The sequence below is a fragment of the Streptomyces sp. NPDC056160 genome (assembly GCF_042268205.1).
GTDB lineage: Bacteria > Actinomycetota > Actinomycetes > Streptomycetales > Streptomycetaceae > Streptomyces.
Map to the genome: position 1 here is coordinate 1 of NZ_JBHJUW010000047.1, position 55,066 is coordinate 55,066.

The 55,066-nt window shown below is 69.8% G+C and carries 46 protein-coding genes and 6 pseudogenes; 25 read left to right on the forward strand and 27 right to left on the reverse strand.

Annotated features, from left to right (window positions below; all coding sequences use genetic code 11):
* Window positions 1-119: 119 nt before the first annotated feature.
* Window positions 120-827 (forward strand): annotated as a pseudogene (locus ACFC02_RS19060) (helicase associated domain-containing protein); the annotation flags it as partial.
* A gap of 638 nt (window positions 828-1,465) precedes the next feature.
* Window positions 1,466-1,546 (forward strand): hypothetical protein, encoded by an 81-nt coding sequence (locus tag ACFC02_RS19065; RefSeq protein WP_376358279.1) that lies wholly within the window; start codon window positions 1,466-1,468, stop codon window positions 1,544-1,546.
* Window positions 1,547-1,708: 162 nt separating this feature from the next.
* On the opposite strand, the gene ACFC02_RS19070 is transcribed toward ACFC02_RS19065, so the two are convergent.
* Window positions 1,709-5,098 carry a S8 family serine peptidase gene (locus tag ACFC02_RS19070; protein ID WP_376358162.1) on the reverse strand — a complete coding sequence of 1,130 codons (3,390 nt, stop codon included), beginning with the start codon at window positions 5,096-5,098 and terminating at the stop codon, window positions 1,709-1,711.
* Between the two features lie 1,192 nt (window positions 5,099-6,290).
* Window positions 6,291-7,409 carry a PP2C family protein-serine/threonine phosphatase gene (locus ACFC02_RS19075; RefSeq protein WP_376358165.1) on the reverse strand — a complete coding sequence of 373 codons (1,119 nt, stop codon included), beginning with the start codon at window positions 7,407-7,409 and terminating at the stop codon, window positions 6,291-6,293.
* A gap of 722 nt (window positions 7,410-8,131) precedes the next feature.
* On the opposite strand from ACFC02_RS19075, the gene ACFC02_RS19080 reads away from it, so the two are divergent.
* Window positions 8,132-9,160 carry a helix-turn-helix domain-containing protein gene (locus tag ACFC02_RS19080; protein WP_376358168.1) on the forward strand — a complete coding sequence of 343 codons (1,029 nt, stop codon included), beginning with the start codon at window positions 8,132-8,134 and terminating at the stop codon, window positions 9,158-9,160.
* 282 nt (window positions 9,161-9,442) lie between these two features.
* Here ACFC02_RS19080 and ACFC02_RS19085 read toward each other — a convergent pair whose 3' ends face one another.
* Window positions 9,443-10,564, reverse strand: a complete 1,122-nt coding sequence (locus ACFC02_RS19085) for a PP2C family protein-serine/threonine phosphatase (protein WP_376358170.1) — start codon at window positions 10,562-10,564, stop codon at window positions 9,443-9,445.
* A gap of 375 nt (window positions 10,565-10,939) precedes the next feature.
* Here ACFC02_RS19085 and ACFC02_RS19090 point away from each other — a divergent pair, with 375 nt between their 5' ends.
* From ACFC02_RS19090 to ACFC02_RS19110, 5 genes and pseudogenes are all read left to right on the forward strand, one after another.
* The gene (locus ACFC02_RS19090; RefSeq protein ID WP_376358173.1) at window positions 10,940-11,473 is read left to right on the forward strand and encodes a hypothetical protein; all 534 of its coding nucleotides are present in this window, start codon (window positions 10,940-10,942) and stop codon (window positions 11,471-11,473) included.
* Window positions 11,474-11,510: 37 nt separating this feature from the next.
* Entirely contained in the window at window positions 11,511-12,524 is a 1,014-nt protein-coding gene (locus tag ACFC02_RS19095) for a hypothetical protein (protein WP_376358175.1), read from the forward strand.
* Between the two features lie 20 nt (window positions 12,525-12,544).
* On the forward strand, window positions 12,545-13,879 hold the full coding sequence (locus ACFC02_RS19100; protein WP_376358178.1) for a Dyp-type peroxidase: 1,335 nt from the start codon (window positions 12,545-12,547) through the stop codon (window positions 13,877-13,879).
* Window positions 13,880-14,264: 385 nt separating this feature from the next.
* Window positions 14,265-15,068, forward strand: a complete 804-nt coding sequence (locus ACFC02_RS19105) for a hypothetical protein (protein ID WP_376358181.1) — start codon at window positions 14,265-14,267, stop codon at window positions 15,066-15,068.
* 217 nt (window positions 15,069-15,285) lie between these two features.
* Window positions 15,286-15,662: pseudogene (locus ACFC02_RS19110) on the forward strand (helicase); the annotation flags it as partial.
* A gap of 64 nt (window positions 15,663-15,726) precedes the next feature.
* Here the strand turns inward: ACFC02_RS19110 and ACFC02_RS19115 are convergent.
* The 9 genes and pseudogenes from ACFC02_RS19115 to ACFC02_RS19155 form a co-directional block, all read right to left on the reverse strand.
* Window positions 15,727-15,930 (reverse strand): annotated as a pseudogene (locus ACFC02_RS19115) (ROK family protein); the annotation flags it as partial.
* Window positions 15,931-16,196: 266 nt separating this feature from the next.
* Complete coding sequence (locus ACFC02_RS19120) at window positions 16,197-17,399, reverse strand: Gfo/Idh/MocA family protein (protein WP_376358184.1); 1,203 nt, start codon at window positions 17,397-17,399, stop codon at window positions 16,197-16,199.
* A gap of 105 nt (window positions 17,400-17,504) precedes the next feature.
* On the reverse strand, window positions 17,505-19,100 hold the full coding sequence (locus ACFC02_RS19125; protein WP_376358187.1) for an ABC transporter substrate-binding protein: 1,596 nt from the start codon (window positions 19,098-19,100) through the stop codon (window positions 17,505-17,507).
* Between the two features lie 58 nt (window positions 19,101-19,158).
* On the reverse strand, window positions 19,159-20,175 hold the full coding sequence (locus tag ACFC02_RS19130; protein ID WP_376358190.1) for an ABC transporter ATP-binding protein: 1,017 nt from the start codon (window positions 20,173-20,175) through the stop codon (window positions 19,159-19,161).
* Window positions 20,150-21,151 carry an ABC transporter ATP-binding protein gene (locus ACFC02_RS19135; protein WP_376358193.1) on the reverse strand — a complete coding sequence of 334 codons (1,002 nt, stop codon included), beginning with the start codon at window positions 21,149-21,151 and terminating at the stop codon, window positions 20,150-20,152. The genes ACFC02_RS19130 and ACFC02_RS19135 overlap by 26 nt, the downstream gene beginning before the upstream one ends.
* A complete protein-coding gene (locus tag ACFC02_RS19140) occupies window positions 21,151-22,077 on the reverse strand; it encodes an ABC transporter permease (RefSeq protein WP_376358196.1) in 927 nt (308 codons plus the stop codon). The genes ACFC02_RS19135 and ACFC02_RS19140 overlap by 1 nt, the downstream gene beginning before the upstream one ends.
* The gene (locus ACFC02_RS19145; protein WP_376358282.1) at window positions 22,070-22,966 is read right to left on the reverse strand and encodes an ABC transporter permease; all 897 of its coding nucleotides are present in this window, start codon (window positions 22,964-22,966) and stop codon (window positions 22,070-22,072) included. Before ACFC02_RS19145 ends, ACFC02_RS19140 begins: the two co-directional genes overlap by 8 nt.
* 26 nt (window positions 22,967-22,992) lie before the next feature.
* Window positions 22,993-25,287, reverse strand: a complete 2,295-nt coding sequence (locus ACFC02_RS19150) for an ROK family protein (RefSeq protein ID WP_376358199.1) — start codon at window positions 25,285-25,287, stop codon at window positions 22,993-22,995.
* A gap of 1,218 nt (window positions 25,288-26,505) precedes the next feature.
* A pseudogene (locus ACFC02_RS19155) lies at window positions 26,506-26,693 on the reverse strand (IS5/IS1182 family transposase); the annotation flags it as partial.
* Between the two features lie 707 nt (window positions 26,694-27,400).
* Here ACFC02_RS19155 and ACFC02_RS19160 point away from each other — a divergent pair.
* From ACFC02_RS19160 to ACFC02_RS19170, 3 genes are all read left to right on the forward strand, one after another.
* Window positions 27,401-27,931 carry a carbonic anhydrase gene (locus ACFC02_RS19160; protein ID WP_376358202.1) on the forward strand — a complete coding sequence of 177 codons (531 nt, stop codon included), beginning with the start codon at window positions 27,401-27,403 and terminating at the stop codon, window positions 27,929-27,931.
* Between the two features lie 183 nt (window positions 27,932-28,114).
* The gene (locus ACFC02_RS19165) at window positions 28,115-28,654 is read left to right on the forward strand and encodes an MBL fold metallo-hydrolase (protein WP_376358204.1); all 540 of its coding nucleotides are present in this window, start codon (window positions 28,115-28,117) and stop codon (window positions 28,652-28,654) included.
* A 197-nt stretch (window positions 28,655-28,851) separates the two neighbouring features.
* The gene (locus ACFC02_RS19170) at window positions 28,852-29,103 is read left to right on the forward strand and encodes a hypothetical protein (RefSeq protein WP_376358207.1); all 252 of its coding nucleotides are present in this window, start codon (window positions 28,852-28,854) and stop codon (window positions 29,101-29,103) included.
* Window positions 29,104-29,173: 70 nt separating this feature from the next.
* Here the strand turns inward: ACFC02_RS19170 and ACFC02_RS19175 are convergent, their stop codons facing one another.
* From ACFC02_RS19175 to nthB, 3 genes are read right to left on the reverse strand one after another with little or no spacing between them, the layout of a single operon-like run.
* Window positions 29,174-29,530 (reverse strand): nitrile hydratase accessory protein, encoded by a 357-nt coding sequence (locus ACFC02_RS19175; RefSeq protein WP_376358209.1) that lies wholly within the window; start codon window positions 29,528-29,530, stop codon window positions 29,174-29,176.
* The gene (gene nthA, locus ACFC02_RS19180; RefSeq protein WP_376358212.1) at window positions 29,527-30,126 is read right to left on the reverse strand and encodes a nitrile hydratase subunit alpha; all 600 of its coding nucleotides are present in this window, start codon (window positions 30,124-30,126) and stop codon (window positions 29,527-29,529) included. Before nthA ends, ACFC02_RS19175 begins: the two co-directional genes overlap by 4 nt.
* Window positions 30,123-30,788, reverse strand: coding sequence for a nitrile hydratase subunit beta (nthB, locus tag ACFC02_RS19185; RefSeq protein WP_376358215.1), 666 nt, complete (start codon window positions 30,786-30,788; stop codon window positions 30,123-30,125). The genes nthA and nthB overlap by 4 nt, the downstream gene beginning before the upstream one ends.
* A gap of 271 nt (window positions 30,789-31,059) precedes the next feature.
* Here nthB and ACFC02_RS19190 point away from each other — a divergent pair, with 271 nt between their 5' ends.
* Together ACFC02_RS19190 and ACFC02_RS19195 are read left to right on the forward strand one after the other, a co-directional pair.
* On the forward strand, window positions 31,060-31,989 hold the full coding sequence (locus tag ACFC02_RS19190; protein ID WP_376358218.1) for an NAD(P)H-binding protein: 930 nt from the start codon (window positions 31,060-31,062) through the stop codon (window positions 31,987-31,989).
* A 123-nt stretch (window positions 31,990-32,112) separates the two neighbouring features.
* On the forward strand, window positions 32,113-33,255 hold the full coding sequence (locus ACFC02_RS19195) for a serine hydrolase domain-containing protein (RefSeq protein WP_376358220.1): 1,143 nt from the start codon (window positions 32,113-32,115) through the stop codon (window positions 33,253-33,255).
* Window positions 33,256-33,327: 72 nt separating this feature from the next.
* On the opposite strand, the gene ACFC02_RS19200 is transcribed toward ACFC02_RS19195, so the two are convergent.
* From ACFC02_RS19200 to ACFC02_RS19210, 3 genes are all read right to left on the reverse strand, one after another.
* Window positions 33,328-34,050 (reverse strand): hypothetical protein, encoded by a 723-nt coding sequence (locus ACFC02_RS19200; protein WP_376358222.1) that lies wholly within the window; start codon window positions 34,048-34,050, stop codon window positions 33,328-33,330.
* 696 nt (window positions 34,051-34,746) lie between these two features.
* Window positions 34,747-34,917 (reverse strand): hydrophobic protein, encoded by a 171-nt coding sequence (locus tag ACFC02_RS19205; RefSeq protein WP_376358225.1) that lies wholly within the window; start codon window positions 34,915-34,917, stop codon window positions 34,747-34,749.
* Between the two features lie 295 nt (window positions 34,918-35,212).
* Window positions 35,213-36,232 (reverse strand): DMT family transporter, encoded by a 1,020-nt coding sequence (locus tag ACFC02_RS19210; protein WP_376358227.1) that lies wholly within the window; start codon window positions 36,230-36,232, stop codon window positions 35,213-35,215.
* A gap of 87 nt (window positions 36,233-36,319) precedes the next feature.
* On the opposite strand from ACFC02_RS19210, the gene ACFC02_RS19215 reads away from it, so the two are divergent.
* Window positions 36,320-36,940 (forward strand): TetR/AcrR family transcriptional regulator, encoded by a 621-nt coding sequence (locus tag ACFC02_RS19215; protein ID WP_376358230.1) that lies wholly within the window; start codon window positions 36,320-36,322, stop codon window positions 36,938-36,940.
* A 290-nt stretch (window positions 36,941-37,230) separates the two neighbouring features.
* Here ACFC02_RS19215 and ACFC02_RS19220 read toward each other — a convergent pair whose 3' ends face one another.
* On the reverse strand, window positions 37,231-37,803 hold the full coding sequence (locus ACFC02_RS19220; protein WP_376358233.1) for a hypothetical protein: 573 nt from the start codon (window positions 37,801-37,803) through the stop codon (window positions 37,231-37,233).
* Between the two features lie 131 nt (window positions 37,804-37,934).
* Between ACFC02_RS19220 and ACFC02_RS19225 the strand changes: the two genes are divergently transcribed.
* Window positions 37,935-38,534 (forward strand): TetR/AcrR family transcriptional regulator, encoded by a 600-nt coding sequence (locus ACFC02_RS19225; RefSeq protein WP_376358236.1) that lies wholly within the window; start codon window positions 37,935-37,937, stop codon window positions 38,532-38,534.
* 690 nt (window positions 38,535-39,224) lie between these two features.
* Here the strand turns inward: ACFC02_RS19225 and ACFC02_RS19230 are convergent.
* Window positions 39,225-39,413 carry a dihydrofolate reductase family protein gene (locus ACFC02_RS19230; protein WP_376358285.1) on the reverse strand — a complete coding sequence of 63 codons (189 nt, stop codon included), beginning with the start codon at window positions 39,411-39,413 and terminating at the stop codon, window positions 39,225-39,227.
* Between the two features lie 362 nt (window positions 39,414-39,775).
* Between ACFC02_RS19230 and ACFC02_RS19235 the strand changes: the two are divergent.
* From ACFC02_RS19235 to ACFC02_RS19265, 7 genes and pseudogenes are all read left to right on the forward strand, one after another.
* Window positions 39,776-40,616 (forward strand): annotated as a pseudogene (locus ACFC02_RS19235) (SDR family oxidoreductase).
* Window positions 40,613-41,179 carry a type I phosphomannose isomerase catalytic subunit gene (locus tag ACFC02_RS19240; protein ID WP_376358239.1) on the forward strand — a complete coding sequence of 189 codons (567 nt, stop codon included), beginning with the start codon at window positions 40,613-40,615 and terminating at the stop codon, window positions 41,177-41,179. The pseudogene ACFC02_RS19235 and the gene ACFC02_RS19240 overlap by 4 nt, the downstream one beginning before the upstream one ends.
* A gap of 288 nt (window positions 41,180-41,467) precedes the next feature.
* Window positions 41,468-42,976 (forward strand): protein kinase, encoded by a 1,509-nt coding sequence (locus tag ACFC02_RS19245; protein ID WP_376358241.1) that lies wholly within the window; start codon window positions 41,468-41,470, stop codon window positions 42,974-42,976.
* A 423-nt stretch (window positions 42,977-43,399) separates the two neighbouring features.
* A complete protein-coding gene (locus tag ACFC02_RS19250; protein ID WP_376358243.1) occupies window positions 43,400-43,495 on the forward strand; it encodes a putative leader peptide in 96 nt (31 codons plus the stop codon).
* Window positions 43,496-43,715: 220 nt separating this feature from the next.
* Window positions 43,716-45,134, forward strand: coding sequence for a sulfatase (locus ACFC02_RS19255; RefSeq protein ID WP_376358246.1), 1,419 nt, complete (start codon window positions 43,716-43,718; stop codon window positions 45,132-45,134).
* A 63-nt stretch (window positions 45,135-45,197) separates the two neighbouring features.
* Window positions 45,198-45,683, forward strand: coding sequence for a GNAT family N-acetyltransferase (locus ACFC02_RS19260; RefSeq protein ID WP_376358248.1), 486 nt, complete (start codon window positions 45,198-45,200; stop codon window positions 45,681-45,683).
* Window positions 45,684-45,874: 191 nt separating this feature from the next.
* Window positions 45,875-46,267 carry a VOC family protein gene (locus ACFC02_RS19265; protein WP_376358251.1) on the forward strand — a complete coding sequence of 131 codons (393 nt, stop codon included), beginning with the start codon at window positions 45,875-45,877 and terminating at the stop codon, window positions 46,265-46,267.
* Here the strand turns inward: ACFC02_RS19265 and ACFC02_RS19270 are convergent.
* Complete coding sequence (locus ACFC02_RS19270) at window positions 46,245-46,541, reverse strand: hypothetical protein (RefSeq protein ID WP_376358254.1); 297 nt, start codon at window positions 46,539-46,541, stop codon at window positions 46,245-46,247. The genes ACFC02_RS19265 and ACFC02_RS19270 overlap by 23 nt on opposite strands.
* Before the next feature lie 91 nt (window positions 46,542-46,632).
* Here ACFC02_RS19270 and ACFC02_RS19275 point away from each other — a divergent pair, with 91 nt between their 5' ends.
* Window positions 46,633-47,358, forward strand: coding sequence for a glycoside hydrolase (locus tag ACFC02_RS19275; protein ID WP_376358257.1), 726 nt, complete (start codon window positions 46,633-46,635; stop codon window positions 47,356-47,358).
* 131 nt (window positions 47,359-47,489) lie between these two features.
* On the opposite strand, the gene ACFC02_RS19280 is transcribed toward ACFC02_RS19275, so the two are convergent.
* Complete coding sequence (locus tag ACFC02_RS19280) at window positions 47,490-48,347, reverse strand: lysostaphin resistance A-like protein (RefSeq protein WP_376358260.1); 858 nt, start codon at window positions 48,345-48,347, stop codon at window positions 47,490-47,492.
* A 132-nt stretch (window positions 48,348-48,479) separates the two neighbouring features.
* Here ACFC02_RS19280 and ACFC02_RS19285 point away from each other — a divergent pair, with 132 nt between their 5' ends.
* Together ACFC02_RS19285 and ACFC02_RS19290 are read left to right on the forward strand one after the other, a co-directional pair.
* Window positions 48,480-49,718 carry a histidine kinase gene (locus ACFC02_RS19285; protein ID WP_376358288.1) on the forward strand — a complete coding sequence of 413 codons (1,239 nt, stop codon included), beginning with the start codon at window positions 48,480-48,482 and terminating at the stop codon, window positions 49,716-49,718.
* Complete coding sequence (locus ACFC02_RS19290; protein ID WP_376358263.1) at window positions 49,706-50,356, forward strand: LuxR C-terminal-related transcriptional regulator; 651 nt, start codon at window positions 49,706-49,708, stop codon at window positions 50,354-50,356. The genes ACFC02_RS19285 and ACFC02_RS19290 overlap by 13 nt, the downstream gene beginning before the upstream one ends.
* Window positions 50,357-50,559: 203 nt before the next feature.
* Here ACFC02_RS19290 and ACFC02_RS19295 read toward each other — a convergent pair whose 3' ends face one another.
* The 5 genes and pseudogenes from ACFC02_RS19295 to ACFC02_RS19315 all read right to left on the reverse strand — a co-directional run.
* A complete protein-coding gene (locus ACFC02_RS19295; RefSeq protein WP_376358266.1) occupies window positions 50,560-51,774 on the reverse strand; it encodes a glycosyltransferase in 1,215 nt (404 codons plus the stop codon).
* 425 nt (window positions 51,775-52,199) lie between these two features.
* Window positions 52,200-52,580, reverse strand: coding sequence for a hypothetical protein (locus ACFC02_RS19300; RefSeq protein ID WP_376358269.1), 381 nt, complete (start codon window positions 52,578-52,580; stop codon window positions 52,200-52,202).
* Between the two features lie 94 nt (window positions 52,581-52,674).
* Complete coding sequence (locus tag ACFC02_RS19305; RefSeq protein WP_376358272.1) at window positions 52,675-54,039, reverse strand: VanZ family protein; 1,365 nt, start codon at window positions 54,037-54,039, stop codon at window positions 52,675-52,677.
* 366 nt (window positions 54,040-54,405) lie between these two features.
* Window positions 54,406-54,699: pseudogene (locus ACFC02_RS19310) on the reverse strand (integrase core domain-containing protein); the annotation flags it as partial.
* 7 nt (window positions 54,700-54,706) lie between these two features.
* Window positions 54,707-55,066 (reverse strand): IS30 family transposase (locus ACFC02_RS19315; RefSeq protein WP_376358275.1); only part of this gene is annotated, 360 nt, incomplete at its 5' end.

Consider the following 55,066-nt stretch of genomic DNA (forward strand, 5'->3'; position numbering starts at 1 on the left):
GCAACGGGAACCACTTCCTCGCCTTCCTCGGCCTTGCAGCCGCCCTGACCTGCTACAAGAAGCTCGCGAAACTCGCCACGTGAGACAACCTCTTAGCGGATTTGTCAGACGAGAATGCAATGCTGACGTCGGACGCGTACGGGACCCTGGCGAAGGTGCTCGGGGCGCTGCGGGCGCATGACACGGACACGGTGGAAGCCTTGGCGGACCCGAGGGCGCGCAGCGGCCCGAGGGGTCGCGGACTCGGTGCGGCCGGGGGTGGGTTGGGCGAGGGTGGCCGGGGCGATGACGGGGACCAGGACCAGGATGCCGGGGGTGCGAGGCGGGTGAGTGCGGCGGCGGGTGTGCTGCGGTTCAGTACGGAGCGGGACCCTGCGGCGGTGGCTGCGTTCGTGCGGCTGCGGGTCATCGATCCCGAGGGCGCGTACTGGCGGCGCGGGATCGCGGCCGCGTCGCGGTGGCTGCGGGAGACCGGGTGGGAGGTGTTGTCGGTGCCGGTGGCGTACCGGACTCCGCAGGACTGGGCCGACCTGGGCTCGTATCCGTTGGGTGCGTGGTTGGCGGATCAGCGCCGGTACTACGCGACCGGGACGCTGGAGGCCGAGCGGGTGGCCGAGCTGGAGACGTTGGGGATGGTGTGGTCAGTCTACACCGAGTGGGAGGGCATGCTCGCCGTGGCCCGCTCGTACGCGGCCGCGCACGGGCACTTCGTCCCGCCGGCGACCGCGGTGTGGGAGGGGCAGCCCGTCGGGGTGTGGGCCAAGAATCAGCGGCAGGCGGCCCGGAAAGCCGTCCAGAACGCCGCGCGGCGCGCGGCGGGGGGAACGGGCGTGCCTTGTACCGGGGAGCTGTCAGAGGGTCGTAGGGAGGCCCTGGAGGCCGTCGACGCGGGGTGGTGCCCGGTGTGGGATACGGGGTGGCAGCGGGCCTACCGGCTGTGCCAGGCCCACGTCCGCGCCGGCGGCCCGCTCCCCCAGGCCGCGGGGCAGGTCATCGTCCAGGGCGAAGACCTCGGAGCGTGGACGGCAGGGCAGCGCGCCGGGCGGGAACGGCTCATGCCCGCGCAGCAGTACCTCCTGGAGACTCTGGGCCTGGAGCCCGCCCCCGCCGCCGAGGGCGCGGGGGCGCGGCCGGTGGGGCGGCGGGAGGCAGCGCGGGCTGTGAACCTCGCGGCGGCACGGCAGTACCACGGGCGGGAGGGGCACTTGCGGGTGTCGCGCAAGCACGTGGAGGTGCTGCCGGACGGGGCCGAGATCAAGCTGGGTGTCGTCGTCGACAACACCGGCGGCGGGCCGACAGACTCACCGACGTGCAGCGCGCGGAGTGGACCGCCCTCGGCATGCGCTGGTAGCGGTCGGGTGCTGCGAAGGGGGGCGGTTCCAAGTGCCGATGCTGGGGTGGAAGATCCGCTACGCGGTCCGCTGCGGAGTGGGGAACGGTCAATGGGTTCGCCCACGGCCACGGCATGTGCCGCTGCCGCTGCCGAGGACAGAGCAAGGTCCACTTCCAGCACGTTCTGACCGCCATCGCCATCAACATTGAGTGACTCAGCCGTTCCGGGTCGACCAGCCGCTCAGCGATCGGGCATTCTCCCGGGACTCGAGTGCGAACTCGTCGTATGGGATGCACGGGCGGGGTTTCGGCAAGGGCAGGCTGACCGGCCGGGCGGGCCGCCTGTCGCGGTGGACCGTCCGGCCGGTCTGTGTGGCTACCGCACGTCGTAGGCGCGGGTGACGGTTTGTGTGACCGCGTTGCCGTTGGCGTCGGTGAGGGTGATCTTCGTCGTGACCTCCTTGCCGGCGGCGCCGGTGTGGTCGAGGAGGGCCGTCCACTTGCCGTCGTGCTGCTCGGTCGGCGCCTGGGTCCAGGTGGTGCCGCCGTCGTAGGAGTAGGACAGCGAGGCCGCCGTGATCGCGGCCGGGGTGTACCCGGCGTGGCCCTCGGCCGACAGGCCGACCTTGATGCCGCTGCGGGCGGGCAGGGTGTTCATGCCGTCCACCGGCAGGTCGTACGCCGGGTGGAGGAGCGGCAGGCCGCGGGAGTAGACGTCTGGCTCCCGGTGGGAGCGGAAGCTCCAGGTGGTGTCGGCGGCTGTGGAGCGCAGCCAGTTGCGGTCGCCCGTGTAAATTTTCTCCAGGTGCTGGGTGAGCTCGTACGCGGAGTCCTCGTCCGGCACATCGAACACGCCGTAGGGGTAGGCGAGTTTGCCGATCTCTTCACCGTTGCGCTTCAATGACATTTTGCCGATGTCGCCGAAGGATCCGCCGTAGGTCCAGTGGTCGCCGGAGCTGTCCACCCAGAGCGCGTTCTGGATTCCGATCTGGTTGCCCTGCCGCTCGGCGGCGAGCATCAGGTTGCCGTCGGCGTCACGCGCTGCGCCCGGCCGCAGGGGGCCGCCGTACCACTCCTCGGCGCTCCGCTGTCCCGCCTTGTAGGTGCGGTCGTGGTCGCTCATGAAGGCGGCGAACGGGAAGCTGGTCATCGCGCCGTGGTACCAGGCTTCGTCGCCGGTCGTGTAGTAGGCGGTGCGGGTGCCGGGTACGTGGACCGTCTGGTACAGGCTCACGGGGATCTGGGTGGGGTTGCTCCTGGAGGGGTGGAGGAACAGCGCGTCGATGTAGTCGGCCTCCTTGCCCATGGCATGCCATGTCTCGGTGACCTGGGCCAGCCGGGTGTCATTGGGCCGGTAGGCCATGTCGGAGTGCAGCGGGCCCTTGGTCGGGAACGACAGGTTGTAGACGTAGGACGAGCCGTTCTCGGAGCCGGTCGCGCGCCAGGTGGGCCGGAACTCGAAGGTGCCCTTGTGGGCGTGCCCGTCGATGTCCGCGTAGAACTTCTGCACGGCGCCGTCGGCCGCGAGTGTTCCGCTGAGCTGCCAGGTGTCGTCCCACCCGCGGGTGTAGCTCAACGTGGTGCCCCGCAGGGTCGAGGGGCGGTTGGTGTGCAGACTCAGCTGGTGGGCCTTGCGGGCGTCGAGGACGATGGTGGTGTCCTTGGTGATCCGCAGTTGCGGATGCGCGAGGTAGCTGACCGATTCGGGCGCGTTGCTCGCGTCGGGCGTCGTCACGAAGCTGCTGAGGGCGTAGTCGCCCGGGCGTACACGGTAGGTCTGATCGGGCGCACCTGCGTTGGTGCGGCGCTCGCCCTCGTCGGTGTCGAGGCTGGCGACGTCCAAGGAGGAGGAGCCGGTCGCGGGCTCGCCGTTGCGGTCGACGACCTTGACGTGGAGGGTGAGCGTCTGCGGCTGGACGTAGAGGGTGACGGGCACGGAGACGTGCACGTCGCCGCCGGTGGCCAGGATCCGGCCCGTGATCGCACCGTACTGGGCGGGCCTCAGACGGGCGGTGGGGTCGATCCGCAGCGGCACCTGAACGGTGGCCCCCGCGGGGAGGGTCACCTTGTTGTCCTCCGGCTTGATGATTTTGGAGGTGACGTCGCTGCCGTCGTTGCCGTGCACACCGCTGAGCTTCAGATGGAGCGTCAGTTCGCTGTCGGTGGTGTTGGTGAAGGGCACTTGCACGGTGGTGCGGTCCGAGGTGGCCTGCGGCCAGTTGTAGTTGCCGGCCTGGACAGCCGGCGCGGAAAGCACCTTCTGGTTCACCGCGCCGAACACGTCGAGCACCCCGCCGCCAGTCTGGTCGGCGCCGGCGACATTGCCGCCGGTGCGGGCGGAGGAGACCAGGGCGGTCTTGATGTGCTGGGCGGTCCAGTCCGGATGGGCCTGGCGGACGACGGCTGCGGCGCCCGCGACATGGGGGGTGGCCATGGAGGTGCCGGACATCGTCCGGTAGGCGTAGACGCCGCGGCCGCCCGCGCTGGCCGCGGAGATGTCGACGCCGGGGGCGGCGATCTCGGGTTTGAGGGTGTGGGTGACGGCCACCGGGCCGCGGCTGGAGAACTGTGCCGTGGTGTCGTCGCGGTCGACGGCGCCCACGGTCAGCACGCCGGGCACGCACCCGGGCGAGGAAACGGTCTCGGCTCCCGGGCCGGAGTTGCCGGCGGCGACGACGAACAGGGTGTGCTGGCTCTTCGACAGCTCCTGCGTGGCCTGGGCCATCGGGTCGGCGCAGTCGCCGATCCTGGGGTTGCCCAGGCTCATGGAGACGACGTCGGCCTTCTGGTCGACGGCCCACTGCATACCCGCGATGATCCAGGAGTCCAGGCCTTGGCCACTGTCGTTGAGGACCTTGCCGATGAGCAGGGAGGAACCCGGGGCGACGCCCTTTTGGCGGCCGTCACTGGCTGCTCCGGACCCGCCGGCCGTGGAGGCGGTATGCGTGCCGTGGCCCACATGGTCGTCGGTGGTCTTGGAGTCCGTGAAGTTCTTGGACGCGGTGATCCGGTTGACCAGGTCCGGGTGCTCGGCGTCCACGCCCGTGTCCAGCACGGCGACCTTGGTGCCCTTGCCGTCGTAGCCGGCCGCCCAGGCCTCCGGCGCGTGCACCTGCTTGGTGGACCGGTCCAGCGTGGCCTCGACCTTGCCGTCCAGCCACAGTTTCTTCAGCCTGGAGCCGGAACGTGAGCGGGGGTTGGTGGCGTCCTGCCAGAAGGCCACGGCGGTGTCCTTGTCGGCCCTGAGCGCGACGCCGTCCACAGCGGGCAGGCTCAGGCCGCGCTCGGACCCGCGAGGGGTCGCCGACGCGCTTTCGGCAACGTTCACACCGTTTTGGTAGGTCGCGATGAGCGGCAGCGTGTCGGTGTGCGCGTCGTCGTATCCCTGGCGGATGAGCCCGGTGACGTTGAACAGCTGCTCGTCGACCCTGCCCTCAGCGATCGCCGCAGAGGCGCCCTGCGGGTAGACGTAAAGGTCCTTGCCCATCTGATACGTCTGGACCATCGGCCGTGTGCCGTCCTTGCGGGGCAACACCGCCGCCGAGCTGCGGCCCGACGCCTGCGTGGTCACCAGTACTTTGTCACCGGTGACGAGCGTGACCGTCGCCTGTTTGCCGCCCGTTGCTGCGGTTTCACTGCCGACGAGGGGCATCTTCCCCGAGGTCCCGTCGGGTGGCGCATCCGCCGCGCCGGAAGGCGTGACCGCGGTGACGGCCAGGACGGTGGCGGTCGCCGCGCCCAAGGCTATGCGGGTTATGGGGCGCATGAATCTCCCTACTCGATCTGTGTACATGCCATGCGGAGGCTGCAGCCTGACAGACATGCGGATCGCGTGGGGATGCCGCGCCTGGCGGGTTCACCGCATGACGGTTTTCCGACATGCGGTCACATCGGTCGGCTCGGTGAGGCCCCGGGACCGGTGGGGACACATCCGGCCGGCCCGGCGTTCGCCCGGATGAACTCGCTGAACGGGGCGCGGGCGCACTTCCCGCTTCTTGGCCCGGCAGCAGGCCCCAGTCTTCCTCAAGCTCCTTGGATCACACCGATTCCGCCGGATCCGGGCGGGCCCCCAGCCGCCGGGGACCGGGGCCAGGAGCTCATGAGCGAGCTGTGATCGGATCGCAGGTGGGCTGCGACCCGCCAGGAGGCTGACGGTGCGGGCCAAGGACTCCGGCTACCAGGCCGGCACGTACGTCCCGGACGCAGGCTCCGCGCTCCGGCTTGCGAAGCCTGCGCAGCCCCGGCAGGAGTTCGGTGAGCAACGCCCCGGCCGGATGAGGCCGAGGAGGCAGCGGACGTCTGGTCGATCAGTCCCACTTGGGTGTGGCCGGCCCACTGACGCCCTGCCCGCCCTCGAGGTCACTGCTCACCGGTCGCCGGCGCCGACAGTCACCTGAGCGCCACGGGAGGCGCTTCAGAGATGGGCTCGCTACCGTCGAGACCCCGCCGCCGCTTCGGTGGATCCCTCCAGCCCGGCGCACGACGCACCAGCGGTGGAGCAGGAATCCACCAGGGCGCGGCGGCGACCCTCGCAGGGTGCCCGCCGAAGGACGCGGACTCCTCGGCCCCCAGAACGGAAAGGCCGAAGCCGGCTCGCACGTGCTGCGTGCCACCCGAGTCGCAGGCGCGAATCCGCTCCGGCAAGATCCACCAGACGGCGTGCCCAGCGCTCCACAACGGACGGGCCTCCCACCGTCACCCCCGGGGGGGGCGGCGGGCAGTGCGCCGAACTTCTTCTGCAGCGTCTCCTCGTCGCGCCGCGCCTCGTTGATCCACCGGATGACGACCGGAACGGCTCCAGTGCCCAGGGCGCCCTGACAGCGGGCGAGCCACCGCCCACATTCCTTGACCGCCTGGCGTTTCCATGGCCGGGGCAGGCAGCGTGACCGGGCGGCTGGGCCGGGCAGGGACCGGGGCGCAGTGACAGCCGGGAGGTGCGGACGAGCGCCCGGCCCGTTTCACGCACCGGCCGACGCGGTGGTAGCCGTCGCACGCACGGCGATGGCCGCGATGTCGTCGTCGAGTGGGCCGTGACTGTAGTGGACCAGATCCCTGTGCAACTGCTCGAGCAGCCCGGACGGGGAATCCGCGTCCCACCGGCCCGCGTGCTGCACCAGCGGGAAGAGTGCGCCGGTGTGGTCACGGGTCTCGCTCACGCCGTCGGTGTAGAGCAGCAGTTGGTCCTCGGCAGCGAAGGGGACGGTGTCGATGTGGTAGTCCTCCCCGAGCAGCGCGCCCATGTTGACGGGTGGTGAGGGCGCTGTGGGGGTGACCTCGCGGACCGCTCCCGCGTGGAACAACAGCGGAGGGGGATGACCGCAGTTGACGATCTCGACGGCTGATCCGTCGTCGGGGATCTCGGCGAGCAGGGCCGTGGCAAAGTATTCCATCTGGTCGCCGGGCAGTAGTTCGGCGTAGCGGCTCATGCTCACGTCCAGCCGGCGTGCTAGCCGTGCCAGGTCCGGCTCATCGTACGCCGCTTCCCGGAAACAGCCGACGATGGCTGAAGCCGTGCCGACCGCGGGGAGACCCTTGCCGCGCACGTCTCCGATGATCAGGCGGACGCCATAGGCCGTCTCCAGCGCTTCGTAGAAGTCGCCCCCGACACGGGCCTGGGCCGCGTTGGCCAGGTACAGGGCCTCGATGTCCAACCGGCCGAGGCGGTGCGGCATAGGACGCAGCAGAACTTTCTGAGTCGTCTCGGCGACGGAGCGGACCTCGGCGAGGATCTGCTCCCGCTGCTGGCGCACATGGCTGGTGTAGGCGGCTGCGGAGGTGACGCCGGCGATCACTGCGAAGGTGAACAGATAGGTACGCTGCTCACTCGGATCCCCGATGGTCACGGCGATCAGCACGTTGAGAGCCGCGGCGAGCACGCCCATGGCCACCGTTTTGGCCACTGGCCACACCGACGCGGCGAAAGCAGGGGCGAGTACGAGAAAACGGCTGAAGTAGAGGTAACGCGGAGAGACAAAAGCCAGCACCGTGATGATGACGGTCAGCGCCAAGGGCGCAAGGAGCACCAGGTCTTCCTGGACGTTGCCCGAACGACGCCAGAATCGACTGAAATGGTTCACATAAGTAGCGTATGTGATTACCCGGGCCGACCCGGCAGAACGTCGCCACCACACACCTGCGGCCACTGCACCCCCGGGACAATCGCCCGACGCAGAGCTCGTAGCGGATCCCCCGCCGGAGGATCGGCCACCGAATGAGCAGCAAGCGGAAAAACGACCGACGACAGCGATGAGGTCCCTCGCGACTGCAGACTCCGCTGCCACCCACCATGGTGCGAGCGCCGAGCCGCCAGCGCACCGAGCGACGGCACCGGATTCTCCGCCCACACGGACGAACCGCTCCAGCGCCCAGGCAGCAGCTCGTACACACCTGCCCAGGCTTGCCGGACCGCAGCCAGACCCCCCCGCCCGATGCCGCGACCCCGTGCGACCAGAAAACCACCAGCACGCAAGCCACCAGCCCGACAACCCCCGACTCCTCCCGCAACCCACTGAAACAGCCGCACCAGGCCCCCGCCCGGTACAAGCACAAACAACCCACCCCAAACCCTACGCAGACAACCCGACGATGCCCCTACCACCAACCCCGACCACCCCCAGCCAACCCCACCAACCCTCCCACCAACAGCACCGCCCGAAGGCTGTCCCAGGTGGGGTGAAGGCCCCGCAAACAGCCGATGACGACATCTTGACCGAGGGATAGGATTCGGCCGTGAAGCATCCGCTCGGTCAGCGCAAGTCGAGCCAGGGCCTGACACCACAGCCCCCCGGGGAGGAGTTGCATGCTGCAGGCGCTGGGACTGGGCCCGGCTGAAGAGGCCATCTACACGGCACTGCTGGCCCGCCCGACAGCCTCCGCGCAGGAACTCGCCGGGCAGGCCGGAATCGAGGAGAGCGAGACCGCCCGCATCCTGCTTGACCTGGCGAAACGTGGCCTGGTGGCGGTCGCCACCGAGGCCGGGGCCGGGTCGCCCGACTCGGCCGGCTGCCGGGTCGGCCTCCAGCCCGTCCGCTATCGGCTCACACCACCCTCGGTGGCCCTGGCCCCGCTCCTCGTCGAGCAGCGCAATGCGCTGCACCGGGCCGAGACCGCGTTCTCGATGCTGACCGAGCAGTACCGCAGTACCGCCGCACATCCTGCGGCTAGCGTCGTGGAGGTGGTCGTTGGCGTGGAGCAGGTCGCACACCGGTTCCACCAACTGCAGCGCGGCGCCCAGCGGGAGTTGCTCGTCCTCCTCGTCGGCGGACCCATCGCGGTGCCGCGCGAGGATGCCGACATGTCCGAGAACTCCGCGCTGGACCGCGGAGTCGACTTCCGGGTCGTGGCTGCCAGGAACTATCTCGACGGTCACGACGTGGCGCGGGACATGCGGGCGGCCATCCTGGCGGGCCTGGAGCTTCGCCTGGCGGACTCGCTGCCGCTGAAGATGGTCGTCTCGGACCGAGAGCGTGCCATGGTGCCACTGGACATGGCGGACTCCGGCGGCGAGCCGAGCGCCATTGTGGTGTACCGCAGCGGCTTGCTCACGGCCCTGGTCCATCTTTTCGAGAGGGAATGGGCCCAGGCCCGGCCGCTGTACACCACCACCACGGGTGTGCGCGCGGAGTCGGCAACCGATCAGCAGCCGACCGACGGGGAGCTGGAAGTCCTCGCTCTGCTGCTGGCAGGGTTCTCCGACCGGCGGGTGGCCTCCCAACTCGGTGTCTCCATTCGCACCGTGGAGCGGCGGACACGCCGTCTGATGGATCTTGCCGGAGCAGATTCGCGCCTGCAACTCGGGTGGCACGCCGCACGCGCGGGCTGGCTTTGACCTGTTCCTTGCCCCGAGGGCCGGAGAGCAGCCCTCTGTCGGTCGTCGTCCTACGAGGGTGGCTGCCAACTCCGCACGGGTTCCTTCTCCACCGGCGACGGACCCGTGATCCGGGCTGGAAGCGCCGCGCCCGGCGTGGTTAGCCCGGTAGCCCGATGCGGGCGGCCGCGGCATCTACGCCTACCGGACGACGTCCATGCGGGCCTGCCTCTGGCGTGCGGGGGGGGCGTCGCGCCGGTGGCGGGTGCGACGGTCGATCGCGTGGTGAGCGTCGTGATGCGCTCAGGGGTTCGGTGACCGCCGGACGGACAGGACCGCCACGTCGTCGTGCTGGGCTGCCTCCCCGGCGAACACGCGCGCGTCGTCGTAGAGGGCGTGCGGCAGGTCGGCCGGGGAGAGGGCCACGTGCTTGGTGAGGCGTTCGGCGAGGGGGTAGAAGGTACCGTCGGCAGCGCGGGTCTCGGTGAGCCCGTCTGTGGTCAGCAGCAGCGTCGCGCCGGGTGGAAAGGGGAACCAGTCGACGGTCGCGGGCTCGGCGGCGAGGTCGGCGAGACCGAGGGGGACCCCGGACGCGAGGGCCGGCGTGGTGACGGCGGCGTCGTGCAGCAACTTCGGCGGGACATGCCCGCAGTTGATGACTTGTACCTCTTCGTGTGCGTCAACGTTGACGATGAGCGCTGTGACGAACCGTTGGTCGTCGCCGGTCCGAGCGGCGTAGGAGTTGTGCCGTACGACAGATGCATCGAGGGTGTCGACGAGCGCGGTCAGGGTGGGTTCTCGGTGGGCCGTGGCACGGAAGGTGCCGATGGCGGCGAACGCGGCGCCGACCGCAGGCAGGCCCTTGCCCTGGACGTCGCCGATCAGGATCCGGGTTCCCCACGGAGAGACGACGACGTCGTAGATGTCGCCGCCGATGAGCCGGTCCTCCTGTACAGGCTCGTACACTCCGTCCACCAGGACGTCGTCGGTGAGCATGGGAAGAGGGCGCAGGATCTGGCGCTGCATCGCTGTCGCGACGGAGCGCAGTCGCACCATCTCGTGCTCCCGGCTGATCCGACGGTGGCAGTTGTAGACGGACGCCGCGCCCAGGGCGAGGGTGAGCAGCACCATGAGGATCCTGTCGAGCCACGGCCGCCCGTCACCGTGCCGGACCACCATGGTGACGATGACCACGAAAGTGGTCCACGCAAACACGAACTTCGTCTGGCGCACGGTGCCCAGCGCTGACATCGCCCCTGGCAGGAAGACAAGGAGCCCGAGAAGCCAGACCGGCGACTCGGACAGGGCACCGAGGGCCATCACCAGGGCCGTTGTGGCCACCACACCGATCCATACTTCGATGTCGCGCGGCGGCTCGATGGCCTCGAGGGGGTGAGCGAAACTCTTCGGATGCTTACGGGGCACGGGAACCTCCCGGCAGACGGTGCGCCCCCCGTACGGTGAACAGTCCCGGCCGTGGGCGAGCCGTGCCCTGCCGGACAAAGTAGCCGAGCTGTGACGAGCACTGCTTGCGGGGTGCGCGGCTCGTGTATTCCTCCACTGGTTCCCGGTAATCCGGGCGAGTGACCATCATCGTCCAGGTTACCGGTGATCTTCTCGGCGGCCGCGGGCCGCTTCGTCCCGCTCACTGATCTTCGGGGACTTCGGGCATCACGGCGGGACTTCCGCTTCCCGGGCAGCGGTGCACACGTTACGAGTATCGCTCCTAGACGGGCTGGAGTGGGCACTGCGTGGCACGATGGGAATGGTGGTTCCTTTCTCGGTGGCGGAGGAGCGAGCATGGAGATCAAACCCCGGGCGGTTGCCATCCCTAAGGAGACCGACCATCTCGAACAGGGAAAGTACGGGCCCATTTTCCCGAAAACTCCCGCGTGTTACGGCTTCACCGTCATCGCGAATGTGAAGCCCGGCCACGCCGAGGCGATTCGCGAGTACGGATACACCCTGTCCAGGGCGCTGGAGCAAGATCCCTACATTCTAGCGCCGCTGAAATTGCACTACCTGCGCTGGGTGCTCTTCGACGAAGACAAGCGCTTCATGTACCAGGGCATTTTCGACACGGACTTCGACAGGTACACCGAAGACGCCATTGCGTTGTTCGCGAAGTCCGGCGTGAGTACTGCCTTTGAGAACCTGGAGGGATTTCCCGATGACTGGAGAACGAATCCCGAAGCATTCGTGAGGTTCGTGCGTGAGCACCACTGTCCCAGTTTTATCGAATACGGGGAGTATCCGTACGTGACAGCAGATGAGATCAAAAAGGCGCTGCGGATCAAGAGTGCCTTGACGGAGATGCTCGACCAGCTGCAGTAAAAAGCTGCAGGCGGCGCCGCTGGGGATCGGAGACGTCATGAGTGAATCCAGGACGGCCCGCACCTACAACCAGAATCACGTTCCCCGGCCCTGCACTCCGGGCCGGCGGCGGGTGAGCATATACGTCTCGTGGAGTTATCCGGCCGAGGCCGGAAGGAACCCGGCGGAGCTGGACAACCGGTTCTCCACGTTGACCGAGGTCCGGCGGGCTGCCTGGCCCGCGTACGAGGACCCGAGGTGGTCCGACCCCCTGCAGTTCCAGCAAGGCATCGCGGGGTCTCTGGAGCTGTTCTTCTGGGCCTGGGTGCCCTTCCAGTCCTTCGTCGAGGAGACCACCGGGCACACCGTGCCGGTGTATCAACGCATCGATCAGGCCGGGTTCCGGACCCTGCTGGACGACCGGGTGCTGGCGGACACCGACACGTTGTTCGTCTTCGGACTGGACCACATGGTCACGGGCCAGGATGCCGAGCCGGAGGAGATCGAGGCGCTGCGGCAGTTCCTCGCGCGGGAGGGAACCTCCCTGGTCCTGGGCCCGCACCACGACGTCGGAGCGTCGGGCGACCTGTCCGTACGGGAGGTGGAGCATCGCCACCACGGCGACCCGCTGGTTCCCCGCCAGCAGCGGTTCGCCAGGCACCTCCGGGGCCTGATGAAGGGGCTGGGGGTCCCCGTCGAGAACCGCTACGGGCTGCGTCCGGCGGTAGGGGAACCTACCAAAATCGCCCCACTGACCGTGGCCCGGGATCTGGACACAAAAGGCTGGCTGGAGGGAGTGACCACGTTCAACTTCCACCTGCACCTGCCGCACTACGCCGTGACGACGGAAGAGCCGGACGTCATCCATGTACTGGCCAGTCAGCCCATCGACACCTCCAGGCCGCACCCGTTCACCGAAGCCGGCAACACCGAGTTCAACATGTTCCTGTGGATGCCCCCGGGCGGTGACCGGGCCGGCGATGTTCTGCTGGCAGACTCCACGATCTTCAGCTCGCTCTTCGGCGGCGACGAAAGTCTGCGGAACTTCTGGAGGAACATCGTCTCGAAGTAGCGCCGCTGGGAGGCGGGACCATGAGTGGGAAGAAGCAGACCGCCCTGGAACTCGACGACATCCAGCGCGGAGTCCTCAGCCCCAGGCCGACGCCCTACGCGGCGACCTGCCTTTTGTTCCGCATCGACGACCGGGCACACGGGCGGGAGCTGATGCGGCGCGCGAGCGCGGTGACCACCTCCGCGGCAGAGCCGACCAGCCCGCTAGGGGACACCTGGGTGAGCATCGCGGTCACCTGCCACGGCCTCAAGGCGCTCGGGGTGCCGCGCGAGTCGCTGGACACCTTCGCCTGGGAGTTCCGGCAGGGCATGGCCGCCCGGGCCGGGGCGCTCGGCGACGTGGGCGAGAGCAGCCCCGAAAACTGGGAGACGCCCTTGGGCACGGCTGACGTCCATATGGTGCTCACCGCCGTCGCACCCGACGTCGCGCAGCTGGAGGCGGCCATCGATCGGGCCCGCCCGACGTATGAGCACCTGTCCGGCATCACCGCGATCTGGCGGCAGGACTGCTATGCACTCCCCACGCAGGCCGAGCATTTCGGCTACCGGGACGGCGTCAGCCAGCCCGCCATCGAGGGCAGCGGCATCGCCGGGTCGAACCAGTTGGAGACACCGCTGAAGGCGGGCGAGTTCGTCCTCGGCTACCCCGACGAGCTCGGCGGCGTCCAGACCCCGTGGCCCGAGACACTCGGACGCAACGGAAGCTACGCGGTCTTCCGTAAACTCCACCAGCGCGTCGCCGCGTTCCGGCGCTGTCTGAAGGACCATTCCACCAGCCGCGAGGACGAGGAACTGCTCGCAGCGAAGATCCTGGGGCGCTGGCGCAGCGGCGCACCACTGGCGCTCAGCCCCCACCAGGACGACCCAGCGCTGGGCGCCGACCCACTCCGCCGCAACACCTTCCTCTACGAGCGCGACGACCCAGCGGGGTTCGTCACTCCCGGCGGCTGCCATATCCGCCGGGCCAATCCCCGAGACGCATCGGTGGCGGGAGAAGTGAGGCTGCACCGCATGATCAGGCGCGGCGCCGTCTACGGGCCCCCGCTCGCGGACGGCGCCCTGCGGGACGACGGAGCGGACCGGGGACTTTTCTTCGCGTTCATCGGCGCCCACCTCGGGCGGCAGTTCGAGTTCGTCCAGTCCGAGTGGCTGAACGACGGCGTCTTCTTCGGCGCAGCCAACACCAAGGACCCGATAGCCGGAGCCCACGAGGGCGTCACGGACTACACCATCCCCCGCCGACCCGTACGGCGGCGTCTGCCGCAGCTACCGCGTTTCACCGTCACACGCGGGGGCGAGTACTGCTTCCTGCCCTCACTGAGCGCCCTGCGGTGGCTGGGCGACCTCCAGGACTGAACCATGGCCCAGCAGCCCGCCCAAGCGCCCCATGGACATCTTGCTGCTGTTCAACGCGGTCACAGCGATCTTCATCGCGGCCACCCTGTTCACCGCCGGTCCAAGAGCAACCGCCCCAGCCCTGCGGGGCTTCTTCGCCGACGTCCGGCAGCCGGGGCGGGCCGGCAGCCCGCCTGGGACGGCCGCTCCGACGTTCCTCAGACCGTCCCCACTCGGCCGGCGTACCTTTGCGTCCAGCCGGTTCCGGAGGCAGTCCGCCCGAGCGCTCGGCGGGGTTGGCCCGGATCCGCAAGGACATCGGTGTGGCGCGGGTACCGCTGTCCGCAGACGTCACGTTCGGGTAACTGCCGGCCCGCACTGCCCAGGCCGGTGCAAGGGTGCCCGTATGAACTGGGTAGAGCTCGTGCTGGTCGTCGTCGGCGCTCTCGCCAGCATCCTCATGTCGGAGGGGCTGCGATGGGTGCAGTCCCAGTTCGATCGATCTGTCACTGCTATGAGAGATCGGCTCCGGGCCGATGTGTTGGGCGAGTTGAGCGGCGCGGGACCTGACTCCCCGCCGTTCCCTGGTAGTGACAGAGCCACGACCGATTCGACAGCAGAAGCTGGACCCGAAGCAGACCACCTCAAAGAGGGTACGACTCAGCCGGAGATCGAGACAAAGGCTTCCCAGCAGGTGCCAGAGGATCAGCGCTTCGCTGCTCTGCTGATTGAGTACTACGCCTACGGCCTCAGCCAGGCCCGCCGCAGCTTCGGCGTCAGCTTGTCCTGCTCCGTGGTGGGTGGTCTCGTCCTGCTGTCCGGTATCGCCATGGCGATCTTCAGGGCTGAGACCACGGGGGAGCAGTATGCGTCTGTCACGGCGAGTGTGGCGGGCCTCCTCATGAGCGTCATCGGCACCTTGTTCCACCGGCGAGCGGACTTGGCGCTGAAGCACATGGAGTCGCAGACTCAGTCGCTTCGGCAGGACATGAAGGTCGAGCGGGATGCCGGTCAGGCGATCCGGCTGCTGGAGGATGTCGACGATCCTGCCCTCAAGGCGCATCTCCAGGCGGCGTTGATCCTGAAGTTCTCCGCAGCGCAGCTTCCGGTGCTGGGCGAGGTTCTTCGTTCGGGCGCTCCGACGGTGCCGCCGTCCGTCAACGGAACGCCTCTTCCGCAGCAGGCGGAAAATCCTCGGCATAGCGGCTGACGGCCCCGTGACGCACTTTCACGGTCGCCCCTACGCTCCCGGGATGCGTATCTCGATCGGGGTGGGGCCCGTCAGGGTGTCGGGGCGTCTGGGTGGAAGCCGCAGGAGGCGCAGGCCGGCTCCTCGGCGGCAGAGCGAGTCGGGCTCCCCCAGTGGCTGCGCCGGATGCTGCCCACTGAATCCAGGGACCCGAAGCGGAAGCCCGCGGCCTTCAGGCGAGGAGGCCCGGCGCGGCCGGTGCCCGGCGCTCCTGCAGACCGCGCTCCTGGAGCACGCGGCGAAGTGGGACCCTCAAGACCGTCATGACGTTCCACCAGAAGGTGGAGGAGGCCGCCGCGTTCGCGGAGAAGCTGCCGGAGACCGCTGCCGAGCTGCACGTCAACGACGCCACCGACGACGACCTGGCCGCCGCCGACAAGCTGCCGAAGTCCTCCATCGACGCGCAGTTCTACGAACTCGAGGCAGGCCGCCACGTCCCGCCGGACCGGGTGTGGCCGGCGTGGCTGTGCGGCGTCCACCTCGTGACCGAGCGGCGTGAGGTCCTGCGCCAGTTCGCCAACGGCATCGACGCCGCCGGGCGCCGGGCGCACCGCGGCGCCAGTTCGCCGTTGAGGATGAGCGCCGCACCGACCCCGGTGCCCAGGGCGACGGTCAGCACGTCGCGCCGGCCACGGGCCGCGCCGTGCCGGAGTTCGGCCAGGGCGAGCAGGTTCACGTCGTTGGCCACCCGTACGGGCAGCCCGAGGCGTTCTTGGAGGAGCGCTCCGAGCGGCAGGTCGAACCATTGCAGGGACGGGGCGAACTCAACCCGCCCCGCATCCCGTCGGACGACTCCCGGAACGCTCACCGCCACGGCGTGCACCGGGGACGCTTCGCTCTCGGCTTCCTTGATGAGGGAGGCCGCGAGGTCGGTGAGCGACCGCAGACGCGACCCAGCCCCCTCCCGCGTGAGCGCCGCCAGTGGGCCGCAGCAGATCAGCCGACGTCCAGAAAACGACGGCCGCCGCCGTCACGGCCAGAGCACAGGCAGCACCACCAGACCGGCTCCGCCCGGCGCCAGGTCATCCCCGCACGGCGGTCCTGGACGGACGGCGGCGGCTCCCCGTTACGCCGCGCCTCCGCGTCCGCTCAGCGAAGCCCAGGCTTCACCTCGGTCACGTCCTTGACCTGGTCGCGGAGGAAGTACGTCTCGATCTCGGCGGGGATCGGCGGCACCTGGACCGCCCCTCCCCCGCTGCGGATCGACTGCGTTCCCGCGACGCCCGCCGCCACCGACTGACGGGCGGCGATCGGGGACGTCATCGTCGGGCCGCCCTCGACGGCGAACCGGATGAACTCGGAGATCAGCAGCGGGTCGGCCCCGCCGTGGCCGCCCTCGGCCGGGGGCACCTCGATGATCTCGTCGGCCTCGCCCCGGTAGGAGTCGGAGCGCTTGTTCCAGAGCTTGATCGTGGCGAAATCGTCGTCGCCGAAGTTCTCCAGCCGGCCCTCGGTCCCGATGACGGTGTAGTTGCGCCAGTAGTCGGGGGTGAAGTGGCACTGCTGGTACGAGGCGAGCACGCCGTTGTTCAGCACCAGGTTGGCCATCGAGATGTCCTCGACGTCGACCTGCGGCGCCATCTCCCGCTGGGCGGTGGGCGGCCAGTTGTCCTTGTCGTACCAGTCCCACATCCGGCGGTCGGAGTTGTCCCGCCGGTCGGTGATGTCGCCGTAGACACTCAGCGCCCCGACGGCCGAGACGGTCGTCGAGTAGCCGCCGGCCAGCCAGTGGATGACGTCGATGTCGTGGGCGCCCTTCTGGAGGAGGAGCCCGGTGGACTTGGTCCGGTCGGCGTGCCAGTCCTTGAAGTAGAAGTCGCCGCCCGTGGAGACGAAGTGCCGGCACCAGACGGCCTTGACCTGGCCGATCCGGCCGGCCAGGATCGCGTCCCGCATGGCCTTGACCACTGGCATGTGCCGCATGTTGTGCCCGATGTAGAGCCGGGTGCCGGTGCGGTACGCCGCCTCCAGGATCCGGTCCGCGCCCTCGACGGTGATGGCCATCGGCTTCTCCAGGAACGTCGGCACTCCCGCCTCCAACGTCCGGACCGCGTGCTCGGCGTGCAGGTAGTCCGGGGTCAGGACCATCACGGCGTCGAGGTCGAGGGCCAGCAGTTCGTCGATGCCGGCCATCACCTGGACGCCGTCGCCGATCTTCTCCACCGCGTCGGCGCGGCCGCGTTCGTCGCTGTCGCACACGGCGACCACCCGCGAGCCGTTCTGCGGGTTGTGGGCGTAGCGCCACAGGCTCGACCTGAGTCCGAAGCCGATGATCCCGATGCGTGCGTCCATGTGCGAAGACTCCTCGTTCCATAGCTTGGTGACCGGAACGGCCACCGGGGCACACGGCCGGGTGCGGCGGCCGGTCGGCCACCGGGGCACCCGGCGCGATACGCGTCAGTTGCTGGTCTTGCAGGTGATTTCCGTGCGGTAGATCTGCATGTCGCCACCGGCGGCGTGCGGCCTCAGGCACGCGGCGTGGGCGATGTACATCACCTGGTAGTACAGGGGCTGGATGACCTGGTCGGCGAGGATCGAGTCCTCTGCGGCCCGCCAGTGCCGGTCGGCCTGGGGCGGGCTCTTCGCCGCCCATGCCTTGGCGACCTCCGAGGACGCCGTCGCGTTGGTGTACTTCAGCCGGTAGTTGGCGTCGACCATGACGGAGGCCACCCACTCCGACGCGCTCGGGAACGACGAACCCCACAGCGCGATACTCGGCCCGTCCAGGGAGTAGGCGTTGGTGTCCGCGCCGAGTGCGGCTGTCGGCCTGGGCCGCGGCTCGACGTTCAGCCCGATCTTCTTCGCCTCATTGGAGATGGCCAGGGCCGCCGCGGCGAACGTGGTGTCCGACGAGTCGTAGAGCAGTGGGATGATCCCCTTGAAGCCCGACCGCTGGAGCAGCTTCTTGGCACCGGCGGGGTCGAAGCCGCATGTCGAGCCGCACGCGTTCGCGCGGTAGGCGGACACCGAGTTCGGCATGAGCGAGTGGGCGGCCTGGCTGGAGCCGAGGAAGAGGTTCTTGGAGATTGCGTCCCGGTCGACGATCATCGAGAACGCCTCGCGGACCTCCTTGGGGTACTTCTTGTCCAGGTAGGTCGGCCAGGTGATGTAGGTCTCCAGCGTGTTCTTGGCGATGGGTGTGAGGCCCTTGTCTCCGAGTGCGTTCTCGCCCTGGGCGACGAGGCCCGGTGGCAGGCTGCGCAGGACGTCGGTGTTGCCGGCGACCACGTCCTGGTAGGCGGTGTTGGGGTCGTTGTAGACCCGGAACGTGATCTTTGACGCCGCGCCCTTGGGTATCCAGCCCTTGTAGTCCTTCCGCCGTTCCACCACGGCCTGGAACTGCGGGTTCAGCTTGGTGAGGACGTAGGGGCCGTTGGTGACGGGCTTCTTGTCGTAGGCGATCGGGTTCTTGAACGCCGACTTCGGCATGGGGCAGAAGGGCAGCGTGGCCAGCATGTGGGGCAGGTCGTTGTTCGGGCTGTCCGTCGTCAGGGTGAAGGTGTTGTTGTCGATCACCTTCAGGCCCGACAGCGTGGTCCTCTTGGCCTTGCCCTCGGGCGGATTCAGCTCCGAGTACCCCCGCACGTGCTCGAAGGCGTAGTTGCTGGCCATCGCGTTGGAACCGAGTGCGGTGAAGTTGAACGAGTCGACCCACGTCTTCGCGGTGACCGGCGTGCCGTCGGAGAAGGTCCGGCCGGGGGCGACCTTGACCGTCCAGGTGACCTGGTCGGGGCTGCTGACGCTCTGGGCCCCGTCCATGTGGACCTTGCCGGCGTCGTCGATCCTGGTCAGCCCCTCACACAGGGCCATGCCGATCTGGCTGCCGGGGTTCTGCGGGCCGGTGATCCGGGTGATCGTCCCCATCTGCACGGCGGTGATGGCACCCGACCGGATGCCGTTGCCGGAGGTGCCGTTGAGGCTGCCGCAGCCGGTGAGAGCTGCCGAGGCGGCTAGGACCGAGACTGCGGCAACGACGGTGTTGGCGACTCGCAATGCTGTTCCTCTCGGGGGTACGGACCCCGGTATGTGCGGGGCCGGGCAGGCGGAGGCGTCAAGAAGCCCGGTAGGGCAGCCCGACACGGGAGGTACGCACGTCCTCGGCGCGCAGGCAGGCCGCCCGGTGGCCGGTGCCGACCTCGGTCAACGGAGGGAGGGTGTTGGCGCACTCGGCGACGGCGGTGTAGCAGCGGGTGTGGAACGGGCAGCCCGGCGGCGGGTCGATCGGCGACGGCGGATCACCCTCCAGCACGACGCGGTCGATCCGGTGCCCGGGCGGCAGCCTCTTCGGCACGGCCGACAGCAGCGCCCGGGTGTACGGATGGGCCGACGTGCCGTACACCGCGTCGCGCGGTCCTTCCTCGACGATCTTCCCGAGGTACATCGTGACGATCCGGTCGGACATGTGCTGGACCACGTCGAGGTCGTGCGCGATGAAGATGATCGTCAGACCGTGCTTCTCCTTGAGCCGGTTCAGCAGGTTCAGCACCTGCGCCCGAACGGAGATGTCCAGGGCGGACACGGGCTCGTCGCAGACCAGGAGGTCGGGGCTGAGCGCCAGGGCCCGGGCGATGCCGACCCGCTGGAGCTGGCCGCCGGAGCACTCGTGCGGGTACTTGTCCGCGTGCGCCGGGTCGAGACCCACATCCGCCAGCAGTTCGTCGACCCGCTGCGGGATCTGCTGCTTGGGCATCAGCCCGTGGGCGAGGACGCCCTCGGCGATGGAGTCGCGGATCGTACGGCGGGGGTTGAGCGAGGCGAACGGGTCCTGGAAGATCAGCTGGACACCCCGGTGGAAGGCGCTCTTCTCCGCGCGGCTCATCTCCGCGAGATCTCGTCCCTTCCAGAGCACGCGCCCTGACGCCGGCTGCTCCAGCCCGACGATCAGCTTGGCGAGCGACGACTTCCCGCAGCCCGACTCGCCGACCAGGCCAACGGTCTCACCGGGTGCCACGTCCAGCGTCACGCCATCGACTGCGCGAACCGTACCCGTCTGCCGGGCGCCGAACTTCGCGCTCTTGGGCTTGTACGCCTGCTTGACTTCCTCAAGCGCCAGCAGCCTGGTATTCATCCGTGGCCTCCTTCCAGTGATGGCAAGCTGACGTGCGGTCGGCGGACACCTGGTGCTGGTGCGGAGCCTCGCTCCGGCACAGGTCGGTGGCGAACCGACAGCGGGGGTGGAAGCCGCATCCGGTCGGCCGGTTCGCCAGTTGGGGCGGCAGACCCGGGATCGTCGGCAGGTCCGCGCCCCGGTGCTCCGCTCCGGGGATCGAGCCGAGCAGGCCGATCGTGTAGGGGTGGGCCGGCCGGTCCAGAAGCTCCGCGATCGGTGCCTGCTCGACCGCGCCGCCGGCGTACATCACCAGCGCCTCCTCGGCGATGTGGGCGGCGACGCCGAGGTCGTGCGTGATGAGCATGAGGCTCATGTCGCGCTCCTGCTGGAGCTCCGCGAGCAGGTCGAGGATCTGCGCCTGGACGGTGACGTCGAGCGCGGTGGTCGGCTCGTCGGCGATGAGGAGCTTGGGCTCCAGCGCCAGCGCCATGGCGATCATGATCCGCTGCCGCATCCCGCCGGAGAACTGGAACGGGTAGTCCCTGGCCCGGTTCGGGGCGTCCGGGATCTTGACCGCCTTCATCATGTCGATGGCGGCGGTCTCCGCGTCACGCCGACTAGCGCCGCGGTGGATCCGGTACAGCTCGGCGATCTGCCGGACCACCGGCACCACCGGGTTCAGCGCCGACAGCGCGTCCTGGAAGACCATGGCGACCTCGGCGCCCTGCACCTTGCGGAACGCCTTGGGCGACAGGCCCAGCAGGTCGGTTCCCTCCAGCAGGATCCGGCCGCCGGTGACTCGCGCCGGCGGTGTCGGCAGGATGCCCATGATCGCCTTGGCGGTGATGCTCTTGCCGCATCCGGACTCGCCCAGCACCGCCAGGGTCGAGCCCCGGGCGATGCTGAAGCTGAGGTCCTGGACCGCCGGCAGCCGACGGTCGCCGGAGCGGAATTCGATGCCCAGGTTCTTGACCTCGAGCAGTGGGTTGCTCATCAACGCCCCCTGGGGTCGAGCACGTCACGCAAGTTCTCGCCCAGCACGACGAAGGCGAGCGTGGTCAGGCCGAGCATTCCGGCCGGGAAGAACATCAGGTGCGGGGCGACCTGCCAGTTGCCGTCCGTACTGGCCGCCGCGATCTGGACGCCCCAGGAGAACGCCGGAAGCTTGATTCCGACACCGAGGATGGAGAAGCCCGCCTCGGCCGTCATGGCGGCGCCGACGCTGAGGGTCGACATCACGACCAGGGGAGTGATCGCGTTGGGGATGACGTGCCGGCGCAGGATCCCCCAGTGCCCGACCCCCAGCACGCGGGCGGCCTGGACGTACTCCAGTTGCTTGATCTGGAGCACTGAACCGCGCAGGTACCGCATCGTTCCGGCCCAGCTGAAGAGCACCAGCACGAAGACAATGGTCCACACGGTCCGCGACTTGAACTGGTACAGGATCACCAGGCTGGCGATACCGACCGGCACACCCAGGACGATGTCGGCGGTGCGGGAGATGACTGTGTCCACGGCGCCGCCGAAGTACCCCGCCAGCGAACCGGCCACCATCGCGATGAAGAACGTGAAGACCGCAACCAGCAGGCCGACCTCCAGAGAGATCCGCGCTCCCTGGACGACGTTGGAGAAGTAGTCGCATCCCTGCATGTCGTAGCCGAACGGATGCCCTGATCGGGGACCCAGCCGGGAGTCGACGAGTGAGCAGTCCCGCGGGTCGGTGTGGGTGAACAACCCCGGTGCGGCGGCCATCGCCACGACCACCGCGATGATGAGCACGGACAGGATGAAGAACGGCTGCCGCCGGGTGCGGAGCAGCCCCTGCGTCATCAGTCCGCGGCGCTTCCCGCCGCGCCCGAGCGGGGCGGGCGGCTCGGGTTCGGCTCCGGTCGCGACCAGAGCCTCGATGGCATCAGACATGGCGGACCCTCGGGTCGATGATCGGATAGAGCAGGTCGACCACCAAGGCGGTGACCAGGTAGAAGAGCAGCAGGAACACCGAGACGCCGACGACGACCGGCCCTTGCTGCTGGGCGATCGCGGTAGCGAGGGTGCCGCCGAGACCGGGCAGGTTGAAGATGGTCTCGATCAGCACCGAACCGCCCAGCAGGCTGGCCAGGCTCAGCCCGAGGTAGGTCACCACCGGCAGAAACGCGTTCCGCAGGGCGTGCAGCCAGATCACCCGACCGGGTGAGGCGCCCTTGGCCCGCGCCGTCGTGATGTAGTCCGCCTTCAGGACGTCGACCAGGCTGGTCCGGGTCAGCCTCGCCAGCGGTGCCGCGGTCTCCAGCGCCAGTACCAGGGCCGGCATGATGAACGCGGTGGGGTAGCCGGCCTGGACGCCGGCTATCGGCAGCAGGTGCCCCTTGATACCGATCAGGTACTGGGAGAAGTAGGCGACGAGAAAACTCGGTACGGCGAGGAAGAAGACCGTGAAGAACAGGTTGAACTTCTCGGGTATGCCGTCCCTGCGCAGCCCGGCCCATACCCCCAGCAGCACGCCGATGACGATCTTCAACGCGAAGGCCGACAGCGCGAGCGCCAACGTGTAGGGGAAGGCGGTCTTGATCAGCGCGGTGACCGAGTTGTCGTTGAAGTCGTATCCGAAATTCCCGTGCAGAACGTGGTCGAGGTACTTCCCGTACTGCACGAAGAAGGGGTCGTCCAGGTTGTACTGCTTCCGGATCGCGGCGATGCTCGCCGGCGAGAGCCGCTTGTTGCCGCCGGCCAGCGCCAGCACCGGATCCCCGGGCACCAGGAAGACCAGCAGATAGATCAGGAGCGTCGAACCGACGACGGTCGGGATCATGTACAGCACTCGCGTGATCGTGTACCTCAGCACTGAGGTTCCTCCTGGTTCGTGCTGGTGAAGTAAGTGACGAGCTCCGCGTTGGGCGGCTCGACACGGCAGCGCTCGCCCTCACGCAGAAGCGAGAGCCGGATCGCCCGGACCGTCGCCAACGCCTCCCGCGCCTCCTTGGCCGAGCGGGCGGGTCCGGCGGCCAACGCCGACACATCCAGCGGAGTCTCGGGCGACGGTGGGGGCACCAGAACCGACGATTCGGAGCCCGCTGTCCCGGTGAGCCAGACGTCGTCGCCGTCGCTCTCCAGGCGGCCCGTCGTCCCGATGACGCTGTAGCAGCGCCGGGCGGGGCCGGCGCCCCGGCCCCTCATGTAGCCGGCGGACACGCCGTTGTCCAGCGCGAACGCGATCATCGAGATCTGCGGGTCACGACTGGTGGCCCGGGCAGGGTCGGGCAGGGAGCCGACGGCACCGCAGGACTCGGTCGTGCCTTGGGAGAGCCAGTGGAGGACGTCGACGTCCAGGGCGAGTTGCTCGTCCGTCACATGGCTGTCGGCGTCGGCCTCGGTGAGATGCCGGCACCAGACGGCGGTGACGGCCCCGACCAGCCCGTCGTCGACGCAAGCCTTGAGGGTGCGGACCGCCGGAGACCTGCGCGGCGCGTGATCGACGCGCATCGGCACGCCGGTCCGCACCGCCACCTCCAGCAACTCGTCCAGCGCGGCCGGCGAGTCGGCCGGCGGCGCCGCGAGCGTGACGGCGATCCCGCGAGCCAGCACGGCTTTCGCCGCCTCGGCCCGCTCCGGACCGGGCAGATCGACGAACACGTGCTCCGGCGCGACCTCAAGTGCCAGCAGGTCGGACACCTCGGCGTAGCTCCGGACACCACTCGCCAGCGGTGACGCCCTGACCGCTTCGCCCAGCGCGCCGCCACCGTCCAGCAGGGCGATCCGCGGCTGGGCCACGGGATGCCCGGTGCCGGAACTGAGGGCGGGACGTACCCGCGGCGGAGCCACCCCGTCGGTGCCGTAAATCGCGGCGGAGAAGCCCTCGAAGGCGCGGTGCACGGCACCCACGCACACCCCGTCCCGGCCCAGCGAGGTGGAGGTGATCACCACGTCGAGCTCGCCCGCGCCGTCGGCGAACTCACCCACCGCGGTGGCCAGGTCGGACGCGATCAGGTCCCCGAACCGAGCGAGTTCGCCCCCCAGCACGACCACGTCGGGGTCGACGGCGAGCACGAGCGCGCCGATCGCCGGGGTCATGGCCGACACCAGCGCCTGCTGCGTCCTGCGGCCTTCCGCGTCCGTCGGATCGGCGAGCAGCCGCTCCAGCGGCCGCGCGATCCGGGCCATGGCCTCGTTCAGCGGCCCGGTGGGAACCTCGATGTCGCTGAACGACCGAAGCAGGCCGACCTCGCCGGCGCTGTTGTGGCGCCCGCGAAGCACCGCGCCGTCGACCGTGATCCGTGCCGAGACATGGTGCCAGGTGAGCGCGTAGACGCCGGTACCGGCGTCCTCCATCGCACCGAACCGCGACTCGGCCGCGGCGGCGAGCGACAGGTCGTTGTCGACGACCACGGGGACGCCCAGCAGCGCCGCGAACCGGTCCTGGAGGTTGGTGCCGACCCAGGACCTGACCGGCGACGTAAGGACCTCACCGTTCGGCGTCACCAGACCCGCCACGCCGATGCCGACGGCCCGCAGGTCGGCGCGGCTGAACCCGGCGCGACCGAGCGTTTCCTCGACGACGGAGACCACCTGACCGAGCTCGGGTCGCGCGTCGCTGCAACCGGGCCGCTCCGACGAGCCCACCGCGACGGTGCGGCCCGCCAGGTCGGTAAGCAGGACCCGCATCTCGGAGGCGCTCAGATCGACGCCGATGACGACACCCTTCTCGGAGCGAAACCTCGACTGCCTGGCCGGACGGCCCCCCGCCTCACCGTGCTGGACCTGATCCGCCTCGGCCTCGACGAGGCCGTCGGCGGTGAGGTCCGCCAGCGCGGCCTCCACCGTCGGCCTGGACAGGCGGGCGGTGGAGGCGATCTCAGCGACGGTGGCCCGGCCCAGGTCCCGGATCGCCGCGATACAGAGCGCGCGAGAGCCGTTCGCGCGCTTTCCGTCCGAATTCACCACTTTCAGCCCCTCGCCTTTCCCTGACCTACCGGACCCGCAGGTTTCACAGCCACTTTCATATTGGTTAAGAAGGCTGTTGCGCAACAGATTCGAGCCGGTCTTTCGCCAGATCAAGACACCGTCCAGCATGTGGACTGATTTCTGAGTGCCGTTTATGCACCTTAGAGATTGATGTAGCAATTCATAGGCCATACGAAGCATGTCGCTTTTGGGGAATTGCTCCGGCTTTACCCCCGCCCTCGCGCCAGACGCATCGGCCATACGGGAGAACCAGCAAGGCGTATCCCGCTCGGCTGGTGACAAAAAAGAGGCCGGAGAAGTTCGGACCCGGACCCACGCGCCCCCGCGGGCTCCGGGGGTATGCAGAAGGCGGGCTGATGTCCGAGCCCGATGAGCAGCGGCAGTTCACCGAGGCCTGCCTACAAGGCGGCTCTCGTCGCGTCCGTATCAGCCGACCGGAGCGACCTACCCGCCCGGCTCCCGTCCCCCGGTCTCGCACCCGCCGCCGGCACGGGTGCGAGGTGGCGTTCCCGCGCGGCCGGGAGAGGGCCGCACGCCGCGACGGCGTGGCGCCTGGCGCTCAGCCTCGGCCCGAGAGGACCTCCAGCACCTCCCAGGCCGCTCGCGCGCCGCAGGCCAGCGCGCCCCGGACGGAAGCCCACATCCGGTCCGAACGCTCTTCGAGAGTCTCCTCGCGCCCTCGCCGCAGAAGAGGAGAACCAGAGGCGTTGTCCGAGGGCCCTTACGCTTTCCTCACCATGACTAACTCTCTCGCAGGGTTCCCATGAAGCGCTTTCCCGCAGACTGCACGTACAGGCGCTTACGCGCGGGTACGACCCGGTGCTCTCGTGAGACGCCGCGTACGCCGGCCGTAGGCGCCGGCCTCAGGAACCAGGGAGGTGTGTCGTGGTCCACGCCCATAGCTTTCACCTAGAGGTGGAAGGTCACTCCGTCACGGTGCAGACACGCCGTGCCGCACGCGAGACCGAGCTACTCGTGGACGGCAAGGTGGTGGGTTACCAGCACGCTCACGCCGGGCACCACAAACCCGCGACCGCACTCACTGCCGAACTGCCCGGTGATCCGCCCCAACCCATCCAAATCACTCTGCAGTTCGGCGAGGCCCCCGAACATGCAGCCAACTGCGTGATGGAGATCGCCGGACGCAGATACCCCATGCCTGCAATGCCGCTGCCCCGGTCCGACACCGCCGTGTCCGGCATGGCGCGGTCCTCCCTGCGTTCGATGCGCAGGCTTCTCCGTAGACACCTGCGACGCACGCACCGCCGATGACCGACCTGGGAGGAGCACGGGAGGCCGACGGTGCACAGTCCGCCGCAGGGAATCTTCCCGGGCCGGGCATAGCGTGAAGCGACGCGGCGCTGCGCTGCGGCAAGCGCCTCGCTAGCAGAGCAGACGACGGTATTCGTCGTCGTAGCCGCGATCGGCGAACAGTCGTTTTGGTCTATGCTCCGAGGTCACCCCCGCCGTCCCCCTACCAGCGGGATCGCGTCCAGCAGCGGCATGAGCCGGATGACGCCGGGCCGGTTGCCTCCCGTCACCGAGACGGCGAGCGAGGTTCCGTGCCGATCGACCAACGCGCGGAGGTCGCTGCGGTCCTGAAGGTACCCGGGCCCCCGTGGCCGGCGCCTGACAGGAATACCTCGTCGCCGACACGCAAAGACTCCTGCCGGTCCCCGACCACCTGAGCGACTCCAGCGCCTGCCAGCTCGCCGTCAACCCGTTGACCGCTCTGCTCCTCGTCACGCACGAACTCGACGTACAGCCGGGCGAGTGGCTGCTGCTCACCCGAGACAGCGTCGCACGCGCTGGCCCGGGTCCGCGGTCTCGTCGCCGATGAGGTCCTCAGCATTCCCCCGGGGCCGGCCCTTCCCGCTCGAGCACTTCACCGAAGCCGTCACGCTCGCAGAGGCACCCGCACATGGCACCAAACCACTGTTCGTCATCGAAGACGGCCGGAACACAGACGGCAGGTAGGAAGCGGCCCCTGCCGGTGCGGCCACGGCTGGTGCCGCCAGACGAAGCCCCCGCCGTTCGACCAGGGCAGCAGCTGCGCCGGTGTCGACTCATCGCGCAGGGTGCAAGTTGAGGTATCAGACAGGCATCACACCCTGGCTCTGACATGCCGTGTCGGATGTCGTAGGGCGTTGATCTGCACGGTCACGGTTTGCCGCAAGTGTGAAGTGGCATGGGATGCGGCGGCGGGCCAGGCTTGGAAGCAGGTAGGGAACGTCATCGGCGTCACCAGGGGGCAGGCTCAGAGCAGGATGGGGTTACCGGCACAGTGATCGACACGGATGAGCTGGTCAAGCGGAACGCCGGGTTCGCCAGCGACGGATCGTTCGCCCACCTCAAGCTCATGCCCCGAGGCAGTCTGACGATCATCGGATGCGTCGATCCTCGGGTCGACCCGTCGGACGTGCTCGGGCTCAAGCTCGGCGAGGCAGCGGTGATCCGCAACGTCGGAGGGCGGGTCACGCCCGCGACGCTCCGGACGCTGGGGATGCTCTCGGAGGTCGTGCGGAGCCGCACGGGCGGCCCCGGCCCGGCCGACTACCACTATGCGGTCCTCCAGCACACCGACTGCGGGATCACGGACCTGGCCGCGTTCCCTGAGCTGCTGGCCGATTACTTCGACGTTCCAGCCTCAGGTCTGGATGCCAAGGCGGTCACCGACCCGGTCGCCGCCGTCCGCGTCGACGTCGAGATCCTCAAGCGGGACCTTCGGGCCGGAGTCTTCGTCTCAGGGCTCGTGTACGACGTGGCCACCGGGCTCATCGACGTCGTCGTCCCGCCCGCGCGGGTGGAAGCATGACACCGTGCGGCGCCCGCGGCCGGCGCGGCCGCCGTGGGTCCGCGGCTTGTACCGGGATCTGCCTTCCCGGCGGGCCGTAGCGGTGGGGAGGCGCTTTCCAGCATGTGCGACAACCACGGGCACTCGGCGGCCGAGGCGGCGTGCTCAGCGCCTCGCACTGCGGAAGGACCGGTCGTTGACCCGGTGACGCTGCCCGAGGTCGACGAGGCCAGGGTCACGACGATGGTCGACAACACCTTCGACGCCCTGCTGACCTCCGCCGAGGGCGTCACCCGGGCGCCGGCGTGCACCGGGCGAGCCGCGGCGCGGCAGTTCGTCGGCGGCAAAGCTCTCGCGGGGCTGTGTGCCGAGCACGGCTTCTCCGCTCTGGTCACCGTCCGGAGCGGGAACACGAGCAGCATGCTGCTGTTCGACGCCGGAGCGTCGCCGGACGCGCTGGCGGTGAACGCCGAGCGTCTCGGCATCGATGTCGGCGGCCTCCAGGGCGTCGTGCTCAGCCACGGGCACTTCGACCACGCGGACGGCTTCGAAGGCCTGGCTCGGGTGCGCGGGCGCTCCGGCCTCCCGCTGGCCGTCCACCCCGCGGTCCGGACCCGCCGCCGCCTGCACCTTCCCGCCGGTCAGGGGCTGGAGATGCCCACGCTGTCACGGGGTGCCCTGGAACGCGAGGGGTTCGAGGTGATCGAGCGGCGGCAGCCGTCGCTGCTGGCCGGCGGCATCTGATCACCGGCGAGGTGGACCGCGCCACCGAGTTCGAGCGTGGCATGCCGCCCGCACACCAGGCCCGGGACGGGAACGGCTGACGGCACGACCCCACCGTCATCGACGACCAGGCACTCGTCGTCGACGTGCGCGGCCGGGGATTCGTCATCATCACCGGGTGCGGACACGCCGGAGTCGTCAACATTATCCGGCACGCCATGAGGCTGACCGGCGTCAGCAGACTGCTGGCCCTCGTCGGCGGCTTCCACCTGAGCGGCCCCGCCTTCGAGCCGGTCATCGGCCCCACGATGGCCGCGCTCACCGCACTCGCCCCCGCGTTGATCGTCCCCGGCCACTGCACCGGCCGGCGCGCCCAGCACGCCCTCGCCGCGGCCCTCCCCGACGCCTGGGTTCAGACCAGCGTCGGAACCACCTACACCCTCACCGCTTCCGAGGCGGGTTGTGCCTGATCCCGACTCGGTAGTCCGGGCTCGGACGGCGCAGTAGGAACGGCGGGGTGAACATGGGCGTGCGCCGTGGTCAGTGTGGGTGGTCATGGTCGTCACGGTGGTCGTGGCCAGAGGGGCGTTGGGCCAGCGATCGGGCGCGTTTGACGACCTCGCCCGTGGAGACGGCGCGCACGCTCGTGAGCACATCCTCCAGTGCGGCCAGCCAGAGCCCGTAGTAGCTGTACGGTTCGTCCCGCTTCGCCGAGGCTTCCCAGACGGCGATCCGGGCGATCAGTGCGGCCTGGAACTCCGGCCAGGTGAACACTCCCGCGTCGTACAGGGTGACGGCCATCCCGAAGGCTCGGCTCTCCCACGGCTCGGCGAACACCAGCTCGCCGTTTGAGCGGGGCGGTGCGGCGGGGCCTTCGATGTCCAGAGGTGCGTTCATAGTGCCGCCACCTTGGCCACTCCGACCATCGCGTCCCTCGTCACCAGAGGGACGAGTTCTTCCTCGGTCAGATGCTCGGTGCCGGGCGGCTGCTCGGGCAGCACCAGCCAGCGCACCTCGCTGGTGGAGTCGTGGACGGTGATCCGCACGTCGTCGGCCAGCTCGAGTCCCATCTCTGAGAGCACCGTGCGCGGCTCCTTCACCACCCGGGCGCGGTAGGCGGGATCCTTGTACCAGCTCGGAGGCAGGCCGAGCACCGGCCAGGGGTAGCACGAGCACAGCGTGCAGACGACCACGTGGTGCGTGGTCGCGGTGTTCTCCACCACGACGATGTGCTCGCCCTGGAACCCGCCGAAGCCCAGCTCCTTGATGGCGGCCGTGCCGTCCTCGAGCAGTCGGCGACGGTACTCGGGGTCCGTCCAGGCCCTGGCGACGACCTTCGCTCCGTTGAGCGGTCCGATGTTGGTCTCGTAGGTGGTGATGAGCCCGTTCATCGCCTTCGGATCGATCAGGCCCCGCTCGGTGAGCAACTGCTCGAGCGCCTCGGTGCGCAGGGCCGGGGGAAGGCGCTCGGCTGATCCGGCGGTGATGGTCATGAGGGGGTCTCCAGGTAGCTCTCGAACATGTCCACGGTGAGCTCGAAGGGCTCGGCGCCAGCGCCCCACAGGTCATGAGAGTGGAAGCGCACCGAGTAGACGTACTGTGGGTTCTCGCCCAGGAAGTGCGCGTTGGAGTCCGGCAGCACGCCGGCGGGCTGAATGATGTCGACGACGCCGACATGCCCTCGCACATAGCGCGGCAGCCTGGTGTGTCCGGCCGGCGACATGTCCCTGGCACGCACGCGCTCGCCGGCGGCAAAGGCCGGCGCGGTGTCGAGGCAGCGCAGTGTGCCGTCGGCGGTCGGCGCGTAGTCGGGCTTGGCCGGCTCCGGGACCGGGGGCTCCTCCACGTCGTCGCCGCGGAGGTTGCGGGCGCGGGCGTCGACCGCACCAGGTGCCAGGACGGCGCTGTCGAGAAGTCTCAGCTCTCCGGCGTTGAGCCAGCGCCCGTAGTATCCGTCATCGATGTAGTGCGCCCGGTCCAGGCGCTCCAGCGCGTGCCGGAAGGAGTCCAGGTTTCCCCCGGACACCCTGTTCGAGAGGATCGCGAGCGCGAATGCCCGGCCCTGCCAGGGCTCTGGGAAAACGGGTTCATCTTGTCTCGGCGGATGCACGGAGCCCCAGCCTGGGGCTCCTCCCATGTCGGCAATACCGTCCATGGCCCGACCTCACCTTTGCCAGCAATAGCGGCATAGTCAGATAAATAATTGTATTTGGGCGACTTCTCTGGCGTCACACTCTGGTCCATCCGCTGGTCGCGGCGCTGCCGCGGAGGTGCCGGTCTCATGGCCCCGCGTGCCAGGGAGAGACGGCGGACGAGGAAATGGAGCAGCGGTTCGGGCCGCGGGCGCATGCCGATCGCCTGGCCTCCGCCGGGGCCGGACGTCACCACGGTTTGCGCCCGGGCCGTACGGGCCGCAGGCTGCCGACATGGACTCCAGTCCGGAAGCAGGCATGCGGCCCATCCTGGTGACCGGTGCTGCGGGCAGCGTCGGGGCCGTCGGCAGAACCGTGGTCCAAGGGCTGCGGCGCCGGGGCTTCCAGGTGCGTGCTCTGGTGCGCCAGGATGACGACCGTGCCCAGGCGCTGCGCGCCACGGGTGCCGAGGTCGTGGTCGGGGACCTGACGTGTGCCCGTGATGTCGCCGACGCCCTCGACGGCTGCGGCCGGATGTATTTCGGCATGGCCGTGTCGGCCCAGTACCTGCTGGCTGCTGTGACGACAGCGGCGGTCGCCCGCGCCTACGGACGCCTGGAGGCGTTCGTCAACATGTCGCAGCTGACCGTAGCCGAGATGGACGCCACCAGCGGCTCCGACTCGCACCAGCATCGTCAGCAGTGGCTGGTCGAGCAGGTTCTCGGCTGGTCAGGCCTGCCCGTGGTCCAGGTCAGGCCCACCGTCTTCATGGAGAACCCCCTCTTCCAGACCGTGTTTGCCTCGATCGCCAAGGATGGCCTGATCAGATGGCCCTTCGGCGAGGCGAGAACCTCCCCCATCGCGGCCGGTGACGTCGCCGCCGCCGTCGAGAAGATTCTGGCCGATGCGGCCGGGCACATCGGCCGGACCTATGAGCTGACCGGTCCCCGATCACAGGACGTCGCCGCTCTGGCCACGGAGATTTCCGATGCTCTGCACCGCACGATCGGCTACACCGACGTCCCGTTGCAGGAATGGCTCGACAACGATCTCGGGGCACTGGAGCTGCCGGACCACGTCTTCCAGCACATCTCCACCATGGCTCGCCTGCACCTGGCCGGCCGCTATGACCGCCAGGCAGAAGGCATGGCAGAGGTCACCGGGCGGTCCGCTGCAGGAGTAGCCGATTTCGTCCGCAAGAACCCCGAGCTGTTCACTCGCTGAAGCCACTTGCCGGTGGTGGGTAGGAAGCCGTAGACGGTAGACGCAGCTGACGAGGCACGTTCGTCCAAGCGCGGCGGTCGCGGGCGGCCGGGGCGCGGGAGGCGAGTCGCTGCCGTCGGGGCGATGGCGGCGGCCGTGATGGGCGCCGGACTCACCCTGCCCGCGTCGGCCGCGAGCACCCAGGACGCGGCCGCCGCGCGGGCGGGACACCAGGCCACCCGGAAAGCCTTGGAGTCGGTGGTCCAGGACGGGCCGCCCGGTGGCATCGTGCTCGCCGAGGTGGGGCACACCGCCTGGACGGGTCGTGCGGGCACCGCGGATCTGGCGACCGGGCGCAAGCCGCGCGCCGATGACCGTCACCGCGTCGGCTCGATCACCAAGACGTTCATGGCCACGGTGGTGCTCCAGCTGGAGGCTGAGGGCAAGCTGAGCCTGGAGGACACGGTGGATCACTGGCTACCGGGTCTGGTGGAGGGGAACGGCAACGACGGCAGCGAGATCAAGCTCCGCCGGCTCCTGAACCATACCAGCGGCATCTACAGCTACACCGACGACGAAAGCTTCAAGCGGCGGGAGTTCAGCACCGACTTCCTCCGGCATCGCTACGAGACCTGGACACCCCGGCGCATCGTCCGGCTCGCCATGACCCACCGGCCCACCTTCGCCCCGGGTGACTCCTGGAGCTACTCCGACACCAACTACGTCATCGCCTCCACGGTGATCAGGAAGGTCACCGGCCATTCCTACCCCCACGAGATCGAGCGGCGTATTCTGCGCCCCCTGCACCTGAACTCCACCAGCGTGCCGGGCAACCGCGTCCGTGTCCCCGGACCCAGCGGACGCGCCTATTCGAAGCTGACCGGTGAACTCGCCGGTCCGGGCGAGCACGACGGCACTGTCTACGACGTCACCGAGATGAACACCTCCTTCGCGGGTGCTGCCGGAGAAATGATCTCCAACAACCATGATCTCAACCGTTTCTGCCGGGCCCTGTTCTCCGGCCGGCTCCTGAAAGACCTTGAGCTGAAGCAGATGATGACGACCGTGATGATCAAGGGTCTGCCGAACTTCTCCTACGGCCCGGGGCTGATGGAGATGACGTTGTCGTGCGGCACCGAGGTATGGGGGCACAACGGCGGCATCCAGGGCTCCATATCGCAGACCATGGCGACGGCGGACGGTGATCACGTGCTGTCGCTGAACTTCAACGGCGACTGGAACGTCCACGAACAGCGGGTCGTCGACGCCGAGTTCTGTGGCGCCTGATCTGCGAGAACATCCCTTTACGATCGGATCGGCCGCGGTGGCTGCTCGGCCCCCCCGGCCGATCCGGCGGATTCACCGGTTGCAGTGCTTCGCCCAGAAAGCGTCCAGGCCATGGTCCGTCACGGACTGCGCGGCCTTCTTGAAGTCGGCGGTGGCGGACACGCCGTACCAGTGGTCGTGGGCGTACCGCTTGAGGAGTCGCGCCATCGTGTCGGCTTCAATGGTGCACTCCAGGTCGGACAGGGCGCAGGGGCCGGCTGTGTCGACGAGGTGGTAATCGCCTCGATGGCTGCTCCAGTAGGCCCTCGAATTGGTGATCGCGGCTTGCTCGCTCGGCCAGTCGACATCCGACCAGCAGTCGCGGGTGTCCCGGCCGTAGAAGCGTGCGTTCGCGTACTGGGCGAAGCTCTCGTCGAGCCAGGACGCCCCGTATTCGTCGTTGCCCACGATGCCGTACCACCACTGGTGGGCCCACCTCGTGAGCGACGGCGCCGCCGTCCTCGCGGTTGAGGCGTACGCCTGCCGCAGGCGTATTCGGAGGCCGTCCGGGGCCCTCCTCCGGAGACGGGACAGGCTGGGGGGACGGACTCGCTCCAGCCGGGCCCGCGCCTTCACCAGCCTAGCCCGCTGCCGCACCAGGACGGTCTTGTGCTCCATCGAGACCGGCGGCCGGCCGTTTGCCCCGCGGCGACCTGCCGCCCGGTCTGCCTCGGCCCGGGCTTCGTCTTCGACGATGTCGAGCACCTTCCAGCGCAGGTGCTCGGGCGGCGGCCACTCCCGTACGTTCTGCGGCATCTCAAGGTCACGCCGCGGTCGCACAACAGGAAGTTCCGCCGCATAAGCCAAGGTTCCGCAGCCTGTACGACGGTTGGAACCGAACAACGAATCGCTCTTGACCACCGTCAGGGGGAGGTTGTGCGACAGCCTCTGCACTGCCCCACCCTTACATCGCGACCCTCAAGATCCGAACCAGGAGGCCAGTTGGCTCGAAGAACCGGCATCCCGCCACCCGACACAACGTGGGCAAAACAACCAGACGACCCGAGACCATCGCTGAACGTAATCGCCTCAAAGCTCACAAAGGTTGAATAACAAGCTGGGACGGCCACCACGCGATCATCAAGGGTTGTGTGGGCTCCTGAAGGTCGTGCGGTGGGAGACCGGCAGCGGAAGCCGGGCGCCCCGGAGGTCCTGGTCGATCAGGTCGCCCGGTTCCAACCGGACGCGTCCGCGCACAGGTTGGCGAAGTCGGCCAGCAGTACCACCGCCCGGACATCGATACGCACCGGCCCCGCAGACAGGAGGAGCAGGGTTCCACTGCTGAGCCTGTGGGGCCGGTGCAGGACTCACGTACCCTGCGGTGCGTCCGATAAGCCCGATCCCTCCCAACCGCCGCGAAGAAGCTCCTCTTTCACGCCCGTGGGCCCGGCCATGTCGGCCGGGCCCACTCATTGCTCGCGCGGCACACTCCTCGCGCCGGGCGTCTTTCGTCTACCAGCGGTACCAGCGGCCCTTGCTGCCGCCACTGTCCGCGGACCGGACGACGAAGCCGAGCAGCCACACGATGAACACGATCACCGCGATCCACCACAGTGCCTTCAGTGCGAAGCCCGCACCGAAGAGGATCAGAGCCAGCAGAAGAACCAGAAGCAGGGGAACCATCGTTATCAACCTCCTGGCCACCGAATGCCCTTACTTCAGCCGTACAAGCACACAAAATATGGGTTACTTCCAAGGGATGAGGGGCATATGCGCGCCCCGCGCCGTGGACGGTTGGACGCGTCACCGCAAGCGCCGGGTCCGCAACGGCGGTCTGCCAAACGAGCCGCCGCTGGCGTCCCGTGTCCGAGTCGACGCAACGGGTGAGGCCGGCACCGGGGACCCCGGCCTTCGACCACTGATCGGCGGGGTCCGGCCGTGCGGCAGTGCTGCTGCACGGCGCTCCCAGGACCGGTCATCACTGGCGCAGCACCGACCTGGCGGAGGCAGCCCCCGACGAGCCGGCCGATGTTCTCCTGCCGTTCCTGGCCGCACCCCCATCGCCGGCTCCGATCGCGGCCCGACCGGCCGGTCGCCCGGGCCGACGGCGGATCGGGCGGGCCGAGCGGGGGGTGCCCGCCCCGCAGCGGACGACGGCCACGGCCGCGACACCGGCGACCAGTCCGAGGGCGGTCCGCACGCCGAAGGGCTCACCGAACATGAGGGCGCCCCACAGGGCGGTGACCGGGGCCATGAGGAACATGAGGGTGTTGACCTCGGTGACGCCCCTGCGGCGCAGGATCAGCCAGTACAGGCCGTACCCGCCGAAGGTGGGCAGCACGACGAGCCACGCGGTCGCCGCCCAGAACGAGAAGGAGGCGGGCGGGACCGCCGCTCCCCTGCCGACAGCCAGCGTGGAGAAGATGACCGCGCTGGTCACACAATGGATCGTCAGCGCCGCCCGGGGCGCGACCGGTACGCGCGAGCGGCCCTCCAGGAGGGTGGCCGCCACCAAGGACAGCATGCCGAGGAAGGGCACGAGGTACACCCACCAGGCGACGTCGGACCCCGAGGCCGCCGCGTCGGCGGAGGTGACGGTGGCGACCCCGACCAGTCCCAGCCACAACCCGGCCCACTGCCGGCGTGAGACGTGCTGCCGCAACAGCGGTCCGGCCAGCGCACCGGCGACAAGCGGCTGGACGCCGTCGATCAGAGCGGTGGTTCCGGTTGAGACGCCGAGCTGGATGGCGTGGTAGACGCTGAGCAGGTACCCGCTCTGCGACAGCGCGCCGATGGCGGTCTGCCGGCCGAGATCCCGCGGCCCCAGGCCCCGCCACGCCGCCCGGGAGAGGGGCGCGGCGGCGACGAGGACCAGCGCGAGCGGCAGGAAGCGCCACATCAGGAGCGTGGTCACGGTCGATGTTCCAGCGCCGAGCTTGGCTCCGATGAAGCCGGAGCTCCAGCACAGGACGAAGGCGACGGAGAGCAGGGCGTTCACTTGACCACATCCCGTGGATACCCGGAGTTATACAGAACGGTATACCTTCCACAGTGCCCACTATACAGACCGGTATACTCGTGGCTCATGGAGCCCGAGGAAGTCCCGCACCGTATCCGCATGACACCCGGCGCGCGACGGGTGCTGGAAGCCGCCGAGCGGCTGTTCTACGAGCACGGCATCCACCCCGTGGGCGTGGACCTCATCGCCGCGGAGGCGGGGGTGACCAAGAAGACGCTGTACGACCGGTTCGGCTCGAAAGAGCAACTCGTCGTGGAGTACCTCGCCCGACGCGACGAACGCTGGCGGGAACTGCTCGGCACCCACCTGGACGCGGTCGCGGGACAGGCGCCGACGACCCGGATTCTGGCCGTCTTCCGGGCCGCGCGCGCCTGGGCGGGGGAACACGGCTCCAGAGGATGCAGCATGATCAACGCTCATGCGGAGATCGGTGATCCGGCACACCCGGCGTACCCGGTCATCACGGGGCAGAAGCAGTGGATGCTCGGCCTGTTCACCCGCCTCGCCCGCGAGATCGACGAGGCGGACGCGGACCGGCTGGCGCAAGGACTGATGCTGCTGCACGAGGGGGCGGTGGTCGCGTACGGCCTGGGCGTCTTCCCCGACCCGTTCGGCCAGGCCCTCGACCGGGCCCACGAGTTGCTGGAACACCAGGCCACGGCCGGGCCGGGCACGCCGCCCCGGTGAAGCGGGCGTCCTCCGGAGGACGCTCCCGCCCGGTGGCCGCACGCCCCGGCGGTCGCCCACCCGTCGCCGGGCCCAGGGCCCGCCACGACGACGGATGCGGGCCGCATGGGATAGTCCGGTGCCGGGACGAGAACCTGGTCATGGGGGCCCAGGAGCGCCTGAGCCGTTTGCGTGGGACGACGGGCGAGTGGCAGCTGTCATGCTGAGCGTGATGCCTGTTCGACAGGAGTCGAAGGGCGCCGCGTCTGGCCCCGTCCCTCCATGAACGGGGAGTCCGCGCCGACGGGTTTTCAGTTGTTCCGTTCCGCAGGCTTGAGGCGAAGCGCAGAGGCGAGGAAGAAGACGCCGCCGAGGAAGGCGTACCCCGCGAGATTCGTGAGCGTGGCGCCGTCCTTGCCGGCCTGCAGGAAGAAGCTCGCGCCGGCGAGGGTGGAGATGGCCCCGCTCGCGATCATCGGCCACTGCCCGCCCATCCGGCGCCGGACCAGGCCCACGGCGAGCTGCGTGATGCCTGCCGTGACGGCCCAGACACCCCAGACCCGCAGAACGGCCGGGATGCCGGAGGCGAGCGCGACGGCCAGGGCGATGCCGGCGAGAGCACTGAGCGCGATGTTCACGGACAGCCTCTTGACCGCGCCGTCGGCCGCCCGGGCCGACCGCAGGTCGACCACCGCGCAGGCCGCGTCGAAGAGGGGGTAGAGCACCAGCAGCGTCCCGCTCAGCGGGCCCAGCCTGTCGGCCGTCGCGAACAGCAGGGCCGCCCAGATGGCGGCGAACGCGAAACGCAGGAGATACAGCCTGCGCAGAGCCGCGGGGAGCTCGGCCGGGGTGGCGGTAGCGGGTCGACTGACGACGGTGTCCATGGCGAATCCGCCTTCCAAAACGAGGAGGAATGTTCGAAAACGAGGGAGAACGTTCGGTCTCTTCTCATCATTGAACGCGCCCGTCGACCTGTCAAGACTGAACGTTCTCCCCCGGTTGTAGAGTGGGAGCCATGAGCCGGAAGACAAAAGAGGGCAGCACGTCCGAGGCCCGAGCGCGGCTGCTCGGGACCGCGGTAAGGATTTTCTACGCGGAGGGGATCCACTCCGTCGGCGTCGACCGGATCATCGACGAAGCGCGGGTGACCCGGGCGACCCTGTACCGCCACTTCTCCGGGAAGGAGGATCTCGTTCTCGCCTACCTCGAGCAGGCCGACCAGGGCATCAGGGGGCAGTTGACGGCCGCCCAGGAGAGTGCTCGAACCCCGGGCGACAAGGTGCGCGCGGTCGGCCGCGCCATCGCGGAGGGCATCCGGTCGGAAGGCTTCCGCGGCTGCGCCTTCCTCAATGCCGCGGTCGAGTATCCCGATCCGGCGCACCCGATACACCAGGCCGTTCTCGCGCACCGGCAGTGGTTCCTCGACACGGTCACGGCCCTGCTGGCGCAGGTCGGAGACGCGCCCGCCGAGGCGGCAGGACGGCACTTCGCCATGCTCCGCGACGGAGCCATGGCCGCAGGGTGCCTCTCTGATCCACGACTGATCACCGAGACGTTCCTCGATGGCATTGAAGGGATCTTGCAGGCACGCTCCGCAGCACATGCGGCGGGCTGAATCCTGGCTCGATGCCCGACAGGGAGGGCGTTTGTGCAGGGTGCGGGGGCAGGGCTTCGGTGAAGTTTCCCCGTGATCGTGGACACTCGATGGCTATGCCGCGAGGGCGTGCTGTTGCCGCTGCCTGGTCTCGGCTGGGGTGAGACGCCATCCGCTTTCCGAACCAGGCGGCCGTTGGTTCGCTCCGCCTGACCAGCCGGGCGGTTTCGCACGGCATTCCGGCCTTCGCCGTGCGCATCGAGGCGGCAGGCAGATCGCTGGTGTACTCCGGCGACACGGCACCGTGCCAGAGCCTCACGGAGCTGGCCGAGGGATGCGACGTACTGTTGTGCGAAGCCGGAGAGCGCACAGGCACCGGTCGAAGGCGAACAGGTGCACCACACGCCCGAGGACACCGGCAAGACAGCCAGGACGGCCGGGGCGGGCCGACTGATCGTCACACGTCGGCCGCTTCCTCACACCGCAGCAAGCGGTGGCGCGTGGCTCGACCCGCTTCGGCGGTCCCGTCGACCACGCCGCTGCGGACGCCACCTTCTCGATCGGCTAGCAGGGCTTGGTCATCTCCACTTGTGAGTGGCGTGTCCGCTGCTCTGCGAGCGTCGTTGTGCTGGTGTGACACCTGAGGAGTCGGCCGGGGTCCGGGAGGATCCGGAGGCGTTCGCGGCGGAGTTGTTCGACGGGTGCGGGGGCTCAGCGGATCCGGTCGTAGACGACGGACAGCGTGCCGTGCTCTCCGGCCGCGTGACTGGTGAGTGCCCACTGTCCTGGGGGCAAGCCGTCTTCGAAGAGACGCGGCCCCCCGCCGAGGAAGACCGGGAAGACGGTGATTGCCAGCCGGTCGACCTGGTCCGCCGCCAGCAGGACAGGAGCGTGTCCCAGCCGAACACGTCCGAGGCGATCTCACGCAGGCGCCCGGCCCTGTCCTCGTCCTTGGGCGGCCCCTGGCGCGTCATGACCCACTCTCCCTCGCTCTCCGTGCGGACGTGCGGCAACGAGCGCGCCCACGGCGCCACCTGGGTAACCGCCCGGCCGGCGGACACACCGCGGCATGGGATCAGGGACGCTGTCGCCCGCGCTCTGCGGGGCCGGGAACCAGAGGTGACGAGCGGGCCGTGACGGGAGCGAGCGGTGCGCCGCGGTGGGCACCGGCACGGCGGGGTACTCGCCGCTTCGACCCGGCCCCGCGCCGGTCCCCCCGTGCACCGTGCCGCGCGCGTTCGAACGATCTCAGGGAGTTGCCCATGTCCCAGCCTCGTCAGCAACAGGTCCCGCCGGGCGTCACCGCCGCCATGACACCGCGGCCCGATCACGGTGAGGAGAGTTACCGGGGGTCCGGACGGCTGGCGGGCAAGGCCGCGGTGATCACGGGCGGGGACAGCGGGATCGGCCGTGCGGTGGCGATCGCCTACGCCCGTGAGGGCGCGGACGTGCTGGTCTCCTACCTCGACGAGCACGAGGACGCGCGGGAGACCGAGCGGTGGGTGCGCGAAGCCGGCCGCAGGTGTGTCCTGGTGCCCGGGGGACGTGGCCGACCCGGCGCACTGCCGGTCGATCGTCGGCAAGGCCGTGGACGAGTTCGGCCGGATCGACGTGCTGGTGAACAACGCCGCGTTCCAGATGACCCGCGACTCCATCGAGGACATCCCCGACGAGGAGTGGGACCGCACACTGGCGGTCAACCTCAGCGCCTTCTTCCACCTGGCGAAGGCCGCCGTCCCGCACATGCCCGAGGGCGCGTCGATCATCGGCAGCACGTCGGTCAACTCCGACAGTCCGCCCCCGCAGCTGCTGCCCTACGACGTCACCAAGGCGGGCATCGCGAACATGGTCGGCTCGCTCGCCCAGATGCTGGCTTCCAAGGGCATCCGCGCCAACAGCGTCGCCCCCGGGCCCGTCTGGACACCGCTCATTCCGGCGACCATGCCGCCGGAGCAGGTGGAGAGCTTCGGATCGCAGGTGCCCCTGGGCCGGCCGGGCCAGCCGGCCGAACTGGCGCCGGTCTACGTACTGCTCGCCTCCGACGAGGCGAGCTACGTCTCCGGGGCCCGGATCGCGGTCACCGGCGGACAGCCGATCCTGTGAACGCGGACCGGGCGGTGTCGTGTCCGCTGCGGCTCTCCGTCACGGCAAGGCCGCTGGTGTTCGGCGGGCACGCCATCGCCCGCCGCCTGGGCAAGTCGGGGCTGCCGGACTGGAGCATCGCGGAGACCTGGGAATGCAGCGACGTCGACGGCTCCGGCAGTGTCGTGACCGACGGTCCGCTGGCCGGCCGGTCCCTGCGCCGTGTGGTCGCCGATCACCCCGAGGAACTCATGGGCCCCGGGAGGTCCGGCTCGTACTTCCCGCTGCTGACGAAGTTCATCGACGCCACCGGCGCCCTGCCCGTCCACCTGCACGCCGACGACGAGGCGGCCCGGCGGCTGGAGGGCAGCCCCCAACGGGAAGACCGAAGCCTGGCACATCCTGGACGCGGCCCCCGGCGCGACCGCCCTGTGCGGGGTCAAGGCCGGCGTGACGGGCGACCGACTGCCCCGCTCCAGGCCGCCGGCTACCCCCTCCCCCTCATCGACTCCCTGGGGCCGGGCACTCACCCCCGGAACCCGGGGGGGCGGAGGCTGCGGGTCGGCAGACGTGACGAACGGTGAGCCAGAGGCTCCCGCGCGGCGCGTTCCCGTAAGCGCTGCACGTCGGCACGTCGGCACACTGGAACGACGAGAGTGTCCGATCTGGCGGACAGCGTGAAGGAAAGGGCGCTGCGTTGAGAAACCGCAAGGCAACCGCCGGTCAGCTCGCCGACGATCCGTATCAGGGCGTCGCCCTGCCCGGCAGGGCGCGTGCGGCGGCTTGTTGCCGCTGTTCTCGTTCTCTCCTCGGCGCTACGATCGCGCCACAGCGCAGATTGGTCGTACGGACGGATCGAATCGGGGGCGGTCATGGAGGATCTGGGCACGAGCGACCCACGGCAGATCGGTCCCTACACGTTGCGGGCGCGGCTGGGGCAGGGCGGGATGGGCCGGGTCTTTCTGGGCCGGTCGCCGTCCGGCCGGGCGGTGGCGGTCAAGGTGGTCCACGAACACCTGGCGCGGCAGAGGGACTTCCGTCGGCGCTTCGCCCAGGAGGTGGCCGCGATCCGGGCGGTGAGTGGCGCTTTCACCGCGCCGCTGGTGGGTGCCGGGCCGGAGGACGACCCGCCGTGGCTGGCGACCGTGTACGTACCGGGGCCGAGCCTGGCCGAGGCGGTGGCCGAGGCCGGACCGTTCCCGCTGGAGTCGCTGTGGCCGCTGGCCGCCGGACTCGCTGAGGGCCTGCAGGACATCCATGCCGCCCGGGTGGTGCACCGCGATCTGAAGCCCGCCAACGTGCTGCTGGCCGCCGACGGCCCGCGAGTGATCGACTTCGGCATCGCCCGCGCCCTCGATCACGCATCCCTGACCACGGACAGCGTGGTCGTCGGCACCCCCGGATTCATGTCGCCCGAGCAGATCGGCGCCGACGAACTCGGTCCCGGCAGCGACGTGTTCACGCTGGGACTCGTCCTCGCCTTCGCCGCCACCGGACAGAGCCCGTTCGGCGGGGGCCCGCCACTGGCCCTGCTGCACCGCATCGTCCACGACGATGCGCGGCTCGACGGCGTCCCCGCGCCGCTGCGCGGCCTGGTCGCCGCCTGCCTGGCCAAGGAACCCGCCGACCGGCCCACCCCGCATGAGGTCCTGAGAGCCGTCACCGCGTCCTGGCGCCCGCCCGAACAGTGGCCGAGCGGCACTCCGTGGCCCGCTCTCGTGACCGAGCTGCTCCCCCGTCACCGCCTCCTCGACCCGGGTCCGCAATCAGCCGGCGAGGTACCGCCGACCCGTGAGGAGCTGACTCTTCGGTACACCCGGACCCGGCAGAACGAGCGCGATCTGGATCCGACGGAAGCGGCGCGGCAGATGGAGCAGTTGGCGGTCGATCAGGCGCGGTTCCTCGGTCCGGACCATCCCGACACCATCCAGAGCCGCCACATGCACGCCTTCTACCTCGACATCGCCGGACAACCCGCGCAGGCGGCGCGGCTGATGGCCGGAGTGTTCGCGGACCGAGAGCGGATCCTCGGGCCCGACCACGAGGAGACCCTCCGCAGCGGACAGCTGTACGCGCTCTTCCTCGGCAAGGGGGGCCACCCTGCGGAGGCGGCCAGGCTGTTGGCGCAGAACGCACTGGACCGGGCGCGGGTCCTCGGCCCCGACCACAGATCCACCCTCTGGAGCCGGCACCTGCACGCGGATTTCGTCTACGCCGCCGGGGACCACGCGCAAGCGAGGCGGCTGATGGCCGGCGTCGTCGCGGACCTGGCACGGGTCCTCGGCCCCGGCCACTCCGCCACCCGCTCCAGCAGACACGTGCTCGAAACCTATTTCCCCGTCAACCAGTCACCCACGACAGCCGGTCAGCAGCCCTCCTGACCACGAGTACGAAGCGGACGTGGAACACAGCGTGGAGATCGACGTCACGCGCTGGAGGCGACGGGCAGGATGTCCCGGCGCGCGGGCGCTCGGCCTCCTCGGAGAGCGCGGAGACGGCGTCGGTCCCAGGAAGGACAGGGCCGGCAGCGACGCGGCGCACCGGCCGTGACCGAAGCGGCGCGGGTGCCGAGGAGCCGGTGGACGCGCCGTCCTGGCTTGGTCGGGTGTTCGTGAGTCTCCCTCTGCGGGGCCACGAGGCGGTCGAAGCTGTGCGGAGCCCGTTGGTCAACGCGCCCAGTGCGGACAGGGGTTCGCGGGTCACGAGCGGATGCACGCGTGACCCGGGCTGCGCGCTTGGCCGTACGTCCCAGTGGGCGGACGTGGCTTGACGCGGCGCTTCCCCCGCTGGCAGCCTCCCTGACCATGAGGCTGCCAGCTGATCGCCGACGTGCGCGCGCCGCGCTCGTGGAGCGGCGGCACGTCGACCTGTGCCGGCAGTCCAGCGCCCTCTGTCGCTGAGCCCACAGAGCACCTCCCCCCGGGGAACCACGGCCGGCCAGCCTCCGGGTAGGCCCTGGTGATCCGAGATCCCCGCTCACGGGGGCCTGTTTCGCACTCCCATTCCGCGTCCCTCGTGCGTGTACGGCCGTATGACCGCCGGCACCGTGAGGTGTGCGAGCTGGTGTGCCGCCCGCTGATCTGCGTCCCGCCACGAGGGCCGCCCGAGCAAGGATTCCTCATGCCCGACATATCATGTGTTTCCCGTCGTACCTTCGGTGGTCTGGTGGGCGGCGGTGCGCTCACCGCCGTAGCCGGTCCCGCCGCCGCGGCGTCGTCCGCGGCCGCGCGGGAGGAGACCGAGCGGCCCTTCCGGGCCAGGAGCGGGTACCGGCCCGGACGGCGGCCCAACTTCCTGTTCATCCTCGGTGACGACCTGGGCTGGGCCGACCTCTCCTGCTACGGCGCCCCGCACATCCGCACCCCGAACCTCGACCGGCTGGCCCGCCAGGGAGTGCGGTTCACCGACGCCTACTCCGGTTCGGCGACCTGCTCCCCCACCCGGTTCAGCCTCTACACGGGCCGCTTTCCGGGCCGCACCAAGGGCGGCCTGGCCGAGCCCATCGGCAGCAGAACGCAGGGTCTCGACCCTCACCACCCCACCGTGGCCTCGCTGTTGAAGCGGGCCGGATACGCGACCGCGTTGATCGGCAAGTGGCACTGCGGCTGGCTCCCGGACTACAGCCCCACCAAGTCCGGCTGGGACGAGTTCTTCGGCAACTTCGGCGGCGCGCTGGAGTACTTCTCGAAACTCGGCCAGCTCGGCGACTACGACCTGTACGAGGGCGACGCCACCTACAAGGACCTGCGCTACTACACCACCGTCCTGACCGAGCGGGCGGTGGACTACGTGGGCCGCCGACCCGACCGGCCCTGGCTGCTGAACCTCAACTTCACCACCCCGCACTGGCCGTGGCTGACCGAGGAGGACGAGGAGACGGCCGCCGGGATCGCCGCGAAGATCCGCGCGGGGAACGTCCTCGGTGCCCTCCAGCACACCGACGGCGGCTCGGTGGAGAAGTACAGGGACATGGTGGAGAACCTGGACGCGTCGATCGGCGAGGTGCTCGCCGCGCTGCGCCGCTCCGGGCAGGAGGAGAACACCGTGGTCGTCTTCGCCAGCGACAACGGCGGCGAGCGCTTCTCCTACCAGTGGCCGCTCAGCGGCGGCAAGTCGGAACTACTGGAGGGCGGCATCCGGGTGCCGACCGTGCTGCGCTGGCCGGCCGCCGTCGACGGTCACCAGGTCAGCCACGAACCCGTCTACTCCCCCGACTGGACCGCCACGCTGCTGGATCTGGGCGGGGCCCGGCCGGACCCGGCGTACCCGCTGGACGGACACAGTCTCGCCGGTTATCTGCTGCGCGGGGAGGACGTCCCGCAACGCGACCTGTTCTGGCGGGTGCGCGGCAACCGCGCGCTGCGGCGCGGCGGCTGGAAGTACTACCAGGACGCCCAGGGCAAGGACCACTTGTACGACCTTGCCACGGACGCCCGCGAGCAGGCCGACCTCGCCGCCGACCGGCCCGCGCTGCTCGCCGAACTCAAGTCGGCCTGGGAGCGGATCGACGGCGAACTCCTGCCGTACTCGGCGGCCTGACCGGGCGGTCCGGGGGACGGAACGCGACCCGGAGCGCGCCGTCCCGTCCCGGACAATGAGCACATGGACATCCGATCCCCGCGTGTGAGCGAGCTGCCCGTTCTCCAGGACATCGAGAGGGCCGCCGGTCAGCTGTACCACGACATAGGCATGCCGGAGATCGCCGGGGACGAGCCGCTCACTGCGGACGAGCTCGCCCGGTACCAGCGCGACGGGAGGGCCTGGGTGGCGGTCGATGCGGCCGACGCGGCGGTCGCCTACCTCATCGCCGACCGCGTCGACGGCAACTTCCATGTCGAGCAGGTCTCGGTGCACCCGGGCAGCGCTCGGCGCGGGGTGGGCAGGTCCCTGCTGGAACATCTGGCCGACCACGCCAGGAGCCGGCGGGCTCCCGTAGCCGCGGCGGCGCAGAAGTGTGCGAAGCAGCCGGGGCGGTTCGCCGGCGTTGCGGCGCCCCGGCGCCGGCGCTCGGCCCCGGTGCGGCGACGGGCGCCGACCGCTTCGGCGGCCGTCGCTCAGGTCGACGCGCGCTCGGGAAGCCGGCGATGAGGGCGGCACGCTGCAGCACGGACGGCCGAGAGGCCCGTTCGTCATGAGCGCGGACGTGAGGCTTTGGCGCCCCACCGGTGGAGCGTCCGACGCCCGACCGGTCCGGTGGTGCCGGGACTGGCGCCGCCGTACGCGGAGTGAATCCCGCGGCAGCGGACATCCGTAGAAGCAGGCCGTCACTGGGAGGAAGCATGGCAGTGGTGAAGGCGGGCACCGTGGTCCTCGACTGCGCCGAGCCCGAGAAACTCTCCGCGTTCTACCAGCAGTTGCTGGAGGGCGAGCAGACAGAGGCCTCCGCCAACCTCGTGGAGGTCCGCGGCGCCGACGGGATACGGCTGGCCTTCCGCCGCGACCTGAACGCCACCTCGCCCAGCTGGCCGCGCCCGGAGAACTCCCTCCAGGCCCATCTGGTCTTCTTCGTCGAGGACATGGACGAGGCCGAGCGGCGGGTGGTGGGCCTCGGCGGCCGCCCCGTCGAGACCAAGGACCCGGCGGGGCCGTACGAGGAACGCGGATACGCCGACCCGGCCGGTCACTCCTTCACGCTGCGGCTGATGCCCATCACGGCCCCCAAGCAGGGCTGAACGCGGCGCGGGACCCCTCGCGGCCCCCTTCAGCGGCGGCGGGCCAGGAGCGTCGTACCGGCACGACGCATCCGATGGCCAGGATCTTGCCGGCCCCGTAGTGGTGGGACCAGTCGCTGTCGGCCGAGTCTCCGCGCAGGACCAGCCGCAGGAACAGCCCTGCTCCGATCAGGGCGAGGACGAGGACCACTCCTCCGGTCAGCCCGAGCCCGGCCCACCAGGCAGCGTCCTCGGTAGGCGCGGGTCCGGTGTCCTGGCCTCGCCGGCGGTCCATCGCCTTGTGTCCTCTCCTGTTTCCCGCAGGCCTCTCCCGACCACCGCGGAGCTGGGCCGAGCGCACCTACCACCTCACGCGCTACACCCGCATGCCCCGCAGCGGCAACTTCGCCGCCCACGAGGAACCCGAGACAGGCAGCGGGCCGGCTCAGCGACGCGCCAGGAGAAGCGCAGGGGTGGCGCGGTCGCACCGGCCCTCCTGGCAGCGGCCCGCGAGGCTGTCCTGGGCCGCCGGTGCATCAGACGTGACGCCGCCCGCGACCACTGGCCCGCCGTCCACTTCACCCTCTCCGCGGACCCCGACGCGCACACCGCCACCGTCGCGGGCGTACCGGCCCGGCTCTCCCGCCTGCTGTCGAGCCTCCTCGACAACGCGGCGAAGTCCAGCCCACCCGGACGTCCGCACCGACGAGACGACCGCGAACGGCGCCGGCAGTTACTTCCTCGACGTCGACGCCGCCGGCGAACTGTTCACCGACCGCAGTGCCGCCCACCCGATGACCCAGGCGCAGGACCGTGAGAACCGGCTGAAGCGCATGGCCGGACTGTCCGCCGACCGCAAGCTGGTCCTCGGTTCGGAGAACGCCGGTTCCTGGGCGAACGGCGTGCTCGACTTCAGCCACGGCTCCGGCACCCCGGTCACCGGCCAGCTCTGGCAGATGGAGCGGGACCGTACGACATGGGGCGGCTACGCGCCCTACAACGCACCCGCCTTCTACTTCAAACCCGTCCACCTCCGGGCCGCCCTCGCCAAGGCCATGTACGCCCCCGGTACCGGGTACCGCTGTACGAGACCGTGCTCCACGACTCGGTGATCAGCACCGAACTGGTCCCGGGCGAGCCGTTCCGGCTGCTCGATGCCGTGGTCGAACTCGAGCGGCCGTGCGGAGCATGCCGCTGAGGCACTGACGACAGGGCCTGGAGGAGTCGACGCGACGAGCGCCGCTCACGCCGGCAACGGCCGTTCGTCGGGCTCGCACCGCGTTCGGCTGGTCAGCCAGATGCCCAGCACGGCAACGGCGCTCGCCGGCCAGGTCGTGATGCTCAGCGGGTCGACGAGGTGGCCCGAGACGGTGCGGGTCAGCGGCAGCGCGAACTCGTTGAGCGACAGGTGCGCCGCGACAGCCGCCCACACCGACCCGGTGGCCAGCCGGACGGTGGCGATCACCGTTCCGAGGAGCATGGCCGTCATCACGGCGACCGGTACGCCCAGGAGCACGGAATGGCCCGGGTAGCTGCCGCCGAGCGCGGTCATCGGAACGTGCCACGCCCCCCAGATCACGCCGCCGAGCAGGAGGCCGCGGGTCCTGCCGTAGCGCAGCAGACGGGGCAGCAGGTAGCCCTGCCAGCCCAGTTCCTCACCGAAGTACAGCGGAACGGACACCAGCGCGCTCAGCGCGAGCGGGGTGATCGTCGCGGGCCCGGGCAGGTGCGCGGGGGTGTACCAGCCGACGAGCGTGGCCACGGTCAGACCGGCTGCGGTCAGGCCGAGCGGGATCGCGAACGCGACGGCAGCGAAACGGACTTCGTACCGCCACGGCCTGGCCCGGGCGAGCCCGAGGACCCGTAAGGTCTCGCGCGCCCCCCGGTGGCGCGCGGTGAGGCCGAAGGCGGTCAGCGCCGGCACCAGCATCATGAGGATCATGCACAGCGCCGCGAGTCGCGAGGTCCCCTGCGCCGCGCTCGTGCGACGCAGACCGTCGATCCACAGGGGAATCATGGTGAGCCACGCGCCGACGAAGCTGATGACCAGGAAGGGGACGAGACCGGGACGGGAGCCGCCCGGCGGGTTCGTTCGTGTCATGGACGTTCGTGTCATGGCCGTGACGCTACGAACCCCGCGGTGACCAGGGCGATCGTGCACACTCACCGGCCGATGGTGTAGCGCGCTCCACTGCGCCGGGACGCCGGAGGGGGAAGACTGGCCTTCGTGAACATGTTCTCGAAGTCCCGGGTGAGCGCGGCGCGTTCGGCCCGTGCGGCCGGATACTGCGCGGTTGTGTTCGCGCGTGGACCGGCCCTGCTCGTGCTGGTGCCCGTGCTGGTGTACTCGGCCGCGCTCTGCCTGGTCGGCGTGGGCCTGCTCGTCCTGCCGCTCGAACTGCGGCTGCTGCGCCGGCTGGCCGACCACGAGCGCGAGCGGCTGGGGCGGTGGGCGGCGACGCCCACGGCACCGGCCGGACCACACGCGCGAAAGCGCCTGATGGCGGTGTTGACGGACCCGGCGACCGGCCGCGACCTGCGCTGGGCGCCCTGCATGATGGTCGCCGGCACCGTGCTCGGGTGTTTCGGCGCGGCGCTGTTCGTGTTCCCTGCGGCCGTGCTCGTGCTCGTAGGCCTGTGGTGGCTGTTCCCCGCGGACGAGCCGATCAGGCTGATGATGGATGTCCCGATCGACGGTTGGGGGGCCGTGGTCTATGCCGGAGTGCCCCAGTTCCTGCTGAGCGTGCTGCTCGCCCTGTTCGGGCCGCCCCTGTTCGCCAGGCTGCTGGCGTCCGTGAGCCGGTGGCTGCTGGCCCCCTCGGCCGCCGCGATCCTCGCCGAACGCGTGTCGACGCTGGACCGGACGCGCGCCGGGGCGATCCACGCGCACGGCAGCGAGCTGCGCCGCATCGAACGGGACCTGCACGACGGCACCCAGGCGCGTCTGGTCTCCCTCGCCATGCAGCTCGGGCTCGCCGAGCGGGCCCTCGGCTCCGACCCGGCGGCGGTGGGCCCGCTGCTGGCCCGGGCGCGCGAGGGAGCCGAGGAGGCGATGGCCGAGCTGCGCGACGTACTGCGCTCCGTCTACCCGCCGATCCTCGCCGACCGGGGTCTCAGCGGCGCGGTCTCTGCGGTCGCCGCCCGCTGCCCTGTCTCCGCCACCGTGGACGTCGGTGAACTCGGGGACGTACCGCCGCAGGTCGAGGTGGCCGTGTACTTCGCCGTCACCGAGGCGCTCACCAACGCGGCCAAGCACGCCCACGCCCGTGCCGTCACGGTGACCCTGGCGAGGGACGGAGGCATCCTCCGCGCGGAGATCACCGACGACGGCCGGGGCGGGGCGGCCGAGGGCGGCGGCACCGGCCTGCGCGGCATGCGGCAGCGCGTCGAGGCGGTGGACGGCCGGGTGCGGGTGCAGAGCCCGCCCGGCGGCCCCACACTGATCACCGTGGAGTGCCCGTGCGCATCCTGATCGCCGAGGACAACGTGCTGCTCGCGCGCGGGCTTTCCGCGATGCTGGAGGCCCTGGGAAATGAGGTGGCCGCGACGACCGAGGACGCCGATTCCTTCGTGGCCGCCGCCGTCGCCCACCGGCCGGACGTGGCCGTCGTGGACGTCCGACTCCCGCCGACCTTCACCGACGAGGGCATCAGGGCCGCGCTGCGCGCCAGGGAACGCGTTCCGGGCCTCCCGATCCTCGTGCTCTCCCAGTACGTCGAGGACACGTACGCCCGGGAGTTGCTCGCCGACGGCACCGGTGTCGGCTATCTGCTCAAGGACCGCGTCGCCCGCGTCGACGACTTCCTGGAGGCGCTGCACCGGGTGGCGTCCGGGGGCACGGTGCTGGACCCGGAAGTGGTACGGCAGTTGCTCGTGACGCGCGGCAACCCCCTGGCGCGGCTCACCGACCGCGAACGCGAAGTGCTCGCGCTGATGGCCCAGGGGCACGGGAACTCCGAGATCGCACAACGCCTCGTCGTGACCGAACGGGCCGTGCACAAGCACGTCGGGAACATCTTCCTGAAGCTCGACCTGCCGCCCGAGGACAGCGGTCACCGGCGCGTCCTCGCGGTTCTCACCTACCTCGGCGCGCCCCAGCGCGAACCCTGACGAGGCCGAGCACGTCGGAACGGCTGGAGGACGGCGCGGTGGCCCCGCGGCCACCGTTCCACGGGCGGGTCGTCGCCCCTGAGCCGTGGGGCGGACGACGATCACTGACGTCGACACCGGCGGGCGGCTCGATCACTTGCACTTGACCGATGTGGATGCGGCAGAGTGCCTCGGGGAGCCTGGCGCGGCACCGCGATGCGGCTTCACCCGGCGCTCTCCGAGCCGATGTGGGCGAGTAGCGATGCGGTGCCGTCCTCTGCGGCGATCCCGCGGGCGAGTTCGGCCGCGCGGCGACGGTGGGACGGCTCGGACAGGCAGGTCGTTATCGCGTCGCTGAGGGCTTCGGCGGTGAGCGCGTGGAACGGCACAGGCCGTGGGGCAGCTCCCAGCGCGTAGAGGCGAGACGCCCAGAACGGCTGGTCGGCCATGACGGGAACGGGCACTGCGGGCACGCCGGCCCGCAGTCCGGCTGCGGTGGTACCTGCCCCGGCATGGTGGACGACGGCGGCGGTGCGAGGGAACAGCCAGTCGTGCGGGACGTCGCCGATGGCCAGGATGTCGGCGCCGCAGCCGTGCAAGTCGGCCCATCCCGCCTGGAGGACCGCACGCACGCGTGCCCGTTTCACCGCCGTTGCCACCAGCTCACTGAGCCGTTCCCCCTGTCCCGCCGCCATACTGCCGAATCCGATGAACACTGGGGGCGGACCGGCCTGGAGGAAGTCGACCAGTTCGGCCGGGGGTTGCCAGCCGTCCGGGCGTGCGGGCCACCAGTAGCCCGCCACTTCAACCCAGGACGGCCAGTCCTCGGGGCGCGGCACTACCAGCGGGCTGAAGCCGTGGAAGACTGGCCGGACGTCCGCCGGTGCCGAGGACGCGCCGGCGGGAAGCCCGAGGCGGGCACGCAGCCGGGTCACGGCGCCCGCGAAGACCCCTTCCGCGCGCTTCAGCACATCTCGGCCCGCGGCGAGGTTGCCCTCCGGCCCCAGGTCATCGGTGGACCGTGCGTTGGGCAGCGGGAACTGTCCGGTGGCGAAGGACGGTGCGAGGTAGGTACCGATGACGGGTACGCCGAATGCTTCGCCGGCCGTCCGGCTGAGCGGTGCCGGGCCGAAGGCCGTGAGCAGCAGATCGGCTCCGCCGGCCACGGCCTCCGCCACCCCATCGGCGAGCCCGTCCGCGTACGCCCTCGTCAGCGCCTGAGCCTCATCCCGCGACGCCGCCCGGGCCAAGTCCCGGATCAGCCCTTGCGGGTCTCCCGGCACAGGCCGGTGGTCGAGGCCGCACCCGCCGACGAGTGCGGCGAAGGACGGGTGAGCGGCCACGGCGACCTGATGCCCCGCATCCAACAGACGCCGCCCCAGTCCCGTGAAGGGCGCGACGTCTCCGCGGGAACCGGCAGTGATGATCAGAATTCGCATGGAGCGATTCTCCTCGGCGAGTGCCGCCCGGCCACCGTCGCCAGCCAGGTCAGGTGTCACCCAAGTCTGCAGCAGTCCCGACGGCGTGCGTGCCGTCTCTATGGCAGCTGGTGAACTTGATCGTCGTGGGACCGCCGTCGTCGGTCCAGCGACGTGACTCGAAGTCACTTCCAGCATTGGTGAGGTGGCTGGACCAAGACGATGCCTGAGCGGGCATCGCGAGGGCGCCGACAACTGCCGCTGCCGCCACTCCGACGATCGCAGCGCGCTTGCCGGTGGCGAGCCACGGCTTGTCCTCTCGTCCTCTCAGGCTCAGCGGGCGAACGCTTCGGCCAGGCGCACGCTGTCGCCGTCCTCTTCCATCAGCACGACGGTGACGCCGAACGGGTCGGGGTGATCCAACTCGATGGGCGTGAAGGAGAAGTTCACCGCGGCCGGATCGGCGGCACCGGTTCGCCGCCGGGCTGCGGCGCGGGGGCCGGCCTCCAGTCGGGGGCAACCGACGCCCAGCCCTCGGGGCTGCGGGACAGGAGCTGCTCGCTGTAGGGGAACTGGTGCAGGACGTGCCCGCCGCGGGGGGCGAGCACCATGTTCAGACACGGTGCCGGACCTGCGATCGGCAGCTCGCAGGCGGTGGCGACGTCGTGGGTCCCTGCGAGGACCACCTCGTCCGCGCCGGCCGCCGCGGCGATGTTCGCGAGTTCAGCGATCCCGGCGAGGGCGTCCTGGCCGACCTTGAGCGGGCGGACCCAGACCAGCCCGACCAGCTCGCCGCGCACCATCGGCATCATGACCGGGCGTGGCACGACCCCCTCACCCAGCGAGGCGGTGTGCGTATCCTTCGCGATGCCGACCAGTGCGTTCCACCAGACCTTGGTCAGTTCACCGGCGGTGTGCTGCTCATGTCCGGGGGGCTGCGTCGGCGACGTGGTCGCCCTCAGCAGGTCGGGAGAGACGGTGCGGCTGTCCGCGTTGCGGTTTCCGGCCGGGGGAAGGGCAGGGTTCAAGAGCCTGCTGGGCGTGCACGTACTCGTCGTCGGGAGCGACGTGGGAACCGACGTGGGGGCCGGTCGCGGCGCGGGTGCGCGTGAGGGCCACGGTGCGCAGCCCGGACGCCCGCTCGTGGGCCCAGAGGTTCGCCTCCCGCCGCCGGGTCATCACGACGTATCCGCCGAGCAGGACCGCGACGAAGACGATCAGCAGCACTTGCGGGAAGTGGTCGATCATCTGCCACTGGATCATGCGCCGGTCCGCCGCCGTTGCGTTCCGGACCCGGCGCACCACCCATGAGGGCCCGTTCAGCAGAATCACCGACGCGGTGACGAGGGTTGCCATCAGCGGGAGGGTCACCACACCGAGCAGCACCGCGCGGACTGCGATCCGCCACAGCGCGGGCCGCCCGTCGCCCTCGACAGGCGCCAGCTTCAGCAGGAGGAGCCGCTTGCCCGGGGTCGTCCTGGTCAGCCAGGGCAGTACGACGAACCACACGGCGAAGACCGCGACCATCACCCGGGGTACGGAACGGAATGCGCTGTACACGTCTTCTGCCGTGGCCAGAGCCCCGAGGACGGTGACGGCCGAGACCCCGATCAGGTCGACCAGCAGCGCCGCCAAGCGCCGTCCGGGGGTGATGGGCCGACGGGCCAGCGTCGCGTCGTCCGGTGTCTCCCCCGTCGGCAGCAGCCGGGCCAGCGGTCCGGCCATGTACCAGCCCAGGAGCGCTCCCGCGGTGTTGAGCAGCAGGTCGTCGACGTCGAACAGCCGGTACGGGCACGGGTAGGTGCCCCATAGCGCGGTGCCCTGCGTGACCTCGAAGAACAGGGAGGCGCCGAAGCCCGCGACGATCGCGGCGGTGACGCCGCGCCGCAGGTGGTAGCGGACGAAGACGCCCAGCGGGAGCAGCAGGGCCAGATTCAGGACCGCACCGCTGACCGCGGGGTTGTGGAGCACCAGCGCGTTCAGCGTGACCTTGTGGTGCGCCTCCTTCCAGATGTCGCTGAAGGTGTTGCCCGGGGCCCACTGCGGGTGGGCGACCGCCGCGAACCTCTTGCACATGTCCGCCGTCCGCGTCGGCAGCGGTACGAGCGTCATGCACAGGGCCGTGATCGCGTAGTAGAGGAAGCCGAGGAGCGACAGGACGCGCCATTGCGGCATGGTGCCGTGGCGGCGGTACAGAACGACCGCTGTCGGGAGGAACAGCATCAGCGCGAGGAGCGGGAAGAGCGCTGCCGCTGTCTTCATCGGCAACAGGTAGGCGGAAGTCATACGAGGAACTATACACAACACGTATACACGCAGTTTATAGCTGCTTGAGCTGCTGGTTCGTCTGGAATGTGGGTGACTGGGTGCTCGCGGTTGCCGGGGGCGGCGGTGACGGGCGGGGGACGCATCGGCACGCGTGCCGATGCCGATGTCTGCGTCGAGGGCTGTCGGGACTGCCGGGACTGCCGGGCGTAGGAGGCACCGGCGCCAAGGCCCGGGTGGCTGCGGCCGCGGCCGGCTGTCTCAACCGGGCTCAAGCAATACCGTGCCATCGCGACCCGGGCCGGAGTGCTTGGCCGCCACCGGAACGCATCCGGGGCCGGTGCACACTCTGGTGTGAGGTTGATCCCCGGGAGCGGACACCGGGTTTCATGCGACGAGTGACAGCGTACGTGACGTGATCAGTTGCTGTTCGAACTCGGCTGGTGTGAGGTAGCCGAGTGCGGAGTGCCGACGGCGCCGGTTGTAGTACGACAGCCAGCGGAACACCTCGAGCCGAGTCTGTGCCTTCGAGGTCCAGGGCCTTCCGTGGAGCAACTCGCGCTTGAGGCCCTGGAAGAACGACTCGGCGAGGGCATTGTCATAGCTCCTGCCGACCCGGCCCCTGCTGCGGCGGATGCCGTGCCGGTGGCACACCTCGGCGAAGGCGGCTGCGCTGTACTGACCGGATTCAAGCGGTCGTTGCAACACCGGCTTGTTGAATCAACTGTAGCTGCTCGTTGAGTGCTTCGGCGGGTGTCTTCCAACCGAGCGTCTTGCGGGGTCTGCTGTTGAGAGCGTGAGCGACGGCCTCGACTTCCTCAGCGGACCATCTGGAGAGATCGGTGCCTTTCGGAAAGTACTGGCGCAAGAGCCCATTGGTGTTCTCGTTGGTGCCGCGCTGCCATGGACTATGCGGATCGGCGAAGAACACGGGAATGCCAGTCTCGACCTTAAATTGAGCGTGCGCCGACATCTCCTTGCCTCGATCCCACGTCAGCGACCGCGCCAGTTGCTCGGGCAGCGTCGACATCGTGCGGGCGAGTGCGTT

Bases quoted from the DNA above. Each gene is read 5' to 3' on its own strand.
- ACFC02_RS19065 (WP_376358279.1), top strand. From the start codon at position 1,466: ATGTGCCGCTGCCGCTGCCGAGGACAGAGCAAGGTCCACTTCCAGCAC.
- ACFC02_RS19070 (WP_376358162.1), bottom strand. From the start codon at position 5,098: ATGCGCCCCATAACCCGCATAGCCTTGGGCGCGGCGACCGCCACCGTC.
- ACFC02_RS19080 (WP_376358168.1), top strand. From the start codon at position 8,132: ATGCTGCAGGCGCTGGGACTGGGCCCGGCTGAAGAGGCCATCTACACG.
- ACFC02_RS19090 (WP_376358173.1), top strand. From the start codon at position 10,940: ATGGAGATCAAACCCCGGGCGGTTGCCATCCCTAAGGAGACCGACCAT.
- ACFC02_RS19095 (WP_376358175.1), top strand. From the start codon at position 11,511: ATGAGTGAATCCAGGACGGCCCGCACCTACAACCAGAATCACGTTCCC.
- ACFC02_RS19100 (WP_376358178.1), top strand. From the start codon at position 12,545: ATGAGTGGGAAGAAGCAGACCGCCCTGGAACTCGACGACATCCAGCGC.
- ACFC02_RS19105 (WP_376358181.1), top strand. From the start codon at position 14,265: ATGAACTGGGTAGAGCTCGTGCTGGTCGTCGTCGGCGCTCTCGCCAGC.
- ACFC02_RS19120 (WP_376358184.1), bottom strand. From the start codon at position 17,399: ATGGACGCACGCATCGGGATCATCGGCTTCGGACTCAGGTCGAGCCTG.
- ACFC02_RS19130 (WP_376358190.1), bottom strand. From the start codon at position 20,175: ATGAATACCAGGCTGCTGGCGCTTGAGGAAGTCAAGCAGGCGTACAAG.
- ACFC02_RS19135 (WP_376358193.1), bottom strand. From the start codon at position 21,151: ATGAGCAACCCACTGCTCGAGGTCAAGAACCTGGGCATCGAATTCCGC.
- ACFC02_RS19140 (WP_376358196.1), bottom strand. From the start codon at position 22,077: ATGTCTGATGCCATCGAGGCTCTGGTCGCGACCGGAGCCGAACCCGAG.
- ACFC02_RS19145 (WP_376358282.1), bottom strand. From the start codon at position 22,966: ATGATCCCGACCGTCGTCGGTTCGACGCTCCTGATCTATCTGCTGGTC.
- ACFC02_RS19150 (WP_376358199.1), bottom strand. From the start codon at position 25,287: ATGGCCTATGAATTGCTACATCAATCTCTAAGGTGCATAAACGGCACT.
- ACFC02_RS19170 (WP_376358207.1), top strand. From the start codon at position 28,852: ATGAGGCTGACCGGCGTCAGCAGACTGCTGGCCCTCGTCGGCGGCTTC.
- ACFC02_RS19175 (WP_376358209.1), bottom strand. From the start codon at position 29,530: ATGAACGCACCTCTGGACATCGAAGGCCCCGCCGCACCGCCCCGCTCA.
- nthA (WP_376358212.1), bottom strand. From the start codon at position 30,126: ATGACCATCACCGCCGGATCAGCCGAGCGCCTTCCCCCGGCCCTGCGC.
- nthB (WP_376358215.1), bottom strand. From the start codon at position 30,788: ATGGACGGTATTGCCGACATGGGAGGAGCCCCAGGCTGGGGCTCCGTG.
- ACFC02_RS19190 (WP_376358218.1), top strand. From the start codon at position 31,060: ATGGACTCCAGTCCGGAAGCAGGCATGCGGCCCATCCTGGTGACCGGT.
- ACFC02_RS19195 (WP_376358220.1), top strand. From the start codon at position 32,113: ATGGCGGCGGCCGTGATGGGCGCCGGACTCACCCTGCCCGCGTCGGCC.
- ACFC02_RS19200 (WP_376358222.1), bottom strand. From the start codon at position 34,050: ATGCCGCAGAACGTACGGGAGTGGCCGCCGCCCGAGCACCTGCGCTGG.
- ACFC02_RS19205 (WP_376358225.1), bottom strand. From the start codon at position 34,917: ATGGTTCCCCTGCTTCTGGTTCTTCTGCTGGCTCTGATCCTCTTCGGT.
- ACFC02_RS19215 (WP_376358230.1), top strand. From the start codon at position 36,320: ATGGAGCCCGAGGAAGTCCCGCACCGTATCCGCATGACACCCGGCGCG.
- ACFC02_RS19220 (WP_376358233.1), bottom strand. From the start codon at position 37,803: ATGGACACCGTCGTCAGTCGACCCGCTACCGCCACCCCGGCCGAGCTC.
- ACFC02_RS19225 (WP_376358236.1), top strand. From the start codon at position 37,935: ATGAGCCGGAAGACAAAAGAGGGCAGCACGTCCGAGGCCCGAGCGCGG.
- ACFC02_RS19245 (WP_376358241.1), top strand. From the start codon at position 41,468: ATGGAGGATCTGGGCACGAGCGACCCACGGCAGATCGGTCCCTACACG.
- ACFC02_RS19250 (WP_376358243.1), top strand. From the start codon at position 43,400: ATGAGGCTGCCAGCTGATCGCCGACGTGCGCGCGCCGCGCTCGTGGAG.
- ACFC02_RS19255 (WP_376358246.1), top strand. From the start codon at position 43,716: ATGCCCGACATATCATGTGTTTCCCGTCGTACCTTCGGTGGTCTGGTG.
- ACFC02_RS19260 (WP_376358248.1), top strand. From the start codon at position 45,198: ATGGACATCCGATCCCCGCGTGTGAGCGAGCTGCCCGTTCTCCAGGAC.
- ACFC02_RS19265 (WP_376358251.1), top strand. From the start codon at position 45,875: ATGGCAGTGGTGAAGGCGGGCACCGTGGTCCTCGACTGCGCCGAGCCC.
- ACFC02_RS19270 (WP_376358254.1), bottom strand. From the start codon at position 46,541: ATGGACCGCCGGCGAGGCCAGGACACCGGACCCGCGCCTACCGAGGAC.
- ACFC02_RS19275 (WP_376358257.1), top strand. From the start codon at position 46,633: ATGCCCCGCAGCGGCAACTTCGCCGCCCACGAGGAACCCGAGACAGGC.
- ACFC02_RS19280 (WP_376358260.1), bottom strand. From the start codon at position 48,347: ATGACACGAACGAACCCGCCGGGCGGCTCCCGTCCCGGTCTCGTCCCC.
- ACFC02_RS19285 (WP_376358288.1), top strand. From the start codon at position 48,480: ATGTTCTCGAAGTCCCGGGTGAGCGCGGCGCGTTCGGCCCGTGCGGCC.
- ACFC02_RS19295 (WP_376358266.1), bottom strand. From the start codon at position 51,774: ATGCGAATTCTGATCATCACTGCCGGTTCCCGCGGAGACGTCGCGCCC.
- ACFC02_RS19305 (WP_376358272.1), bottom strand. From the start codon at position 54,039: ATGACTTCCGCCTACCTGTTGCCGATGAAGACAGCGGCAGCGCTCTTC.